The organism is Streptomyces cellostaticus, from assembly GCF_001513965.1.
Taxonomy (GTDB): Bacteria; Actinomycetota; Actinomycetes; order Streptomycetales; family Streptomycetaceae; genus Streptomyces; species Streptomyces cellostaticus.
This window is the reverse complement of record NZ_KQ948052.1, coordinates 1-54,435: the sequence shown is the minus strand read 5'-3', so window position 1 is coordinate 54,435 and position 54,435 is coordinate 1. Positions and strand designations below refer to the sequence as shown.

Annotated in this window: 55 protein-coding genes and 12 pseudogenes (1 of these 67 only partly in view); 30 read left to right on the top strand and 37 right to left on the bottom strand. The window is 68.6% G+C overall.

Annotated features, from left to right (window positions below):
• A protein-coding gene (locus AQI88_RS38485) for a PLL family lectin (RefSeq protein ID WP_079058083.1) crosses the window boundary here: on the top strand, nt 1-364 show its 3' portion. Its footprint begins 86 nt before the window's first position; 364 of the gene's 450 nt are visible here — the last part of the coding sequence; its start codon lies off the left edge, out of view; the stop codon is at nt 362-364.
• Between the two features lie 157 nt (nt 365-521).
• Here AQI88_RS38485 and AQI88_RS38480 read toward each other — a convergent pair whose 3' ends face one another.
• Nucleotides 522-1,283: a polysaccharide deacetylase family protein gene (locus tag AQI88_RS38480; protein ID WP_107118788.1), complete on the bottom strand. Its 762-nt coding sequence runs from the start codon at nt 1,281-1,283 to the stop codon at nt 522-524.
• 421 nt (nt 1,284-1,704) lie between these two features.
• Here AQI88_RS38480 and AQI88_RS48705 point away from each other — a divergent pair, with 421 nt between their 5' ends.
• Complete coding sequence (locus AQI88_RS48705; RefSeq protein ID WP_279616599.1) at nt 1,705-1,827, top strand: hypothetical protein; 123 nt, start codon at nt 1,705-1,707, stop codon at nt 1,825-1,827.
• Between the two features lie 138 nt (nt 1,828-1,965).
• Here the strand turns inward: AQI88_RS48705 and AQI88_RS38475 are convergent, their stop codons facing one another.
• The 6 genes and pseudogenes from AQI88_RS38475 to AQI88_RS48190 all read right to left on the bottom strand — a co-directional run.
• Nucleotides 1,966-2,235, bottom strand: coding sequence for a hypothetical protein (locus AQI88_RS38475; protein ID WP_067009388.1), 270 nt, complete (start codon nt 2,233-2,235; stop codon nt 1,966-1,968).
• Between the two features lie 212 nt (nt 2,236-2,447).
• Nucleotides 2,448-2,873: a DUF3995 domain-containing protein gene (locus AQI88_RS49205; protein WP_425264586.1), complete on the bottom strand. Its 426-nt coding sequence runs from the start codon at nt 2,871-2,873 to the stop codon at nt 2,448-2,450.
• Nucleotides 2,874-2,953: 80 nt separating this feature from the next.
• Nucleotides 2,954-3,295 carry a DUF6191 domain-containing protein gene (locus AQI88_RS38465; protein WP_067009385.1) on the bottom strand — a complete coding sequence of 114 codons (342 nt, stop codon included), beginning with the start codon at nt 3,293-3,295 and terminating at the stop codon, nt 2,954-2,956.
• Nucleotides 3,296-3,703: 408 nt separating this feature from the next.
• A pseudogene (locus tag AQI88_RS38460) lies at nt 3,704-3,886 on the bottom strand (IS5/IS1182 family transposase); the annotation flags it as partial.
• Nucleotides 3,887-4,316: 430 nt separating this feature from the next.
• Entirely contained in the window at nt 4,317-5,033 is a 717-nt protein-coding gene (locus tag AQI88_RS38455) for a tectonin domain-containing protein (protein ID WP_067009382.1), read from the bottom strand.
• A 1,487-nt stretch (nt 5,034-6,520) separates the two neighbouring features.
• Nucleotides 6,521-6,613 (bottom strand): annotated as a pseudogene (locus AQI88_RS48190) (VOC family protein); the annotation flags it as partial.
• Nucleotides 6,614-6,970: 357 nt separating this feature from the next.
• On the opposite strand from AQI88_RS48190, the gene AQI88_RS38445 reads away from it, so the two are divergent.
• Entirely contained in the window at nt 6,971-8,026 is a 1,056-nt protein-coding gene (locus AQI88_RS38445; protein ID WP_067009374.1) for a hypothetical protein, read from the top strand.
• A gap of 12 nt (nt 8,027-8,038) precedes the next feature.
• Nucleotides 8,039-9,292, top strand: a complete 1,254-nt coding sequence (locus AQI88_RS48185) for an LVIVD repeat-containing protein (RefSeq protein WP_067009419.1) — start codon at nt 8,039-8,041, stop codon at nt 9,290-9,292.
• Nucleotides 9,293-9,423: 131 nt separating this feature from the next.
• Here the strand turns inward: AQI88_RS48185 and AQI88_RS49200 are convergent.
• The 4 genes and pseudogenes from AQI88_RS49200 to AQI88_RS38425 all read right to left on the bottom strand — a co-directional run.
• Nucleotides 9,424-9,504 (bottom strand): annotated as a pseudogene (locus tag AQI88_RS49200) (winged helix-turn-helix domain-containing protein); the annotation flags it as partial.
• Between the two features lie 40 nt (nt 9,505-9,544).
• A complete protein-coding gene (locus AQI88_RS38435) occupies nt 9,545-10,306 on the bottom strand; it encodes a TetR/AcrR family transcriptional regulator (RefSeq protein WP_244184534.1) in 762 nt (253 codons plus the stop codon).
• A gap of 35 nt (nt 10,307-10,341) precedes the next feature.
• Nucleotides 10,342-11,442, bottom strand: a complete 1,101-nt coding sequence (locus tag AQI88_RS38430; RefSeq protein ID WP_067009371.1) for a fatty acid desaturase family protein — start codon at nt 11,440-11,442, stop codon at nt 10,342-10,344.
• An 11-nt stretch (nt 11,443-11,453) separates the two neighbouring features.
• A complete protein-coding gene (locus tag AQI88_RS38425; RefSeq protein ID WP_244184532.1) occupies nt 11,454-12,596 on the bottom strand; it encodes a ferredoxin reductase in 1,143 nt (380 codons plus the stop codon).
• 215 nt (nt 12,597-12,811) lie between these two features.
• Here AQI88_RS38425 and AQI88_RS38420 point away from each other — a divergent pair, with 215 nt between their 5' ends.
• From AQI88_RS38420 to AQI88_RS49195, 9 genes and pseudogenes are all read left to right on the top strand, one after another.
• Nucleotides 12,812-13,546 carry an EF-hand domain-containing protein gene (locus AQI88_RS38420; protein ID WP_159050497.1) on the top strand — a complete coding sequence of 245 codons (735 nt, stop codon included), beginning with the start codon at nt 12,812-12,814 and terminating at the stop codon, nt 13,544-13,546.
• Nucleotides 13,547-13,550: 4 nt separating this feature from the next.
• Nucleotides 13,551-15,074 carry a PfaD family polyunsaturated fatty acid/polyketide biosynthesis protein gene (locus tag AQI88_RS38415; protein ID WP_067009361.1) on the top strand — a complete coding sequence of 508 codons (1,524 nt, stop codon included), beginning with the start codon at nt 13,551-13,553 and terminating at the stop codon, nt 15,072-15,074.
• Nucleotides 15,075-15,082: 8 nt separating this feature from the next.
• Nucleotides 15,083-19,723 carry a type I polyketide synthase gene (locus AQI88_RS38410; RefSeq protein WP_167357510.1) on the top strand — a complete coding sequence of 1,547 codons (4,641 nt, stop codon included), beginning with the start codon at nt 15,083-15,085 and terminating at the stop codon, nt 19,721-19,723.
• Nucleotides 19,716-22,958, top strand: coding sequence for a hotdog family protein (locus tag AQI88_RS38405; RefSeq protein WP_159050496.1), 3,243 nt, complete (start codon nt 19,716-19,718; stop codon nt 22,956-22,958). The genes AQI88_RS38410 and AQI88_RS38405 overlap by 8 nt, the downstream gene beginning before the upstream one ends.
• Nucleotides 22,955-23,965, top strand: a complete 1,011-nt coding sequence (locus tag AQI88_RS38400) for an SDR family oxidoreductase (protein ID WP_067009355.1) — start codon at nt 22,955-22,957, stop codon at nt 23,963-23,965. Before AQI88_RS38405 ends, AQI88_RS38400 begins: the two co-directional genes overlap by 4 nt.
• A 216-nt stretch (nt 23,966-24,181) precedes the next feature.
• A complete protein-coding gene (locus tag AQI88_RS44230) occupies nt 24,182-25,507 on the top strand; it encodes a WS/DGAT domain-containing protein (RefSeq protein ID WP_079058079.1) in 1,326 nt (441 codons plus the stop codon).
• Between the two features lie 164 nt (nt 25,508-25,671).
• Nucleotides 25,672-25,962, top strand: coding sequence for an acyl carrier protein (locus tag AQI88_RS38390; RefSeq protein ID WP_107118785.1), 291 nt, complete (start codon nt 25,672-25,674; stop codon nt 25,960-25,962).
• A 115-nt stretch (nt 25,963-26,077) separates the two neighbouring features.
• On the top strand, nt 26,078-27,304 hold the full coding sequence (locus tag AQI88_RS38385; protein WP_067009349.1) for a beta-ketoacyl-[acyl-carrier-protein] synthase family protein: 1,227 nt from the start codon (nt 26,078-26,080) through the stop codon (nt 27,302-27,304).
• Nucleotides 27,305-28,298: 994 nt separating this feature from the next.
• Nucleotides 28,299-29,385: pseudogene (locus AQI88_RS49195) on the top strand (IS110 family RNA-guided transposase).
• 7 nt (nt 29,386-29,392) lie between these two features.
• Here AQI88_RS49195 and AQI88_RS38375 read toward each other — a convergent pair.
• From AQI88_RS38375 to AQI88_RS38365, 3 genes and pseudogenes are all read right to left on the bottom strand, one after another.
• A pseudogene (locus AQI88_RS38375) lies at nt 29,393-29,728 on the bottom strand (serine hydrolase domain-containing protein); the annotation flags it as partial.
• A 33-nt stretch (nt 29,729-29,761) separates the two neighbouring features.
• On the bottom strand, nt 29,762-29,944 hold the full coding sequence (locus AQI88_RS38370) for a hypothetical protein (protein ID WP_067009343.1): 183 nt from the start codon (nt 29,942-29,944) through the stop codon (nt 29,762-29,764).
• Nucleotides 29,945-29,964: 20 nt separating this feature from the next.
• Entirely contained in the window at nt 29,965-30,645 is a 681-nt protein-coding gene (locus AQI88_RS38365) for a type III effector protein (RefSeq protein WP_067009341.1), read from the bottom strand.
• Between the two features lie 134 nt (nt 30,646-30,779).
• Between AQI88_RS38365 and AQI88_RS38360 the strand changes: the two genes are divergently transcribed.
• From AQI88_RS38360 to AQI88_RS38350, 3 genes and pseudogenes are all read left to right on the top strand, one after another.
• Entirely contained in the window at nt 30,780-31,214 is a 435-nt protein-coding gene (locus AQI88_RS38360) for an Hsp20/alpha crystallin family protein (RefSeq protein ID WP_067009338.1), read from the top strand.
• 93 nt (nt 31,215-31,307) lie between these two features.
• A pseudogene (locus tag AQI88_RS38355) lies at nt 31,308-31,704 on the top strand (DUF2267 domain-containing protein).
• Between the two features lie 150 nt (nt 31,705-31,854).
• Nucleotides 31,855-32,250: pseudogene (locus AQI88_RS38350) on the top strand (DUF2267 domain-containing protein).
• 748 nt (nt 32,251-32,998) lie between these two features.
• On the opposite strand, the gene AQI88_RS38345 reads toward AQI88_RS38350, so the two are convergent.
• The 5 genes from AQI88_RS38345 to AQI88_RS38330 all read right to left on the bottom strand — a co-directional run bounded on the left by AQI88_RS38345 (nt 32,999) and on the right by AQI88_RS38330 (nt 35,664).
• Complete coding sequence (locus AQI88_RS38345) at nt 32,999-33,487, bottom strand: Asp23/Gls24 family envelope stress response protein (protein WP_067009335.1); 489 nt, start codon at nt 33,485-33,487, stop codon at nt 32,999-33,001.
• Between the two features lie 172 nt (nt 33,488-33,659).
• On the bottom strand, nt 33,660-33,827 hold the full coding sequence (locus AQI88_RS46910) for a hypothetical protein (RefSeq protein WP_167357509.1): 168 nt from the start codon (nt 33,825-33,827) through the stop codon (nt 33,660-33,662).
• A gap of 324 nt (nt 33,828-34,151) precedes the next feature.
• Complete coding sequence (locus tag AQI88_RS38340) at nt 34,152-34,424, bottom strand: hypothetical protein (protein WP_067009331.1); 273 nt, start codon at nt 34,422-34,424, stop codon at nt 34,152-34,154.
• Nucleotides 34,425-34,507: 83 nt separating this feature from the next.
• Nucleotides 34,508-34,801, bottom strand: coding sequence for a hypothetical protein (locus AQI88_RS38335; protein WP_067009327.1), 294 nt, complete (start codon nt 34,799-34,801; stop codon nt 34,508-34,510).
• 302 nt (nt 34,802-35,103) lie between these two features.
• On the bottom strand, nt 35,104-35,664 hold the full coding sequence (locus AQI88_RS38330) for a DUF5994 family protein (RefSeq protein WP_067009409.1): 561 nt from the start codon (nt 35,662-35,664) through the stop codon (nt 35,104-35,106).
• Nucleotides 35,665-35,909: 245 nt separating this feature from the next.
• Between AQI88_RS38330 and AQI88_RS38325 the strand changes: the two genes are divergently transcribed.
• Both AQI88_RS38325 and AQI88_RS47205 read left to right on the top strand, forming a co-directional pair.
• On the top strand, nt 35,910-36,377 hold the full coding sequence (locus AQI88_RS38325; protein WP_244184526.1) for a CorA family divalent cation transporter: 468 nt from the start codon (nt 35,910-35,912) through the stop codon (nt 36,375-36,377).
• Between the two features lie 500 nt (nt 36,378-36,877).
• A pseudogene (locus AQI88_RS47205) lies at nt 36,878-37,000 on the top strand (IS5/IS1182 family transposase); the annotation flags it as partial.
• Nucleotides 37,001-37,145: 145 nt separating this feature from the next.
• On the opposite strand, the gene AQI88_RS46905 reads toward AQI88_RS47205, so the two are convergent.
• From AQI88_RS46905 to AQI88_RS38310, 4 genes are all read right to left on the bottom strand, one after another.
• Entirely contained in the window at nt 37,146-37,301 is a 156-nt protein-coding gene (locus AQI88_RS46905; RefSeq protein ID WP_099053157.1) for a DUF6131 family protein, read from the bottom strand.
• A 98-nt stretch (nt 37,302-37,399) separates the two neighbouring features.
• A complete protein-coding gene (locus tag AQI88_RS38320) occupies nt 37,400-37,894 on the bottom strand; it encodes a hypothetical protein (protein ID WP_067009324.1) in 495 nt (164 codons plus the stop codon).
• A 38-nt stretch (nt 37,895-37,932) separates the two neighbouring features.
• Nucleotides 37,933-38,490, bottom strand: coding sequence for a hypothetical protein (locus AQI88_RS38315; RefSeq protein WP_067009321.1), 558 nt, complete (start codon nt 38,488-38,490; stop codon nt 37,933-37,935).
• 183 nt (nt 38,491-38,673) lie between these two features.
• Complete coding sequence (locus tag AQI88_RS38310; RefSeq protein WP_079058074.1) at nt 38,674-39,405, bottom strand: ANTAR domain-containing protein; 732 nt, start codon at nt 39,403-39,405, stop codon at nt 38,674-38,676.
• A gap of 128 nt (nt 39,406-39,533) precedes the next feature.
• On the opposite strand from AQI88_RS38310, the gene AQI88_RS38305 reads away from it, so the two are divergent.
• The gene (locus AQI88_RS38305; RefSeq protein ID WP_079058073.1) at nt 39,534-39,884 is read left to right on the top strand and encodes a helix-turn-helix transcriptional regulator; all 351 of its coding nucleotides are present in this window, start codon (nt 39,534-39,536) and stop codon (nt 39,882-39,884) included.
• A 75-nt stretch (nt 39,885-39,959) separates the two neighbouring features.
• A pseudogene (locus tag AQI88_RS44200) lies at nt 39,960-40,330 on the top strand (transposase); the annotation flags it as partial.
• A 610-nt stretch (nt 40,331-40,940) separates the two neighbouring features.
• On the opposite strand, the gene AQI88_RS44195 reads toward AQI88_RS44200, so the two are convergent.
• Together AQI88_RS44195 and gvpK are read right to left on the bottom strand one after the other, a co-directional pair.
• Complete coding sequence (locus AQI88_RS44195; protein WP_079058072.1) at nt 40,941-41,114, bottom strand: CsbD family protein; 174 nt, start codon at nt 41,112-41,114, stop codon at nt 40,941-40,943.
• 102 nt (nt 41,115-41,216) lie between these two features.
• Nucleotides 41,217-41,330 (bottom strand): annotated as a pseudogene (gene gvpK / locus AQI88_RS48165) (gas vesicle protein GvpK); the annotation flags it as partial.
• Nucleotides 41,331-41,505: 175 nt separating this feature from the next.
• Here gvpK and AQI88_RS48895 point away from each other — a divergent pair.
• The 4 genes and pseudogenes from AQI88_RS48895 (at nt 41,506) to AQI88_RS38290 (ending at nt 43,440) form a co-directional block, all read left to right on the top strand.
• Nucleotides 41,506-42,426 (top strand): hypothetical protein, encoded by a 921-nt coding sequence (locus AQI88_RS48895; protein ID WP_067009312.1) that lies wholly within the window; start codon nt 41,506-41,508, stop codon nt 42,424-42,426.
• Nucleotides 42,423-42,695 (top strand): annotated as a pseudogene (locus AQI88_RS44180) (GvpL/GvpF family gas vesicle protein); the annotation flags it as partial. The gene AQI88_RS48895 and the pseudogene AQI88_RS44180, both read left to right, overlap by 4 nt.
• Nucleotides 42,696-42,797: 102 nt before the next feature.
• Nucleotides 42,798-43,040, top strand: coding sequence for a gas vesicle protein (locus AQI88_RS38295; protein ID WP_067009403.1), 243 nt, complete (start codon nt 42,798-42,800; stop codon nt 43,038-43,040).
• A complete protein-coding gene (locus AQI88_RS38290; RefSeq protein ID WP_067009310.1) occupies nt 43,030-43,440 on the top strand; it encodes a gas vesicle protein K in 411 nt (136 codons plus the stop codon). The genes AQI88_RS38295 and AQI88_RS38290 overlap by 11 nt, the downstream gene beginning before the upstream one ends.
• 198 nt (nt 43,441-43,638) lie before the next feature.
• Here AQI88_RS38290 and AQI88_RS46900 read toward each other — a convergent pair whose 3' ends face one another.
• From AQI88_RS46900 to AQI88_RS38270, 6 genes are all read right to left on the bottom strand, one after another.
• Entirely contained in the window at nt 43,639-43,794 is a 156-nt protein-coding gene (locus AQI88_RS46900) for a DUF6131 family protein (RefSeq protein ID WP_167357508.1), read from the bottom strand.
• 88 nt (nt 43,795-43,882) lie between these two features.
• Nucleotides 43,883-44,491 (bottom strand): hypothetical protein, encoded by a 609-nt coding sequence (locus AQI88_RS38285; protein WP_067009307.1) that lies wholly within the window; start codon nt 44,489-44,491, stop codon nt 43,883-43,885.
• Between the two features lie 30 nt (nt 44,492-44,521).
• Nucleotides 44,522-45,103 carry a DUF6286 domain-containing protein gene (locus AQI88_RS38280; RefSeq protein WP_244184525.1) on the bottom strand — a complete coding sequence of 194 codons (582 nt, stop codon included), beginning with the start codon at nt 45,101-45,103 and terminating at the stop codon, nt 44,522-44,524.
• Between the two features lie 151 nt (nt 45,104-45,254).
• Nucleotides 45,255-45,662 (bottom strand): Asp23/Gls24 family envelope stress response protein, encoded by a 408-nt coding sequence (locus AQI88_RS38275; protein ID WP_067009301.1) that lies wholly within the window; start codon nt 45,660-45,662, stop codon nt 45,255-45,257.
• A complete protein-coding gene (locus AQI88_RS46895) occupies nt 45,659-45,826 on the bottom strand; it encodes a hypothetical protein (RefSeq protein WP_167357507.1) in 168 nt (55 codons plus the stop codon). Before AQI88_RS46895 ends, AQI88_RS38275 begins: the two co-directional genes overlap by 4 nt.
• An 84-nt stretch (nt 45,827-45,910) precedes the next feature.
• Complete coding sequence (locus AQI88_RS38270) at nt 45,911-46,399, bottom strand: Asp23/Gls24 family envelope stress response protein (RefSeq protein WP_067009400.1); 489 nt, start codon at nt 46,397-46,399, stop codon at nt 45,911-45,913.
• Between the two features lie 153 nt (nt 46,400-46,552).
• On the opposite strand from AQI88_RS38270, the gene AQI88_RS38265 reads away from it, so the two are divergent.
• Genes AQI88_RS38265 through AQI88_RS38255 form a run of 3 tightly spaced genes read left to right on the top strand, consistent with a single transcriptional unit; the run spans nt 46,553 to nt 48,170 of the window.
• Nucleotides 46,553-47,143: an RNA polymerase sigma factor gene (locus AQI88_RS38265; protein ID WP_208616014.1), complete on the top strand. Its 591-nt coding sequence runs from the start codon at nt 46,553-46,555 to the stop codon at nt 47,141-47,143.
• The gene (locus AQI88_RS38260) at nt 47,134-47,808 is read left to right on the top strand and encodes a hypothetical protein (protein WP_067009298.1); all 675 of its coding nucleotides are present in this window, start codon (nt 47,134-47,136) and stop codon (nt 47,806-47,808) included. The genes AQI88_RS38265 and AQI88_RS38260 overlap by 10 nt, the downstream gene beginning before the upstream one ends.
• Nucleotides 47,805-48,170, top strand: coding sequence for a hypothetical protein (locus AQI88_RS38255; protein ID WP_067009295.1), 366 nt, complete (start codon nt 47,805-47,807; stop codon nt 48,168-48,170). The genes AQI88_RS38260 and AQI88_RS38255 overlap by 4 nt, the downstream gene beginning before the upstream one ends.
• Nucleotides 48,171-48,412: 242 nt before the next feature.
• On the opposite strand, the gene AQI88_RS38250 is transcribed toward AQI88_RS38255, so the two are convergent.
• The 3 genes from AQI88_RS38250 to AQI88_RS46290 all read right to left on the bottom strand — a co-directional run bounded on the left by AQI88_RS38250 (nt 48,413) and on the right by AQI88_RS46290 (nt 50,097).
• Nucleotides 48,413-48,964: a hypothetical protein gene (locus tag AQI88_RS38250; protein WP_067009292.1), complete on the bottom strand. Its 552-nt coding sequence runs from the start codon at nt 48,962-48,964 to the stop codon at nt 48,413-48,415.
• Between the two features lie 37 nt (nt 48,965-49,001).
• Nucleotides 49,002-49,559: a hypothetical protein gene (locus AQI88_RS38245; protein WP_067009289.1), complete on the bottom strand. Its 558-nt coding sequence runs from the start codon at nt 49,557-49,559 to the stop codon at nt 49,002-49,004.
• A gap of 367 nt (nt 49,560-49,926) precedes the next feature.
• Nucleotides 49,927-50,097, bottom strand: coding sequence for a hypothetical protein (locus AQI88_RS46290; protein ID WP_159050495.1), 171 nt, complete (start codon nt 50,095-50,097; stop codon nt 49,927-49,929).
• A 152-nt stretch (nt 50,098-50,249) separates the two neighbouring features.
• On the opposite strand from AQI88_RS46290, the gene AQI88_RS46285 reads away from it, so the two are divergent.
• A complete protein-coding gene (locus AQI88_RS46285) occupies nt 50,250-50,393 on the top strand; it encodes a hypothetical protein (RefSeq protein WP_159050494.1) in 144 nt (47 codons plus the stop codon).
• A 469-nt stretch (nt 50,394-50,862) separates the two neighbouring features.
• Here AQI88_RS46285 and AQI88_RS38240 read toward each other — a convergent pair whose 3' ends face one another.
• The gene (locus AQI88_RS38240) at nt 50,863-51,018 is read right to left on the bottom strand and encodes a CsbD family protein (protein WP_244184524.1); all 156 of its coding nucleotides are present in this window, start codon (nt 51,016-51,018) and stop codon (nt 50,863-50,865) included.
• Nucleotides 51,019-51,789: 771 nt separating this feature from the next.
• On the opposite strand from AQI88_RS38240, the gene AQI88_RS38235 reads away from it, so the two are divergent.
• Both AQI88_RS38235 and AQI88_RS38230 read left to right on the top strand, forming a co-directional pair.
• Nucleotides 51,790-52,173, top strand: coding sequence for an SRPBCC family protein (locus tag AQI88_RS38235; protein WP_341849528.1), 384 nt, complete (start codon nt 51,790-51,792; stop codon nt 52,171-52,173).
• Complete coding sequence (locus AQI88_RS38230) at nt 52,166-53,755, top strand: phytoene desaturase family protein (RefSeq protein WP_067009278.1); 1,590 nt, start codon at nt 52,166-52,168, stop codon at nt 53,753-53,755. Before AQI88_RS38235 ends, AQI88_RS38230 begins: the two co-directional genes overlap by 8 nt.
• Before the next feature lie 202 nt (nt 53,756-53,957).
• Here the strand turns inward: AQI88_RS38230 and AQI88_RS48160 are convergent.
• A pseudogene (locus AQI88_RS48160) lies at nt 53,958-54,041 on the bottom strand (DUF6131 family protein); the annotation flags it as partial.
• Between the two features lie 15 nt (nt 54,042-54,056).
• Entirely contained in the window at nt 54,057-54,347 is a 291-nt protein-coding gene (locus AQI88_RS48155) for a hypothetical protein (protein ID WP_244184522.1), read from the bottom strand.
• Nucleotides 54,348-54,435 lie beyond the last annotated feature (88 nt).

Genomic DNA, 54,435 nt, shown 5'->3' with positions numbered 1-54,435 from the left:
CACTTTCGACGGGGCCAGTACCCCGTCCGCGCCGACGTTGACAGTCTTCGACAGCAAGCTCTACGCCGTCTACCGCAGCGCCGACAGCACGTTGAACTGGACGACCTTCAACGGCACTACCTGGACCTCCCCCCGCAAGTTCCCCTCAGGCTCCACCGCTGCCGCGCCCGCCCTGGCAGTCCACGAAGGCACGCTGTATTGCATGGTCCGCGGCGCCGGCTCCAACGAATCCCTGTTCTGGACGACCCTGAACGGCGGCACCTGGAACCCGTTCACCAAGCTCACCGCCACCAACTACGCGGCACCGGCCCTGGCCGCCTTCGACAACAAGCTGTACGGCGTCCACCGTGGCGGAACCGCCTGACCGGGCACCCGCCGACATGAACAGCGCCGGAAACAGTGAGCCTTCATCTGTCCCAGCACGGCACGGATCAGCAGATGCCAACGCACGGGGAGGCACGGCGGTTGATGCGGCTCTGAAAATGGCTGGTGAACGCTGAGGTGGGGGTGGCCAGGAGCATTCAACCACCGAGTGGGGCACGATTTCCTGCAGGCCCCTGTCCGCTGTCAGACGCAGGGTAGGCGGGGGGCGTGAGAACGGTGCGGAGGTCGATGACGGTATAGCCACGGGCAGTGATCGCATCAAGGATCCGCGGCAGGGCCTGGGCGTCGATCACCTCGCTGCGGCCGTGGGGCGCGCCGGCGTGCATCTGCAGGATCGCTCCTGGGCGCAGGGCGTCCAACGCCCTGCGCACCGCGTGGTCCACGGTCATGCCGCCCTCGGTGCCCATCCACCCGTTGGTGTCGGTGGTGAATTCGATGTCCGCGAACCCCAGCCCGTTGACTTCCCGGATCTGGTCAGGACTGGTCTCACTGTAGGGAAACCGGAAGAACGGGGTCAGGGCCTCTCCTGCGCCCGCCGCACGCAGGGCCTGGTCCGCTGCCCGGACTTCGCGGCGTCTTCCGGCTGTGGTCAGGTCCTTGAAGTAGGGGTGGCTGTATGAGTGGTTGCCCAGCCCGTGGCCCGCTGCCGCGATCCTCTTCACCACCCGGGGATAACGGTCGGCGAAGTCGCCGGTCAGGAAGAAGGTGGCAGGTGTACGCCGCCGGGCGAGCTCACCGAGGATGCGGTCCAGGCCGGCGTCGTTCCAGGCTGCGTTGAACGTCACCGCGACCACTCGTTCGCACGTACGGATCACACGGTTCTCCGATCCGAACAGCGCCCGCAAACCCTCGTCGTCCGCAGTCGCCGCCAGGCGCGGCGAAAACCCCTTGGCCGTCATGGTCAGGGGCCTGGGCACCACCGCCCAACGCACAGCGAACAGCCCGGCGGCCACCCCGAGCAGGCGGTGGAACACAAGACGGCGTGGGACGACGAGAGAACGCGTTTCCATGCCATCGCCATCGGCCGACGGGTGCCCTCCCCTGAGCCCGTACCGCAGCGACAGCGACGGGCCGGCTCGTAACCCGGAACCGGTCCCGGACCATCCAGATCGACGACGCCACGAACCGAAGCTGCGTCGGGAAGTTTCACACCTCATCATGGGAGCTCCGTACGCCCCGAGCCGTATTTCCGCAGATCAGCGAGTTCCGTCGGTTCCTGGTCAGTGCCTCGTCGGGGCGATCCCTCTCGACGGCGCAGCCAGTGGTGGCGGTTGCCAACTGGTAGGTAAGTCTTCCGGGCCGTGTGCGTCCGAGGCGAACGTGGCCCCGCCGGCAGAGCCGAACGCGGTGCTGCGCTGGCAGTTGAAGGGCCCGGTCCATTACGAGCCCACGGGCCGGTTCTGGTTCGCGGCGCTGTCCGCGCTGCTACCCCGGCGGTATTGACGCACGGTCTTCCCGGTCACCCCTGGCACGTGAGCATCGGGACGCCGTGGTGCGTGCCGGTGTTACGTTGATGGCTTCGGTGGCGCGCCCGTGATTCAGGTGCCGCCTTAATTCGCGGCCGACTCCCTCGACGCCGCGCTACGCGCCCTCCGAACCGCCCTCACCGGCTGAGGCCGACCGGCGCTTCCTGACCCAGGCCGCCACGGCGACGAACGCCACCGGCGCACCGACGGCCGCCTTGACGCCCAGCTTCGCCATCACCCAGCCGAAGAAGAAGTGGTGCCACCCGTCCACCCACCACGTGACGCCCGCCAACAGCCCGGCGACGGATAGACCGCAGACCACCGACACTGCGATGCGAGCCGCACGACCGAGCTGCGGCTCGCCGTCTTCCTTGATCTCTTCCATGGACCCGACTATAGAAGCGGCTCGTTCGCGCACCGCACGAACGAGCCAACCGAGAGGCCGACTTGCGCCAGGCGGCGGTCAGCGCCGCCTCGTCACGTTCCACCGCGCGGTGCACCGGGAGTACGCTCCAGCCCATCCTGTGCAGCGCCTCTGACATGCCTGTGACCTGCCGCTGTTGGAGTAGTGGGGCTGTGGGCTGACTGGCGGAGCGATTAGCGTCTGGACGGAGGTGGCGGTTCTGCGACGGTATGCCTGCGGGACCGAAGGGCGGCGAGGCCGAAGGCCAGTCCTCCGGTGATGAACCAAGGGTTCCAGAGGGCCAGCGTCCAGGCCCGCTGCCCCCCGCTCACGGAGGTATCCAGGTGCGTTGGGTTGGTCAGCAGCAGCACCTCGACGCCGATGCCACGGGCCAGTAGGAGTGCACTGACGCCCCACCCCAGCCACCTTGCCAGCAGAGCGGGAAGGCCCCGGAGCCTGGACCGGGCAAGCAGCCATGCCAGCAGGGCGCCGAGGAGGCAAAGCGCACCCACACCCCACAAACCGGCTACGACGAACCACAGCGGGCGCTCGGTGGCCAGCGGACCGGCGGAGATGCTCAGCCCCACATCACCGCCGACGGCCCAGTAGAAGTGCAACACAGCGAACGCGGCCGCCCACAAGCATGCGATACGCCCCCACAGCGTGGACGGTTCTGCGCCCGTTCCCTCCGGTTGGCGTCTCACCGCCGGCACTCACGGGCATCGCGCCTGTCAGCGCACGGGCTGTCCGCTTCCTGTGGCAGCACGATAAACGCGGTGCCCTTGGCCAGGTCGATGCTGGAGCGAGGCGGCGCACCGTCGCTCTCGTCGTCCCGCCGCAGCAGCTCCACCCGCCGCTGTTCCAGCTCTACAGTCTTGTTTCCGTTCACGACCGCCGTGAATTCATCGAATGCAATGCTCGACAACGACCGCCCCGTGCGCCTGCTCAGCCACGGAATCAAGCCCAGCCCCGTGAACCATCGCCACGCGCTCTCGACCAGGGCGAACAAGACCAGTAGACACGCGAACGCCGGGAACGACATGAGCCAAATCGTGACAGATGGTCCCTCATCGTCCTCAACACAGTTGACTGCCGGGAAACGGCGGAAGGGCCGGCGTCGTTCTCATCGGACGTGCGGACTGGGAGAACTCGGGGCTCCAGACATGGGTCCGCGCATGGACCGCCCGCACAGATCTCGCGGGCAACCCGCTCTGCCCGGAGCGGCACAGGCCGGCGGTCCCCTCGACCACCGTCGTTGGACGCGTCTCGCTGATTGACATGGGATCACTGTTCTGGATCCGCAGCGCGCAGGGATCGGGCTGGCGCATGATCCGCTTCCCCCATGCGGCGGAGGCGTCGTCATGGAGATCCACCGCAGGGCGGAGAGCCGTGGGAGCAGGCCGGCCTCGGCAGATCTGCCGGACAGTAGACCTAAAAGTCGTCCGGCAGATCACTGACGGATCCACAGCCGGATCGCGGCGACGGTGACCGTGCCGTGAAAGACGAACGCACTCTTGTCGTACCGGGTCGCCACAGCTCGGAAGCCCTTGAGCGCGTTGATGGTCCGCTCAACCTCGTTCCTGCGGATATAGAGCGCCCGGCAAAAACCAGCGGGACGACCGCCTCGACTGCCGCACGGGAGCGACCATGGTCAGAACGATGCCTCCGGCGGGGGACCGGGATGGAGGGGGGCGCCGTTCCCGGCTGCGGGTCCGTAGTGGCGTGCGTGGGGAGCTCCCATCCCGCACACCGTCGACCCAGGCAGAGCCGAGCAGACGTGGTCCATGGCGTCCAGGTCGTTCGTACAGTGGCGCGCTCCACCTGGACGCCATGGACCACACCTACGCCACGGTGTATGGGCCGACGGCGTACGGGATGGGAGCTGGGGTGAGTGGCGGGTCAAGGAGACGGGGCGGTGTTGGTTAACGCCCGCGTCCCTCGGCAGGCTCTGGAGACTGTCAGAGCCGACCTCGCCACGTTGGCAGTTGCGCCTGAACGAAGATGTGCCACGCAGTGTCCGAGGGGCGTTGCGTGGCACACCAGGGTTCCTCCCAGGAGATGGGTCAGCCGGGCAGGTCGCCGGTGTAGCGGTAGATCGCACCGGCTGCGTTGACGCCCCAGACGGTGCCGTCGGCGCCTACGCCGATGTCGGACAGCGACCCGGGGATGTTGATCCAGGGATTGGCGGGGCTGGTGTCGCAGTAGCTGTAGTGGTAGATCGCGTCGGCGGGGTCGCAGCCCCACACAGAGGTGCGGGAACCGACGTCGATCGCTTTGAGCGAGCCGTTGAGGCCCTTCCAGTTGTTGGCGTCCCGGTCGCCGGTGTAGCGGTAGATCTGGTTGGCCGAGTTGACGCCCCAGACGGTGCCATCGGCGGCCGCGCCGATGTCGGACAGTGTCCCCGGGATGTTGATCCAGGGGTTGGCGGGGTTGGCGTCGCTGTTGCTGTAGCGGTAGACCGCGCCGGCGGGGTCGACGCCCCAGACGTTGGTCCTGGATCCGACCGAGATCCGCACCAGTGAGCCGTTGAGCTGCTTCCAGTTGTTGGTGTCCTGGTCGCCGGTGTAGCGGAAGACCTGGTGTGCTGCGTTGACGCCCCAGACGGTGCCGTCGGCGGCCGCGCCGATGTCGGACAGCGACCCGGGGATGTTGATCCAGGGGTTGGAGTCGTTGTTGGTGTAGCGGTAGATCGCACCGGCGGCGTTGACGCCCCAGACGTTGGTCCTGGATCCCACCGCGATCCGCGTTAATGACCCGTCGATGTGCTTCCAGTCGGACATGCTGGCGGCCCCTCTTCAGTCGGGTGTGGTTCGCCTGCATGCTTTCCTAGCGGAACGATTCATCATTGAAGCGGATTTGAACAGTGATCGGAGTTATTGGCTCGATGTGATGGTTTGCCCGAGTGGTGCCCGCTCCCGCACTGGCCTATCGCAGGTCAGGCCAGTTGTCGAGATGACGCGATCGTGGCCACCCGCGCGAGGGATTGACAACAATGGACCGCCCCAACCAGAACGCCTCGTGTGCCCATCTATTGCAGGGACAACGCTTGTCAAGGCGGCATAGAGCATGTGACACCAGCGGCTGACACAGCGGCCGGCGCCGGACCTCAGTGGGCGGTGTCGGACGGGTCGCGTGACTGGGCCTTGCCCCTTCGTTCCGGTCCGTGTGGGGGCCTCGACCGCGAGCTGTACCGCCTGAGCACCGCGAACGAGCACCACCCTGGATGAGTGATAGTCCGCGTCGTTCTTCGTGTGTCAGCCGACACCAGGTGCGGTATCTGCCCAGCCAGACACGGTTCATGGATCTGGCCCACGATCAGGTGAACCTCCCGCTCGTAGGCACGGTGCGGCTGGGATCTGCGCTGAAATCCGACTCGTCCGATTCTCCAGCTATGACCAGGAGGTTCTGCGATGTCCCCTCGCTGGCGCCGGGCGCTCGCCGCCTGCACAGCTTCGCTCGCAATCGCCGCATGTCCCCTCACCGCTGCTGCGACTACCGCCGCGCCGGGGATGGCGCCGACAACCGTGGCTCACTCCGCAAGGGCGGGAGGACTCCCGCCGATCGGTGCGGAAGTCCCCTCCTCGGTTTTCGCGCTCAACTGCAAGTTCCAGTACCAGAGGAACCTCACCGTCGACTTCCGCGGCGCCATCAAACAGCGCGTGGAAGTCAATGCAGACGACCCGTTCCGCAGCGTCCGACTGCGCACCCTCGCCTTCCGCGTCAACGGCGAGGGCGACAACGGGGCGCGCGTGACGTTCGAGATGAACAACGCGGACACCGAGGCCCGGAGCGCCCTGCGACTGACGCAGAATTTCCCCCCGAAGTACGAGGAACGCGACGAGATCTCGTTCACCGCGACGATTGAGCTGCCTGGCCGTGAGCCGGTCGTACTCGTGACGAGGGAGCCCATGGTCGTCACGGCCACGATCACGCAGTACCCGGCCAGGGGGGGAGACGTACAAGTTGGTCGAGCCGGTCGACCTGGTCAAGCCGGACGACCCGAACATGCTGGTGGCCCGCCTGGCGGACTTCGACCACAAGCGCGGCGGCCTGTAGACGGCGCGCCAGGAAGGGCACGGACCGCCACGTTCGCCGTGCATGGCCCGCCTACCGTGACACCGCACGCCTGCCGTAACCACGGGCCGCCGTCGAGCCCCGCGGGGCCTGGTCGCGTTCTGCGAACCGGGCCCCGCGGGTGGTTGGCCTTGGGTTGGTGGACCGGATTACCTGGCCAGTCACTCGACCAGTCGGACACGCCCCTAGCGCCGCTGACGCAGAACGGGTGATCCAAGGTGTCGAGCAAGACGGTCCAGCGTTCTCCGCCGGGCTGGTGGCCGGGCTTGGTTGCGCCCAGCTCCAGCCGTACGCATCACCAACAGCCAGGCTCTTGCCGGGTCTCGGTCGCGGTCGTGGCGGTCAGCGGGCTCGGCGGCACGTGGGCGCGTCAGCGTTGCCCTGGGGCCAGGTCGAGATCGGCGAGACGCGACCATCATCGATCTCGCGGTCGTCGTGGAGTACGGCCTCTGCCGGCACCACTGCGACCGTCAGGCTGCAGCCGTTTCACTACGGCGGAAGTCGTCACCGGTCCTGGGTGTCCGCCGGAGTGCGATCGGGTATTTATGGCTACATGTCTGGTGGGGGTCGGGGCAGCGGTTCGGCAGATCTACCGCGTCCGGTGATGACGCGGGAGTGCAACGACGCACGAGTAGGCGATCCCTTGACGACGTTCCTCGGCTCGGCCTTCACCACCGCCTACGCGACCGCTACCCGTGCCGCTGGTGAGAACCCGCTCGCGCGTGCGACTCGATCGTGGGGCCTGTCGGTGGTCGGCATGGCGGAGTCCGCATCCCGGGCCTTCGGGGTCTCTTTCGCCACGGGTTCGCTGGCGCAGTGCAAGGTAGCGCTGGGGAACGTGACGCTGGGACTGGACCTGGGCGCATACGATCCGTCGGACTACGACGCCGTGGCGGACCAGTTGGAGCCTCTGGAGGCGCTGCTCGACGCCCTGCCCACCGATGGGAACGGGATGCGGTGGCGCCACGACGACGGTGCGGTGCTCTTCGCCTGCGAACGGACCGTGGCCGTTCCGTACGACGAGTTCGTCTCGCGAGTGGACATCAGCCAGGCCATCCGGCTGACGGCCGACTACCTCGGCGGGTGCGTCGCCCCTGTCGACCGGGACGAGGCGGGCCGGGTCATCCGGCAGGCCGAGCGCAGCATCGCCCTGCCGCAGCCGAACTACCTGGCCTTCTTCGGCGCCGATCTACTCGATGTCTGCAAGCTGGAGTCCATCCGCCGTACGGCCGACACCCAGTGCCTGAGCTGGTCTGCGGTCCGCAGTCCCAACGATTCCGCTGTCCTCGACGACGGTTCGGTGATCTTCTCCCGCGCTGACGGCGGCGCCCGCACGAAGATCATTATCCGCACCCACCAGCAGTTCACGCTGCCGCTGGTCTTGCGGATGATGGATCTTGACGGGTGGCCCAGGGTACCCGGCATTCCCGGTACGCCCGGCGTGAAGCGCCTGCTCGTCGAGGACGCCTACCGCCGCTTCTTCACAACGACGTTGGACAACTTCGAAGCGTGCTACCAGGGGCGTCTGCATCGCACCGGCTTGCGGCGGGACGAGGTCCCGGGGCGCCCGCTGAGGGGTGCCGCCCGCCCAGACCACGTCGATGCCAACGGGTTCCGCCACTTCACTGCCGCGCGGTCGTCGACCCGCATCCTCACCGCCGTGCAGCGGAGCGCGCACCAACGACCCAAGACCTGCTGAAAGGTGCCGTTCTTGGCAGTTACGACGGGGGACTACCCGTACGCGTTCCACATCGCGCTGGACGGGAACGGGCTCAACGGGCTGGAAGGCCGCGCCGGCGTGTGCGTCTTCCATTACGACCCGCGCACCGAGCGCTACGCGTACAAAATCGAGTACTACGACGGCGTGGCGGGCGGCCATGCGGTCAGTGTCAGCCCTGACCGTGCGGTCGGCTTCCTCGGCAACACCGGTCAGCACCTGATGTTCTACGACACCTCGTCGCTGGCCGAGGTCGAGCGTGTATCCACGCTGCGCTTCGAGCCGACCGACGCTTCGATCAAAGGCACCACGCATCTGGTCTGGCTGGACGCGACGCAGGCCGTGGCGGCCATCGGCGAGCACCTGTGGCAGTTCGATCTGCGGCGGCCGACCAAGCCCGAGCGCCTGGGCCCGCACGGCGTGCTGCTGCCGCATGCGATGAAGGCCACCGCCTCCGGGCGCTACGTCGTCTACGGCGGCATGGACCATCCCCTGCACGGCGAGGCGCGTGAAGTGGGCATCTTCGACCTGGAGAAAGGGACCTGCCGTCGCGTGCAACTGCCCACCACCTGCTGGCATGTGGCCTGTCACCCACGCGACGACCGCTTCTACGCCCTGTCGTTCCGGGTCCTTCCCCAGGACGGACAGGACTGGCACGAATGGGCAATGGCGTATTTCAAGGAATACGTCTTCGAAATCGATGCAAGGACCGGAGAGGTACTGCGACACTGGGCCTCCAGCCAGGAGACCCCGGCCCACATCAACTCCGATGTCTGTATGTCCGACCGCGAGCTGATCTACTGCAACGGCGGCAGCGGCACCATCGTGATGATCGACCTGGAGACCTTCTCCTCGTTCCGCATCATCGACGAACGGCCCGGAACGGCCGATCAACTCCGTGCCGGACGCCAGTCCCTACGGCAGATCACCGACGCTCTGACACGGGGTTCGCCGACAGCGAGCAGCCGCCACTTCCTCGCCGCGCTGCGCGTATCGCGCGGAACCCTGCTCGATTCGGTGTACGCATGCCAGCTCTCCGCCGACCAGTCGCTGCTGTTTACCGCCAACCGCGGACTCAACACCATCACCGTCTACGACTATCCGTCGAACACCGTCCGCCTCCGCGTGGCGATGCCGGAGCTCCAGGAGTACGTCGACGGGCTCGCCTGGTGGGAGGACCCACGGCTCGGCTTCCACCACAGCACTCTGCTCAGCCCGGCTCCGCAGACACAGCGACGTACGGCTTGAGCGCTGTGGTCTGCCACGTAAGGCTCCGTAAGCCTGCTGACCGTCCCGTACTGCGGCATCCTCCCGCCCACGTGAGTCCGGCTCGGCTGAGAGCGCGAGCCGGTGCCAAGCGAGCGACATTTCTCCTTGTCGTGTTCGACGGCCCGTCTGGCCGGCACCTGGCGGGAGAAGCCGTCCCGGGTCAGCAGCTTGCGCACGCCCTGCGATTTCAAGTTGGCAGAGGCTCACTCCTGCGCAGCAGCCAGCCTCGGCTCATGGCGGCCCATGGGTTCGGTCAGCCGGCGGCGATGTGGTCAACAGACCCGCCAGTTGCCGGACCAACTGCCCGGCCGGGCCCTCCGGCCTCTCGGCGGCGAGGATCCGTACCAGCTCCGGTGCCAGTTCGGGCTCCCAGGCAGCGGCCAGTACAAGCATGGCCATGAACTGCTGGACCAGCTGAAGTTGCAGCTCCTCTCGGGGGATGCGGCGATCCGCCAGCCAGTCCAGCGCCGCGATCTCGGTGCTCGCGATCCAGGCTCGGCTTACCCACCGCAGGCCTGCGCTGGGCTCGGTGAGGGCCAACTGTCGCAGGGCCTGGACTTGCATGGCCTGCCGCACCTCGTCGATCGCCGTGGTGGTGCCGGGGATTGCTACCGATCCGCTGCGGAGCAGCGCGGCGAAGCCGGGTCCGTGGTTCTCCACGAAGTCCAGTTGACGGCCCACCATCTTGTACAGTCGCTCCGACGCTGACTCCTCGCCCGGCTCGTCCTCCTCGAGGCGCCGGGCGAGCTCCTGCCCGGCCCGCCGCAGCGCTTCCTCGTACAGCGCCTGTTTGCCCGGAAAGTAGCGGTAGACCAGCGGCCGCGAAGCCCCCGCAGCGGCGGCGATGTCGTCAATCGACACCTCCTCCGGCGGGCGTTTGCTGAACAGCTCCAGTGCTGTGTCGATCAGCTGGTCGCGCCGCTCGTCCACGCTCAGCCTGCGGCGAGGCAGGCGCCCGGTGCCGCGCAGTTCTTCCTTGGCCTGGTCTGCCACAGTTGATGTTCGGGGAGTCCTGGGAGCCACACGCCTCACGCCGCTGTGCCGTATGCCTGAGACCGGGTGCGGCCAGGGAGAGCGAGTCTGAAGATCTTCCGCCATGTGCTGCCGAGCTGCCGGTGCAGCGGGCCGGTGGTGTACGGCAGGCCGTACTTCTCGCAGACCGCGCGGACTTGGGGCGCGATCTGTGGGTAGCGCGGGGATGGGAGGTCAGGGAAGAGATGGTGCTCGATCTGGTGGCTGAGGTGGCCGCTCATGATCTGGAACAGCCTGCCTCCGCTGATGTTCGCGGTGCCGAGCAGCTGACGGTAGTACCAGTGGCCCCGCGTCTCATTGGCCAGTTCGCCCTCGGTGAAGGTCGCGACGCCGTCAGGGAAGTGTCCGCAGAAGATGATTGCGGAGGTCCAGAGATCACGCAGCACCTTCGCACACGCGTTTGCGGCGAGCGTGGACAGGAAGAGCGGGCCGGTGAGCGCGGGAAAGAGCACGTACTCGCGCAGCACGTCGATGCCGATCTTGCGGCGCAGCCGCCGATGGATCTCCCGGTTCTGCGACCAAGTCCGCTCACGGCGGACGAGCCGGTCGACCTCCAGGTCGTGAAAGGCGAATCCCCAGTCCAAGAGCGGCATGAGCAGGGCTGCGTACAGCGGGTTCCCAAGGTAGTAGGGGTGCCACTTCTGTTCTCGACTCAACCGCATGATTCCGTATCCGATGTCGCGGTCCTTGCCCAGCACATTGGTGAAGGTGTGATGGACGTAGTTGTGCGAGTGACGCCACTCCTTGGAGGCGCCCAGACTTCCCCACTCGAACGTCTGTGAGTTGAGGGCAGGGTCACCCATCCAGTCGTACTGGCCGTGCAGGACGTTGTGCCCGATCTCCTCTCTGTTCAACAGCGAGGAGATCGCCAGGCAGGCGACGGCGGCCAGCCACACTGGCGGCAGGAAGCCCAGGTAGAGCAGAGCGCGGCCGGTGAGTTCCAGGCGGCCTTGCAGGCGCATCATCCGGCGGATGTGCGCGGCATCCCGTGTGCCGAGATCGGCAATGACAGCTTCCCGGATGGCGTCCAAGTCGCGAGCCAGAGCGTCGAGTTGTTCGAGGGTGAGTCGCGGGTTGGGCTTGTCGGAGGTACGCATCGCTCTCCAGGTCAGAGATCCAGGGTGACGTCGCCAGATGGCGCGGAGACGCACAGTCGGATCTGCTCCTCTTCTGTGTGCGACGCCTCGCCCGTGAGCACGTGACGTACGACCCCGGAGAATTTGCGGCTGGTGCATGTGGAGCAGATGCCCCGGCGGCAGCCGAAGGGTGGCCGCAGCCCGCTCGCCTCGGCCTGTTCGAGGAGCGAGGCACCGGTGGCGGTGGCGGAGATCCCACTCCGGGCGAAGCGCACCACACTGCCCTTCGTGGCCGGAGCGGTCATGGTGAGGGCGCTGGTGAAAGTCTCGGTATGCAGCCGATTCTCCACGCCGTGGGCTGTCCAGATGTCACGGGCTGTGTCAACCAAACCCGGTGGCCCGCACACATATGCCTCGGCCGCAGTGAAATCGGCGTCGATGGAGTTCAGTTGTTCTTCTGTCAGATGACCGTGCAGGTCTCCTGCCCGGCGTTGGCGGGTGTGCGCGCACACCAGCGTGATGCCAGGGTGATCCCTGGCGATGTCGTAGAGCTCGTCCCGGTAGAGCATGTCCGCTTGGGTACGCGCGTAGTGCAGGAAGGTGACCCGGCCCGGGTAGTCCTCGTCGCACAGGGTCCGCAGCATCGACATCACCGGGGTGATGCCGCTTCCCGCGCTGATCATCAGCAGTCGCTCCGGCCGCGGAACAGGCAGGGCGAACGTGCCCTGCGCGGGCGACATCGTGAGGATCTCGCCCGGCTCGGCGCGGTGCTTGAGGTATTGCGACACCACTCCGGCTGGGTTGACCGTCGCGGAGATCTCGATCAGCCGGTTGCGCTGGTGAGTTGAGGAAGCCGGAGAGAAGCAGCGGTGGCGACGCACGCCGTTCACCTCGACGCCGAGGCGGACGTGCTGGCCCGCACGGAAGCCGAGCCAGTTCGCGTTGGGTTGCAGGATCAGCGTCACTGTGTCCCGGGTCTGGTGCCGGATCTGCAACACCCGGGCCCGGGTCTCGGACACCGACCACAGAGGGTTGACCGCTGCCAGGTAGCGGTCAATGCCGTTCGGTCCCGCCAGGACGTCCAGCAGCGGCGAGGCGAGCAGGCGGAGAAGCGGCTTCACAGAAACTTCCTTGGGGACAAGAGCAGACAGTTGCTCCCAAGCCGTCGAGAGCATCGAATAGCCCGCACACCATGGGGGGTTGCGGAAGGGCAACGCCCAGGACGGCCCACTTTCTACCATGTTGGGAACCGCAGTACATCAACTTGGCTTTTGGGTACCTAAATTGAGTGATATCAGGTCATGGCAGGTCGGGTGACGCTGTTAGCCTCCCTGGCACGAGATCGCAAACGGGCGTGCAATGCCGATCATGTCTGTGAACAGAGGGGCTCGTGGTAGCTGAGACGCCGAAGGGCAACGAGACGAAGGATGCGCCCCGCAGGGCGGTGCTGCGCGGCGCCGCGGGGCTGGCAGCCGGTGCCGTGCCCGCCGTGGCGATGACGGGTGAAGCGGTGGCCGCGCCCAGGCCGGACGCGGCGGTCACCATTGCGGCTGCGGAACGGCTGGCGGCGGCCCAGGACCCGTACCTGCGGCGCAAGCAGCTGTGGATGTTCGAGGTGCTGGACGACAACGGCGACGGTGCGGTGACACCCGCCGACACGATGCAGTTCGCGCACCGGCTGGCACGGCTGACCGGGCACGCCGAGGACTCGCCGCGGGCGCAGCAGATGGTCACGACGGTGAACCGGATCTGGCACGCGCTGGTGGTCAAGCCCGCGTGGGTGCCGGACCCGAAGAAGCTGGGTACGGAGGAGTTCGTCGTGGTGATGGCCAACAGTGTTGCGGAGACACCGGACAAGACGCTGCAGTACATCGGTGTGATCACCAATCTCGCGTTCGCGATGGCGGACGAGGACCATGACGGTCGGGTCACCAGGGATGAGGCGATTCGTCTCGGTACGGAGGTCCTGCGCGTGGGCCGGAACCACGCCGAGTACGCGTGGGAGGTGCTGGACGCCGATGCGGACGGCTATCTCGGCTACGCCGAGGTGCTGATGGCGGTCACCGACTTCATCACGAGCTTGGACCCCCGGGCGCCGGGCAATCTGGCGCTCGGCCGTGTCTGACACGATGGCGGGGGTGTTCAACGGCGACGGCCTGGTCGAGCTCGCCCAGCGGGTGGCCAGGCCAGTGCATCTGGTGGCTCGCGAGCGGGACGGTGCGCTGGGGCTCTCGGAGCGGCCGAGGCCGGCCGCTGTCGGCGTGGTGCCGGCCATGTACCCGGAGTGGTTGGGCGACCGGTCCTTCGGCGAAGCTCACGGGGTGCGCTTCCCCTACGTCGCGGGTGAGATGGCGTACGGCATCGCGGGCGTCGAGATGGTCGAGGCGATGGCGCGAGAGGAGATGCTGGCGTTCTTCGGGGCGGCCGGGCTCGGTCTGGCACGTCTCGACCGGGACCTGGAGCGGTTACGGACCGGCCTGGCAGGGCGGCGCAACTGGGGCGTCAACCTTATCCACCAGCCGCATGATCCGGCGATGGAGAACGAGGTCGCGGCGCACCTGCTGCGGGCTGGGGTACCGAAGATCTCGGTGTCGGCGTTCATGGACATCACGCCTGCGGTGGTGCGCTGCTCGGCCTCCGGGCTGCGGGCCGACGCAGCGGGCCGGATCTTCCGGAGGACCGCGCTGTTCGCCAAGGTGTCACGGCCCGAGACGGCCGAGCTGTTCCTGTCCCCGCCCCCGGTGGAACTGCTGCGCCGGCTGGTGAACGACGGTGAACTCACCGAGGACGAGGGCCGTTTGGCGGCCCGGACGCCGGTGGCGGACGACATCACGGTCGAGGCGGACAGCGGTGGGCACACCGACGGTCGGCCGCTGGTTGCGGTCCTGCCGGCGGTCCTTGCGCTGGCCCGCCGCAAGAGCCCCGGTGTGCGGGTGGGTGCGGCAGGCGGGCTCGGCGATCCGGCCGCGGTGGCGGCGGCATTCGCCCTCGGCGCGGCGTACGTCGTGACGGGCTCGGTGAACCAGATGTCGGTCGAGGCTGCCATCAGCGACGAGGCGAAGGCCATGCTCGCGCAGGCCGGGGTGGCGGACGTGGCGATGGCGCCGGCGGCCGACATGTTCGAACTCGGCGCCAAGGTCCAGGTCCTGCGACGCGGAACCAGGTTCGCCGCCCGAGCAGCCCGGCTGCACCAGCTGTACGTCGCCCACCCTTCGCTGGAATCGATCCCCAAGGGGACCCTGCAAGCGTTGGAGCGCGAGGTCTTCGGTGCCTCCCTGGACGATGTGTGGAAGCTGACCGAGGAGTACTGGTCGCAGCGCGCCCCCGCCGAGGTCACCCGGGCGCATGCGGACCCGAAGCACCGGATGGCCCTGACCTTCCGCTGGTACCTGGGCAGTGCCGCTGCGTGGGCGGTCGACGGCGCGCCTGACCGGCGCATCGACTACCAGCTGTGGTGCGGCCCCGCCGCAGGGGCCTTCAACACCTGGGTCGCCGGCAGCTTTCTGGCCGATCCCGGCCGGCGCTCGGTCACGCAGATCGCCCGCAACCTGCTCCAGGGAGCCGCGGTGCTGACCCGCGTGCACCAGCTGCGCACCCTCGGGGTCCGTCTTCCCGCCGAAGTCTTCGACTTCCGGCCCCGCCCACTGGCTTGAGGAATGAGATGAGCTTGGACCACCGGATCGCGATCGTGGGTGCCAGCGCGATCATGCCGGGCGCTCCGGATGTGGACGCCTTCTGGCGCAACGTCATCGAGGGGCGCGACCTCATGACCGACGTGCCGGCCGATCGCTGGCTGATCGAGGACTTCTACGATCCCGATCCGGCGGCTCCGGACAAGACGTACGCGCGACGCGGGGCGTTCCTTCCGGAGGTCGAGTTCGACCCGATGGCCTTGGGGGTGCCGCCGCGAAACCTGTCAGCGACCGACACCGCCCAGCTGCTGGCCCTGGTCGTCGCGGAGCGCCTGGTGGGCGGTCTGGCCGGCGCGGGGCTCGGCCAGGTCGACGGCGAGCGGGTCGGTGTGTTCATCGGCTGTGCCTCGCTGCAGCTACTCGGTGAGATGGCCGGGCGGGCCGGGCGCCCGTTGTGGCGCCGGGCTCTGCTGGACAGCGGGCTGTCCGAGGTGGACGCGGACGCGGTCTGCGACCGGATCGCGGACTACTCGACGCCGTGGCAGGAGGCGACGTTCCCCGGCCTGCTGAGCAACGTGGTGGCGGGCCGGATCGCGAACCGCTTCGACCTGCACGGTGCCAACTTCACCGTGGACGCCGCGTGTGCGAGCTCCTTGGCTGCTCTGTCGGTCGCGGTTGACGACCTGCTGCTCGGCCGCTCCGACCTGGTGATCACCGGCGGCGTGGACACGCTCAACGACCCGATGACGTTCCAGTGCTTCAGTAAGACACCGGCCCTGTCACCCAGCGGCGACTGCCGTCCGTTCGACGAGCACGCGGACGGCACGATGCTGGGCGAGGGCATCGCGCTGTTCGCCCTGAAGCGGCTCGCCGACGCAGAACGCGACGGCGACACGGTGCACGCGGTGATCCGCGGCATCGGCTCCTCCTCGGACGGCAGCGGCACCTCGGTGTATGCGCCGCTGGACACCGGGCAAGCGCGGGCGCTGCGCCGGGCGTACGAGGCTGCGGGCTACGGACCGGAGACGGTCGGCCTGGTCGAGGCGCACGGCACTGGCACGGCCGTCGGTGACGCCGCCGAACTCGACGCCCTGCGTTCGGTGTTCGACGCGAGCGGACGGGCCGACCGCCAGTGGTGCGCACTCGGGTCCGTCAAGTCCCAGATCGGGCACACCAAGGCTGCGGCGGGCGCCGCCGGCCTGCTCAAAGCCACCCTGGCGTTGCGGCACCGGGTGCTGCCGCCGACGATCAAGGTCACTCGGTCGAATCCCGCACTGAAGCTGGCGGAGAGCCCCTTCTACCTCAATACACAGGCGCGGCCGTGGATCCACACGGCCGACCACGCTCGGCGGGCCTCGGTGTCCAGCTTCGGCTTCGGCGGCTCGAACTTCCATGTCGCGCTTGAGGAGTACACCGGCACGGCGACCAGGACCCGCCGCTCGGTGCGCTGCGAGGCACGGCCGTGCGAGCTGGTGGTGTTGTCCGCCGCCACCCCGCTGGAGCTCTTCTCCCGCGACCTTTCGGGCGGCCTGACGGCAATCGCGCGGCGCAGTCAGGAGACCTTCCGCAGCACAGAGGAGCACCGGCTGGCAGTGGTCGCCTCGTCCACTGAGGACCTCGCACAGAAGCTGGAACAGGCGCGCGGCCAGGTCGGCACAGAACCGTTCTCGACGCCCTCGGGCGTGCACTACGGCGTCGGGCGCGCGCAGGGCCGGATCGCGTTCCTCTTCCCCGGTCAGGGCGCCCAGTACGTCGGCATGGGAGCGGACCTGGCGATGCACTTTCCTCAGGCCCACGCGGTGTGGAACAGACATGAGGTGTCCCCGCTCGTCTTCCCCGCACCGGTGTTCACCGACTCCGAGCGGCTGGTGCAGCGGCGCGCGCTCACCGATACCGGCGCCGCGCAGCCGGCCATTGCCGCGCACAGCCTCGCGCTGTTGGCCGTGCTCGACGCGGTGGGGGTGCGGCCGGACTGCGTGGCCGGGCACAGTCTCGGCGAGCTGGTGGCCCTGCACGCGGCGCGCGCGTTCGACGAGGACACGCTGATGCGGCTGGCCGCGTGCCGGGGCGAGCTGATGCGCGGGGCCTCCGGTGTCATGATCGCGCTGGACGCCAACGTCGACGAGGTGTCGGAGCTGCTTGCACGCCACGACCTCGCTGAGGTGTGGATCGCCAACCACAACGCTCCGCGCCAGGTCGTGGTGGCCGCAACCGCCGAGGCGGGGGCACTGGTACAGAAGCACGCCACCGCAGCCGGAATGACGGTGAGTGCGCTCGACACCTCGGCTGCCTTCCACAGCCCCCTGGTCGCGTCGGTGACGGAGCCGCTGCGGGCGTTCCTGTCCGGGGCTACCGTGCGCGCACCGCTGTTGGACGTGTACGGGAACACCACGGCAGCCGTGCACCCTGTGGAGCCTGCCGAGATTCGGCGGGCGATCGCCGACCATGCTGCCTCCCCGGTCCGCTTCGCCGACATGCTCCGGGCCATGCATACCGACGGGGTGCGGATCTTCCTGGAGGTGGGCCCGGGCGGTGCGTTGACCGGCCTGGTCAAGCAGTCCCTCGCCGACGTCCACGCGATCGCCCTCGACCGCGCGAGCCGCAACGGCGTGACCGGACTGCTCGACGCGCTCGGACACCTCTGCGCGCTTGGTGTCCCGCTCGACTTCGCCGGGCTCTGGCACGGTCCCGCCCGGCCCGAGCCGGCGCGACCGGCAATGCCCATGCTGATCAGCGGGGGCAACCACGGCAGGCGCTACCCGCCCAACGCGGAGCACTCGCCGGCGACACCGGCACCGGTGCTGTCCACCTCCGCTGCGTTGGGCGGCGATACGCTGCGCGCGGTCGCGGAAGCCCAGCAGGAGATCGCACGCGCCCACGCGGCCTATCTGAGCATGGCCGAGAAGTCGATCGACGCGCTGACGGCGCTGGAGGGCACTGCGGACCACATCGTCAGGCCGACCGCCCCAGCCGAACCGCTCCACCGGCCCGCCGCCCCACCGCCCGCGCCGCTCGCCGCCTCGGCCCCTGCCGTGATCACGCCCCCGGCCCCCGTCCCGGTGTGCAGCGTCGATGATCTGGAGGCTGCGGTGCTGGCCACCGTGGCCGAGAAGACCGGGTACCCGGTGGAGATCCTGGCGCCGCACATGGAACTGGAGGCCGACCTCGGCCTGGACTCGATCACCCGCACCCAGGTCCTCGCGGCGCTGCGCCCGATGTTCCCGCAGTTGGAAGCCGTGGACCGGGCTCAGCTCGCCCCGCTTCTGACGTTGCGTACGGTCGGTGAGATCGCCGACCGTCTGCGTGCCCTGCTGGACGCACCCGTTCCGCTCACCTCTGCCGTTCCTGAGCAGACGATCCGCCGGCATGTCCCGACCTTGCAGCGCACGCCCGCACCGGGCTCACCCATGCGGGGACTTGGGACCTTGCTGGTCACCGATGATGGCACCGGGGTCGCCAAGGAGGCCGTACGGCTGCTCTCCGAGCGTGGCATCCATGCAGAGGTGGGCACCACGGCCGACCTTGCCGGGACGGAGGCCGCCGGCCTGCTGTTCCTGGGCGGACTCGCCGACGTCACGTCCATCGACGACGCCCTGGCCGTTCAACGGGACGCGTTCCGGGCAGCGCAGGCAATCGGGCCGAGGCTGCGTTCCGAAGGCGGCGTCTTCGTCACCGTGCAGGACACCGGCGGTGGGTTCGGCCACCACGACGCGCAACAGCCCTGGCTCGGCGGCTTGGCCGCGCTCGCCCGTACGGTCCGCTGGGAATGGCCGCTCGCTGCGGTCAAGGCCATCGACTGCCGGCGCGGAGACCGGACGGCGGCCGAGGTAGCCGCCGCCATCGTCGACGAACTCCTGACTGGAGGCCCCGACCTGGACGTCGGGCTCGCTGCTGACGGAGCGCGGTGGACGCTGGACCTCGCCGAACTCCCGCATCACGTACCGGGGCCGTCCGCCGCCGATGCTCTCGGGGAGGACCCGGTGATCGTCGTGTCAGGTGGGACCGGGGCAGTCACGGCAGCGGCATTGCGCGCGCTCGAGTCCCGCCACCGCGCACGCTTCGTCCTCCTCGGCCGCGGCCCGAGCCGCGAGGTGGACGGATTGGACCAGGCCCGCTACCTGCACGCCGATGTTCGGGACGAGAACGCCGTACGGGCGGCGCTCGCGGACGTCCGGACGCAGTGGGGGCCGATCACCGGTGTCGTGCACGCGGCCGGGGTGCTGGCCGACCGGCGGGTGGAGGACAAGACCGAGGAGCAGTTCGACGCCGTGTTCAGGACCAAGGTCGACGGTCTGCGGGCACTGCTGTCCGCCACCCGCGAGGACCCGCTGCGGCTGCTGTGCGCGTTCTCGTCGGTCGTCGCCGCGACCGGGAACGCGGGACAGTGCGACTACGCGATGGCCAACGAAACCGTCAACCATGTGCTCGCCGCCGAGCAGGCAACCCGCCCCGGGGCGGTCGTCCGCTCGCTGCTGTGGGGACCATGGGAGGCAGGCATGGTCACCCCCGAGCTGGCCGAGGTGTTCCGGTTCGGCGGCGTCGACCTCATCCCGCTCCAGGCCGGGGCACGCTCCTTCGCCGAGGAACTGACCATGACGGCGGACGATCCGCGCGTGCTGATCACCGCCGGGCGTGCCCTGGCGCGGCTGCGGGTGGTGGCCCGTGGATGACGTGACCGACGTCGAGGTCATGCCCCGGCCCCCGATGTCCCATCGGCCGGCCCCAGCCCTGGCCGGCGTCGCAGGCTTGATCACCGAACAGCTGCGGCTGGCCACCGACCTCCACGAGCGCTTCCTCGCCACTCAGGGGGACTTTCACCTGGGACGCCCCGAACCGGCCGGCAAACCTGCGCGCACCGCTCACACCGTTGTCGACCTCGGCGGCTGGTACCTCGACCGGGCAGGCCGGATGACGGCCGGAGCCGTGGTGCACGAACTGCTGGAGCTGCTGCCGCAGCGCGACGGCGTGCTCGACTGCGAACTCGCCTTCCACAGAGGGCTCCCCGCGCCGGGTGAGCAGGTGCTGAGCTCGCTGACCTTCAGCGGGCGCACCTTCCGGGGCGAGGTCGACGGTCGGCTGTCGCTGCGCGGCACTGAGTCGGAGGACCTGGGTCACGGCCTGCCGACCGAGCACACGGGCGCTGGATTCGGCACCGGCGAGGTGACGGCGTTCGCCGAGGGCCGCCCAGCCGACTGCTTCACCGGCACCAAATGGGAGCTGACGCGCGCCCATGTCCGCAGCCCCGGTCTCGGTTCACGCCGCACACTCCTGCTGCACGAGATCACCGCGTTCGCCCCCTCGAAGGGGATCGTCGCGACTGGACGCATCCTTCCGGAGGCATGGCGGACACCTGCAGGCTTGCTCGAAGGCTGCTTCCAAGCGCTGTCGTTCCAACTCGCCGCGACCGGGTGCACGGTCCACCGCGACGGCTGGCGGTTCGAGCCGCAGCCGGACGAGCCCGCCCGTGTCCGGTTCCTCGTCAACGCCCCGTACGGAGCGCCCCGCTACCACATCACGATCCGGTCGATGACGGACAGGACCGTACACGCGGATGCAGTCTGCACGATCGACAACCGGGTGGTCATGCGGGCCGAAGGGCTCGCGGTCCATCTCGTACCGGACACGCCCTTGACGCACTGGCGGCTCCTCGGCCCAGCCACCGTCCAGCGCACCGGCAATCCAGTACCGCCCCGCGTGCTTGCCGGCCTGCGAGGCCACGACGATCCGGCCGCCACGACCGTGGGCTCGGTCCGGTACGACCACGCGGCGATGCTCGCATGCGCGTGGGGACCGGTGAACGAGATCTTCCCGGGCACGAGTGACGACGCCTTCCGGCTGCCGGGACCGCCGTACCTGTTCATCACCCGGGTGACCGAGGCGTCCGCCACCTTGGGCGCCCCCCGGCCCGGCAGCCGCCTGGTCGCCGAGTACGACGTGCCCGAGCAGGTGTGGTTCCGCGAGCAGAGCGGAACGCTCCCAGCCGCGGCACTGATGGAGGCCGCGCTGCAGCCCTGTGGCCTTCTCGCAGCCTACCTTGCAGCCCGGACGACCGACGCGCAGCTGCGGATCCGCAACCTCGACGGCCACCTGACAACCACCCGCGAAGTGCCTCCGGACGTACGGTCGTTGAGCACCGCTGTAGAGTTCGTCGGACTGGACCGCTGGGACGGCACAGTGGTGGAGACGTTCCGGATCCGCTGCGAGGCAGACGGCGTTCCCGTGCTGGAGGGCACAGCAGTCTTCGCCCTGACGTCCCCAGCCCAGTTGACGTCCCAAACCGGCCTGCCAGTGACGGACGCCGACCGCACCCGACTGGCCCAGCCCTGTGACCGCCCCGTCACCGACCTCCGGTCCCGGCCCGCGCGGTTCTTCGGACACTCCGCCCGCCTGCCCGGCCCGATGCTGCTGATGCTCGACCGGATCACCGGGTACTGGCCCGACGGCGGCCCCGCCGGACTCGGACGGCTCCGTGCCGAATGCGACGTGCGGGCCGACGCCTGGTACTTCAAGGCGCACTTCTTCAACGACCCCGTACAGCCCGGCTCACTCGGCATCGAGGCGATGTGCCAGCTCCTGTGCTACTACCTGGTCGAGCGCGGTGTCGGCGACGGGTTCCGGTTCGAGCCCGTCCTGCCGGCCTCGTGGACGTACCGCGGCCAGGTCGTACCGGCCGACGCGCTCGTCACCGTCGAGATGGACGTGCTGGACGTCGAGTTGAGCCCCCAGAGCGGGCATGCCGAGGCCGAGGCATGGCTCTGGGTGGACGGCCGCAGGGCCTACCACGTCCCTCGCCTGAGGGTACGCGCGGTCCCCGGCGCACCGGACTCACCCTCCACCGTCGACACCGTGCTCGACCCCCACTCGGACACCTGGCTGGCGGACCACTGCCCCACCTGGACGGTACCGGCCGTACCGCTGATGTCCACAGCCGACCTCCTCGCCCGAGCAGCCAGTGACCACGCCGGGCGGCCGGTCCGCGTACTGCACGACCTGCGCGTGCAGCGGTGGCTGCCAGTCACCGGCCCCACCCGGCTACGCATGACCTGCGCGGGGGACACGGCGCAGCTCGCGGTATGGCACGAGGCCGGTGCACTCTCCAGGTTCACACCGGTAGCCGCCGCAAGGGTCGGCTTCGAACCACCAACCCGACCCGAACGCTTCACCCCCCTGCCAGATCTCGTGGATGCACCGGACCCCTACGAGGCCGCCGACCTCTTCCACGGCCGGAGCTTCCAGTACCTGACCGCGCTGCGCATGGGCTCCACCGGATCCAGCGGCCTCCTCGACACAGGGCGCGGCTCGGTGCCGCCCGGCACGCTGCACCAAGGGCTGCTGGACGCCGCACTGCACGTCATCCCGCACAACGAGCTGCAGCGGTGGGAACCGGCCATCGGGCCCGGCCGAATGGCCTTCCCGCACCAGCTCACCCAGCTCGCCGTGTTCGCCTCCCTGCCGGACTGCGGCGAGATCGAGGTGGAAGCCAGGTTCGCCGGTGTGCTGCGGGACGATCTCGTCGCGGTCGACGTCCAACTGTGCCGGGACGAGCGGGTGCTGGTCTCCTTCCAGATCGTCGACATGCTCATCCCGGCCGGCTCCCTGGCCGAGGTCTCCGGCCCAGAGCGCCGCGCCTACCTGCGTGACGGCGAACCCGACTCCCGCCTGCTGCTGACAGGTTCGGACGGCGTGCTGCGAAGGAGCGACGTGGAGCGGATCGACGTCCTGACCGGAACTGCCAACGCCCTCTACGGCCTGCCCGTCGGCACCCGCGCCGTGGACTGGCTTCCGCATATCGCCCTGAAGGAACACATCGCCCGGACAACCGGCGTCCACCCGCGCACCGTAGAAGTTACCGCCCTCGACAACGTCAGCTGGGACGACGACTCCGCCACCGTGAGGACCTCATGATCCTGGTCACCGGAGCCTCCGGCATCGTCGGCTCCGCGCTGCTGCGCGAGCTGGACGATGCCATCGCGCTCACCCACCACAAGCCGGTCGGCACGGCCTCCGTACGTGGCGACGTAACCCGGCCCTGGCTCGGCCTCCCCCCGGCCGACTACCGCGACCTCGCAGCCAGAGTCGACGCCGTCGTGCACTGCGCGGCGAGCGTGAACTTCTCGATCACGCCCGAGCACCTGCACCGGGTCAACGTCGTCGGAACCGGCCACGTCCTGCGCTTCGCCGAGGACGCCAGCGCCCACCTCGTGCACGGATCCACTGCCTTCATCTCCCGCGCAGGCGACCACACCCCCTTCGGCGCCTACGCGGCCTCCAAAGCCGCCGGCGAGACACTGGTGCGCGAGTCCGGCCTGCCCAGCTGCATCGCCCGGATCTCCACCGTGATCGGTGACTCCCACTCGGGGGAAGTCCCCCGCCTCCAGGCATTCCACTACCTGCTCGGCATCGCCCTTTCCGGCCAGATGCCCTTTCTGCCCTGCACCCCCGGAACCCATGTCGACCTCGTCCCCCGGGACACCGTCGCCGCCGCACTCGCCGCGCTCGCCCGTGACCACAGCGCCCGCGGCGACCACTGGATCACCGCGGGCCCTGCCGCCCTGCCGATGGAACGCATCATCGACATCGCCAGCGATGCCTCCGCCGCCCGCGCCCAGAATGACGAAGAACTCCGCGACATCGACCAGGCGGTCTTCCGTACCCGTCTCATCGATCCCGCCGTCGCCGACACGGTCATCAACGCTGTCCTCGCCCGCAGCTCAACCTCCGCCGCGCCCAGCGTCATCCAGCGCGCCGCCAACCTGATGTCCGCCTACAACGACGTCGACCCCTTCCCCACCTCTCTGGGGCGCATCCCCGCCGGCCCCGCAGCCCCCACCATCCCATCGAGCGAGACCGCCCTGCGCCACATGATCAACTACCTGGTCGAACTGCCCAGCGACATCTGGGAACTCCAGTGACCGGACAACTTGGCGACAGCTCAATCTCCATCGGCGTGGACGACGGCGGTAGTTGGGCCTGGAAGCCGCACCCTGGGACACCAGACCAAACAGTGTCCATTTTCAGGCCCGAACCGTGAATCAGCGACATGTGAAGCCTCCTGCGCGTACCCCACTCCGTGAAGGCTCGTTGGCTTCAAAGGGTACTTCTGCCCGCCACTCCGAGAGGTGACTTCGATGAAGGTTCCATGGGGCAAGCCAGCAGTTAGGGGCGACCACCTCGCTTCAGGTTGGAGGGCCTATCAGCGGCGCAATCCAGACGCCTCCACGGCTATCGGTTTTGTATTCCTGTGCGAGGGCGAACATCCCACCCGTGCTGAGCTGCTTGACCTGGTGTCGACCCTGACCGATCACGCGCCCACCGCTTCGCGGCCGGGTTCGGCTGGAATCCTCGGACATCAGGTGACACTGGCAGAGGCGCCGGACGAAACGCAGCTGGGAGAGGTATTGGGTGAGTGCTACTCAGCCCGCCTCCCTGATGAAGGCTGGGACGTTTGGATGGTGGGCTACGCACCGCAGAGGTTCGCCCTGGCCATTCGATTTGATCACCTGCTGATCGACGGAGTCGGTGGGATCCAGCTGCTCTCGCGTCTGGCGAGCATCCCGGGGACAGGTTTGGCTCCCGCGGTACCGGTTGGTGACCGTGACCGCCTACCGTCGCGAACAGCCCGCATGCCCAAATGTCCGGCGCGGATCAGCCGCCTCACCATTCTCACTTCGGCGCGCACGGTCCGTGCGCTGGTCGCACCTCTGCTGGGAGTACCCCGTGCCAGTGTGCTGACTCCCGGCACACGCGCCGGCGCTGACGGGATGAGGTATGTCTGGGCGCAGGCCGACTATCGAAGGCTCGTGTCATGTGCGCATGCCTTGGGCGCGCAACCCAACGACGTCATCCTCGCGGCCCTGACCGGAGCCCTTCGTGACTGGTACGCGGGATACGGGCTGCGACCGGACGGGCAGGTCACAGCCCTGGTGCCCATCAGCATCCGGCGCACCAACGAGCGCGACACGCATGGCAACAGGATCGTCAGCTCCCGGATCGGTCTGCCGATTGACGAACCCGATGTTCGGGTTCGGCTCAACGAAATCGCTCAGCGCAGCCGCACGGCCAAGCGGTTGGCCACGCACGCGTTGTTGCCGTCCCTGCTGCAGCTACTGCCAGACCCCATTCTCTCCTGGGGCTTGCAGCGGAACCTCCGCCCGAACGTAAACACCCTCCTCGTGACCACCGTGGCCGGGCCTCCCGTCCCGCTGTGCGTGCTGGGCCGCAGCGTGCAACAGATCCTCCCCATCGTCTTCCTGCCGGCGGGCCACCGCGTCGCTGTCGCGATCTCACGCTACGCCGGCACCTCGTACGTGTGCTTCACAGTCGACCGGACTCTGAAGGGCGCAGACAGCCTCCCCGAGATGTGGAGCGCGGCGTTTGACGAACTGTGCGCTCTTGCTGGTCCAGCTGCGGCGGAGTCGGAAACTACCGTGTCCGCTGCGGGCGCGAGGGATTGACCCGTCTGTCGGGGCCCCGGGCTTCAGCCGTGTCCTGGGTTTGCTCGGGGAGCCTCCTTGGGCCTGCGCAAGCGACCAGTCGACGACAACGCCACCGCACTGAGTTTGCCTCCACTCTCACGTCTCGTGACTTTCTGAAGCGTGCCCCTTTCAAAGGAGAAAACGTGATCACGAATTCCAGCGAGCTGCCTGATCAGTTCGTCCAGATCCTGACCGAACACTTCGAGTTGAGCCCGGATCAGCTAACGCCGTCGACGACCTTTATGGAGCTCGACATGGATTCTCTTGCGCTCATGCAACTGGTGGTAGCGGCTGAGGCTGCGTTCGGAGTGGTTCTGCCGGAGCAGATCATGAGCCTGTCCTCGTACGCCACACTGGGGGAGGCGGCCCGGATGCTGGCACCTCCCGAGCCGAGGCGGTCCTCCAATTTCACACCACCCATGCCGGCCACGTGACGACATACCACGGCAATCGGCGCCCTGGTGCTTTCCATCCAAGCGCCCTTCTCGCGACTCGCGCAGAGGGGAACGAGTGTGTCTGGAACGTCATCCACCAGGAGAGGAGTTGCTGGTGACAGCTGCAGACGTCGCGGTCACTGGACTGGGACTTGTCACGCCGGCCGGAACCACTGTCGAGGCGAACTGGGCAACACTATGTGCGGGCCGGTCTCTGGCCACGACAGATCCGCAGCTGGCGGGGTTGCCTGTCGACTTTTCCTGCCGGGTGACAGGTCTCAGCGCGGAGGAAGAGCTGGGACGAGGCTTGGCACGGCGCCTGGACCCTCCCGGGCACTTCGCGCTTTCTGCGGCCAGGCGAGCAGTCGCCCATGCAGGTCTCGACCCTCGCGGCTGGGACGCCGGGAGAGTCGGCGTGATCCTCGGGGTGAGCTCCAACAGTCTTCACACGTACGTGACCGAGTTCGGCCACCTGGAAGCTGGACGACCTGAGCGGGTCTCGCCACTCGCTCTGCCGCGCAGCGTGCCCAGTATGGTCGCGGCCGAGGTCGCTATAGACCTCGGGGCGAGCGGCCCCAACTTCATCACATCCAGCGCGTGCGCCTCCGGAGCAACGGCCATCGGCGTCGCCCGGGACCTCCTGCGTTCGGGGACCTGCGACATCGTGCTGGCCGGCGGCAGCGAGTCGGGACGCGCACCCATGAACGCCACGTGCTTCATCCGCATGCAGGCACTTTCGCGCCGCCGCGACGAGCCGCACCTGGCCAGCCGTCCCTTCGACGCCCACCGAGACGGATTCGTCGTTGCCGAAGGCGCGGCCGTCCTGGTACTGGAACGTCATGCCGACGCCCGAGCTCGGAAGGCTCGAGTCCTGGCTCTGCTGCGCGGCTACGGAGCCACGTGTGACGCCTACCACCCCATCGCGCCGGAACCTGAGGGCCGCGGGGTCGCCACCGCGATGCTCGCAGCACTGCGGGACGCAGCCTGCAGTCCCTCCGAAATCGGGCACGTGAACGCTCACGGAACCTCCACACGTCTCAACGACGCAGCCGAGGCGATGGCTCTGCACCGCGTCTTCGCAGGCCATCCCCCGCCTGTCACCGCCCCCAAGGGGGTCATCGGCCACACTCTGGGCGCGGCCGGCGCCATCGAAGCTGCATACACGATCCTGTCTTTGCATCACCAGACGATCCCGCCGACAGCCAATTTCACCCGCCAGGACAGCGGATTCGAACTGGATATTGTTGCCGGAGTGCCTCGTCCTACCCAGATGACGTCCGCGGTCACGTCGTCTTGCGGGTTCGGCGGCCAAAACGCCGTTCTGCTCTTCACAGTTCCCTGAGACGTGAGATGAGTTGGTCGGCGTCTGCATTTGCTCAGCCACCCGCCGACCCGGCAACTGCCCAGCGACCACGTAAAAGCTAGTTCGGACGGAGAGAGGGTTGGTCGCGCTCGCACGCACCGGTCTGGCTCGCTCGTCGGCCCACCATGGGAGCGCGCCGGTCCCCGTCCGGTAGTTTGGGACCAAGGCGCCGTCATTTGCTGGCGCCGTTGGCGAGTCCTGAGGGCGGCACATGATGTCATCCTTCGCGATCAGTTGTGGTCGCCAAGGCTGCACGCAACTGGCCGGGCAACGCTTTGGACGCGGGGAAGCGGAGCCAGATCATGTTCATGGATCGCGACGACATCCTGAACCAGTTCGTTGCGAGCAGTCTGCCGTTTCCGACAGGCGCGCCGCCGTTGGGCGCAAGACCACCTGGGCTTTCCGGGAACGGCACCGTTCTGAATGCGGCGTCACGGCGGGCGTCTGCGTGAACTGAGTCGTGATGCGTCGGCAGTAGCTGACAAGGCTGTGGGCAGAATCCGAACGCCCGACCGGTGCCAGCGTTCCAGCCTGGGAGATCTGATCGTTCCCTGCTCGGCTGACGGCCGCTCCTGGGTGCGAACCGGACAGCCGGTGTGGCGCGCCGCTTGGCTGTCCGTCAATGCCGGTCACGGGTGGACGAGGAGTCAACTCATCGTTGTCCCGTCCAGAGCAGGTTCAGTGCCGGTTCGGACGAAGTCTCCCGGGAGCGGTCGGGGCATGCGGTTGCGCTGCAGACGGTGGGACGGTTGCGTAGCACCGTTCGGGGCGGGGGTCTGACTCATGACACCTTTGACCGAAGTGTCTTGTCGCGGACATGTCGATTGCCGTTGTGGGTGGTGCCTGCTGTCACCGAGCCACAGGGCGTGTCCCAATAGGGGCCTTGCCGTCTTTCAGGCGCCATCACGGTTCAGACCGCCCGACCGGCAGGTGCCGGCCACCCAGCACATCACCACGCGGGAGGCAGACCGCCATGACGACCAGACAGCGCAGCACCTCTTCCACCAGCACGGGCCCGCCCGCTTGGGGCGAGGTCGTCCTGGGCGTGGACACGCACGGCGAGGTTCATGTCGCCGCGGTGGTCTGCCCGCTGGGTCAGATCCTGGGCACCAAGTCCTTTCCGGCCACGGCGGTCGGCTACCGTCGGCTGCTCGCCTGGGCCCGCAAGTCAGGGGCGGTGCGGCGGGCCGGGGTGGAGGGGACCGGTACCTTCGGTGCGGGTCTGTGGCGCTACCTGCTGGCGCAGCATGTCGTGGTGTTCGAGGTGAACCGGCCCGACCGCTCGGGAAGTCGGACCCGCTCGACGCGCAGGCTGCTGCGCGGGCCGTGCTCAGTGGTCGCGCCCAGGCGCGGGCGAAGACTGGCGACGGTCCGGTGCAGAGTGCTCGGATGTTCAAGCTCGCCAAGGATTCCGCGGTCAAGGCCCGCACCCCGGCGATCAACCAGCTCAAGGCCGTCCTGGTCGTAGCCGACCCGGCCGTGCGGGAACGGCTGTCCGGCCTGGGCAACCGCGAACTGTTCCGCACCTGCGCACGCCTCAGTCCGCGCGAGGGCGAGGCCGGGCGGGAGCGATGAGGACCCTGTAGCCGAGGCCACTCTGATGACGCTGAGCTCAGCGCATCGAGCAGCTCACCGGGCAGATCGATGAGCTGAATCAGCGACTGACCGGGCTCGTTGAGCGCTATGCCCTGCAGCTGCTTGCGCCGGTGGGTATTGGCCCGGACTCCGCTGTCACGCTCCTGATCACCATGGGCGACAATCCCGAGCGGCTGAGCACCGAGGCGTCTTTCGCCGCGCTGTGCGGAGTCAGCCCCATCGAGTACTCCTCGGGCGGTCGGAGTTCACGGCGGCTCAACCATGGTGGCGACCGGCAGGCGAATGCCGCTCTGCACCGCATCGTCTTCACCCGGCTGCGCGTCGACCCCCGCACCCAGGCGTACTACGAACGCCGCACTCAGGAGGGCAAGACTCGGCGTGAGATCATCCGATGCCTCAAGCGATATGCCGCCCGCGAGGTCTTCAACCTGGTCAGGACGGCGTCTACCGCCCCCCCGTTATAGGGGCGTCGGTGTGGGTCAGCAGCTGGCGGGCAGTCACGACCCCGAGCGGGTGGCCGTCGACTTCGGACCAGAAGGTGCCGAGCGGGGTGTCGAGGTCGAGCCTGCCTTCCTCCCAGAAGGCACCGATCGAGGCCCACACCGCGAGAATCTTTGTCAGGCTGGCGGCATCGAAAATGGTGTCGGGCCGCATCGGTGCGCCTGGGTCGTTGGGGTCGAGCACTCCGGTGGAGCCGGAGGCGTGGATGTCGGCAGTGTCACCTACGGCCCACACGGCGCCTGGGTGGACCTTGTCGCGGACGCCTTCGCTCAGGAGCTGTTCGATGCTGTCGATGCGGTACGTCATGGTCTCCCTGTTCACCGTGTGCATCCCGCCGGGTCAGCCTAGTGACGCGGGCCTCGGAGTACCTGTGGGCCGGCGCAGCGTCCAGGAGAGTATCGGGTCACTGTCGATCTTCTTGTCCGTGAGCTTCTTGCCTTCCTCGACGACGGACTCCCAGCTGTCGGTGGCGAGCTCAACTCGGTAAGGCAGGTCGGTGATGACCTTCTCGTCGGTGGTCAAAGATCCTGACGTCGTGGAGATCAGGCTCGGTTCCGGCGCTGGGCGCCGCTGTGCCGACGGAGCCCGTCGGTGTGGCGGGCGACGTCATCGACGCGCGTCGCGAGGTCGGGGTGGTCGGACGCCAGATACGGGTGCGTGACCGTCAGGGGGCCGACGAGGGCGGCGGCGTCGTTGTCGGCGAGGGCGGCGGTGAGCTCGGCGAGTGGGGTGCGGGCGGCGGCGGGGAGGTCGGTGAGCGCGGTGATCTGGCCGGCGAGCTGGCGCAGGTCCGCGGCGTTGGCACGGGCCCAGGTGGTGACGGTGCGGTTGGCGGCACGGCGGTCGCGGGTGGCCCGTACTCGCTGCTCGCCCGTGGACCCCGGGTTTCCGGGGCGTACGCGCAGGTAGCGGCGTTCGGCGGCCTGGCGGCTGGAGACGCCGAGGGGGTGGGCGAGGTCGGCCCAGCTGGCGCCCGCCTCCCGGGCCGCTTCGATCAGGCCCGGTTCCCACTCGGCGAGCTGATCGCGCGCTTCGCGGAGCAGCAGGAGCGCGGCGAGTGCCTGCTCCGAGCTGGCCTGGACGGGCTCGGAGTGGTCCCCGTCCCGCGATGTCCGGGCGGTGCGCAGGGCCTCGTGGATCGTGTTCAGCGCCGCGGCGGCTGCGAGGAAGGACGTGGGGGTGAGACCGCGGGCGCGGGGGGTCGGCTGATCGTCAACGGCCATGGAGCCTCCAAACCGGTGGTGTCGTCATCTCGACGATGCCCTATATGTCATCACTTGGATGACATGTCACAATAAGTTCAGGTGAACCGCATTGGCAGCAACGCGCCTGACCTGAACACTGGAGGTGTTTCACGATGTTGATGCGCACCGATCCGTTCCGTGAGTTTGATCGACTCACTCAGCAGCTCCTGAACACGACCGGCACCTGGTCGCGGCCGTCGGCGATGCCGATGGACGCCTACCGTGAGGGCGAGGTGTACGTGATCGCCGTCGACCTGCCCGGCGTCTCCCCGGACGCGATCGACATCGACGTCGAGCGGAACATGCTGACCGTCAGGGCCGAGCGTCGGCCCGTCACCAAGGCGGACGACGTGCAGATGGAGCTCTCCGAGCGGCCTCTGGGCGTCTTCTCCCGCCAGGTCGTGCTGGCCGACACCCTGGACACCGAGCACATCAGGGCGGACTACGACGCGGGTGTGCTGACCCTGCGGATCCCGATCGCCGAGCGCGCCAAGCCCCGCAAGATCGCCATCGGTGGCGGCTCCGCGCACAAGGAGATCAGCGGCTGAAGTCCCCTCCCAGCCGCCCCGGAGGACGGGTAGACGACCTCCCCTGCAGCCGCCCCGTCCTCGGCTCGCCACCACACGCGCAAGGGAGCAGCGATGGCCATGAGATGGGAGGTGTTCCTGGATCAGGTCGAGGAACGCGGCGCGTACGGGACCACCGAGGAAGCCGAGCGGGCGGCTCGCACCGGTGCTGGCGCTGCTGGGCGCGCACTTGGTGAGCGAGGTACGGGCGGAACTGGCTGCCCGGCTGCCGGAGGAATGGGCGCTCATCCTGCTCAATCCGCTCCAGGCGCATGAGTCGCTCTCCCCCGAGCGGTTCGTGAGTGCCACCGCGGCATGGATCGGGGGAGCAACCGAACAGACCGCGGCGTGGGACGTGAGCGCTGTCCTCAGCGTGGCCGCGGACACCGCGGGCGAAGAGCTCACCCGCCGCATCCTGCTCCAGCTCCCGGCGGGCTACGCCCTGCTGTTCGGCCACCCCCAGCGCGTATAGCCCCGGGGCAGCGACAACCCTTCCCCTGAATGAGCGATACCGGTGGTCGGCGGGCGAGCCCCCGGCCACCACTTACAGACCACCTCAGACGAGACAGGCAACCGCGTCACCGATGATCCCCAGCAGGAGCCGTGCCGGTCCACCGTGGGCATGACGTTTGAGCAGTTGCTGGAAAGAGTGCGGTACGAAGGCGCGTACCCCACCCGCGCACAGGCCGAGGTGTCCGTGCGCGCCGTGCTGGCTGCCCTCGGGCGCCGGCTCACGGGCGATGAGCGCGTGGAGCTCGCGGCCAGGCTGCCGCACGAGGCCGCCGTCACCCTGACATCCGAGATCCCCGCCACCTAACCCCTCACCGGCTGGGGCTTCGTCAAGGACCTGGCGTCCCGCACCGGCGGCACGGCAGCCACCGCCCGCTGGGACACCGGTACCGTCCTTTGCATCGTGGCCCAGCTCGCCGGCGAGGAGCTCCTCAGCCGTATCCTCGCCCAACTCCCCTCCGGCTACGCCCTGCTGTTCGGCCGCCCGGAGCTCACCCAGGCGGCCTGACGCGCGGGAGGCGGTCCACGGCTGTGGAACGAGGCCGGGGCACCACGGCTGAGAACTCCTCGTAAACCGATACAGAGGCCGTCTTCGGCGGCCGGGCCGCACTATCGGCAGCGAGTTCAACGAGATCGCGGACGACAAGGCCGGCTTCCGCCGGGTGCCGGAACGGCCGGTCGAGGTTGAGGGTGTACTGGCTGCGCCGTTTGGCCTGGTGCCGGCGCAGGTGGCCGCCCTGTTCGAGGTCGTCGAGGATGGCCCGGACCGTCCGTTCGGTGATGCAGCCGGACGTTCGGGTCCCGGGCGATGGCCATGGCGAGCGGGGGGTTGTTTGAGGTGACGGGGTCGGATCCTTCCCCGATGCGGGTGAGGAGTGCGAGCCGGCGGTCGTTTAACCGAGGCCAAGAGGGCATGGCGATCGTCGTACCGCCTGTGGTCACCTCGGCACAACCCCCGCAGGAGGAACCTCTTCCGGGGCGCGCAAGGCTCACGGGGCGTCCGAGGGTGGAATGCCACTCGCTGTGGCTGTCGGGGGCGCCGGTCCGGCACCGACGGGCACGATCATGCGCCGCGCGGGCCGAATCACGGCGGCAAGCCGGGAAAACCGGACCACGGCAGCATCGGCGAAGCTGTGCTGGCAGCCACCACACCAGGAGCAGCAACAGCACATCGAGGACATCGAAGACGGTCGGCCGACACCAATCGCTTCACGGAAACCGGTGCGCTCCACGCTCGCTTCGGCTCAGGCGAGCGGTTACTCGAGCCGCCGCTCGGGCTGTTCCTCGTCCTCGTCGGGCAAATGAACATCGCCGACCGCGATGTTGACCTCGACAACTTCCAGACCGGTCATCCGCTCGATGGCAGCGATCACGTTCTCTCTGACGTCGCCCGCGACATCGATGATGGAGACGCCGTACTCCACGACGATCTCCGGGTCGACCGCGGTCTGTACCTCGCCGACCTCGACCTTCACCCCGCTGGTGACGGACTTCCCGCCGGCACCGGGCATACGTTCACGCATCGCCCCCATGCCACGGGCGAACCCACCGCCCATCGAGTGGACGCCCGGCACATCCCGGGCCGCCATCCCGGCGATCTTCGCCACCACGCCGTCGGCGATCGTGGTACGGCCACGCGATCCCGGATCGCTTCCGTGCGGCACCCCCACACTCTTCCCGCTACGCTCGCCCAATGACACCGCGCGAGGGGTCTCGGGCCGGTTCGGCAGTCCCGTATCCGTCATCTTCGGTCACCACTTTCCGACGCACAGGCGGCCTGTCGTGCCCCTTCCTTCACGCTAACGGCGAGTGCCCGACGTCGCTCAGGCAAGTGGCATGCGAGCGATGTCGGGCACGGCGCCAGGAGACGGTGGTACGCCACGCAGAAGGGCAGGTCGGGTGGCCGGTCGGGCCGCTCTACCGGACGCGGGGTCGGCGGCTGCGCCCCATCCGCGTTCTGAGGAGGACAAGGTCGGCGATGAGCACCATCACCCCGATGATCAGCAGGTAGAGCGTGTCCCTGCCGAGCGCCCCCATGACGCCGAGCGCAACCGCCACAATGAGCAGCAGAAGAAACAGCACCACGTCAGCCTCCGGGCGTCAGCGGCGGGCCAGTCGTTGTCCGCCGTCCACGTGGACGGCGGACTGATCTCTTGGCCCTGCGGGTCGACGACGTCGCAGTTGCGTCACTCGCGGAGATCGGCCGAGTGGATCACACCTTCTCCCTCTGGCATGGTCCGGTGACGCAACGGCCCCGGCGTATACACACCGGGGCCGCCCTTCCGGGTCGTTGCACGTGAGAGTGCACCGGCCCACTCACCAGGGTATGCCCAGGATGCCATTTCGGTCATATTGGACGAAAAGGTCGTCATGCGGCCAGCCGCAGCCCTGAGGGTGGCCTGGGCAGTGTCAGTCACTGTCCTTCTCCTCGGTCTCCATGAGCTGGATCCCCTTGTGCGTCAGTGTGACCATCGCGGGTGTGTTTCCTCGGGCCCAGTCGACCTGGATCAGTCCCTCGGCCGCCAAGTACATGCAGGCGGCGGCCAGGTCCTCCTCGGGCAGGGCGAGATCCTTGCGCAACTGCGCCCCGATGAGGCCGAGGAGGCGATTGCCTTCGATGGCCTCGTACAGGGTCTTCATGACCGCCTCGCGGTAGTGCTCCCGCTCGTGCAGTGTCGCCATGGTCGCCCGCCTCTCGTGCCGGCACCGACGGAAACCCGTACGTCTGGGGCGGTGTCCTCCTCCCCCCGCTGAGGCCCATCTCCTCAGATTTCGTCCGGCTGTGTGTGATCGTCCCGGGAGAACTGGCTGGTCAACAGCCAGGAGCGCACCGGCTCCGCCGTGCGTGTGGTGTCCACGGTGAGGTGGAGGCGTGTTCCGCCGTCGGGGCCTGCGGGGTAGCTGCGCGCTTCTGTGGCGGCGAAACAACGGCGGAGAATCTCCGCGACACGGCGAGCCGCCTCCGGGTCCGCGGCGACGATACGAACCTCCGCGTGCCCGGCCGACGGCAGTTCCAGTGACTTCAAGGTGACCCCTTGCTCATTCAGGACGACGTGCATCACGGGCGACGTGCCGGTGGGTGTGACGGCCGCTGCCCCACACCCACCCCTGGCTGGAAGCAGGTCTGCGTCATCAGCGGCTCCCCTCTCGATGCTCACGGTGTGGGGCGTCGACAGAAGGGCCCTTCGGCACCGTGGCACGTGGGCTCCTACGGGTCCGCCGACCGATTCCCGGTAGGGCGTCGCTGTAGTGGAAGGCTCCGATCCTTTCGTCATGCTGTGCGTTGAGCCGGTGGATCAGGAACATTCCCGCGATGATCACGAAAATGATCACGGCGACGGTGACGGCTGTCTCCACGTCCTCACCTCCTCGGGGCGGAACTCGAGATCCCGATCGCGGCTCCGGCCGCCGAAGCGGCTCCGCCGTCGGTCTCCCATTCCTCTTCCCGGCTCCGAGCCTCTGTCGCGTCGTGGCTGATGGCCTCGTCGGCCATCAGACCGCTGGCGGTGCGGATACCCCTCGAAACGGTTGCCGCTGCCATCAGCCGGGCGGCGGCGGCCGGCTCCGTCTCCGGAGGGATCACCAGCAGGTCCAGGCGGCCCACCGTGTAGGAGAGGAGGATCACTTTGTTCGGGTCCTGCTCGGCGGCGAACCAGCCGACATGCACCGTGTGCCCCGTGACGGGGACCTTGCGCGGGATGACGGGCCAGTGGGTCGGGTTCACGGTGACGTGGGTGATCCGGCCCCAGCACGCGTCCAGCGCGTCCGTCAGAGTGGGGATCTCCCGGAGGAGATCACGGGAGCGGGGCCACCAGGCACCGTCCAGGAGACCTGGAACCGAGCCGGTCGGGGTCAGGGACAGCCGGGCCGACGCCGAGGGCAGGCGCTCTTTGATGATCGTAGGTTCGATGGTCGCGGTCATGACACGGACCTGTCCCCGGGCCTCCTCTTGGAGGCCGGTGTTGTTGCTCGCCGGGAACGGCACCGACATGGCGGCCGGTGTGGCGAAGTACTCCCGGTGCTTTCACTCTACGCCGTTCCGAGGCCCCGGAACGTGCGCGTGAGCAGGCGTTTTACCGAGAGGCAGCGAGTCCGGAACCACCAGCGAACACAGCCGGTGCGGCGGCGCACGACTTACGGTGAGAGGAGGAGGTCCCGCGTTCGGCGGTGACACCGAAGCCCGGCCGGCAGATCCAGACCGTACAGCGCCAGTCCTACGCCCTGCGGAAATCACTGGTCCGGCTCCGTCGCGTGGTCCTGCCCATGCGGGAGGTTGTCAACGCCCTCATGCGCCCCGACCTCGACGTCGTCGACGGCTCCTTGCTGCCTTACTGCCGAGGTGTGTACGACCACGTGCTGCGTGCCGGCGAGTGGACGGAGTCGCTGCGCGACCTGGTGGCCTCGGTGATGGAGACCAACTTGTCGGTGCAGGCGAACCGGATGAACCTGATCACGAAGAAGGTGACGAGCTGGGCCGCGATCATCGCCGTGCCCACGGCGATCACTGGCTTCTACGGACAGAACCTTCCCTACCCCGGCTTCGGACACCAGTCGGGATTCATCGTCTCCAGCGCCGTCATCGTCGTTGTCTCTCTGACGCTGTACTTCGCTTTCAAGCACTGGGACTGGCTCTGACCACACGCTCCTGCGTGCTCGTCGGCAGACGGGGCTGGGAGCCGGTTCCAGAAGTCGGCTCCCAAATGACTCCCAAAACAGGGCTGTACAGCAAATCAGACCCGGTACTGATCTCTCAGCACCGGGCCTGACCTGGTGTTTCACTGTCGGGGTGGCGGGACCCACGACCTCTTCGTCCCGAACGAAGGTCACGCATCGGGGCGCCTCAGCGTCGGCACTTGGCACTCGGCATTGCAGCGGCGAATTTATGCCTTGCTTCGGGATCCTGGTTCGAAGCTGAACCTGCGACACCCGCTTTAGGAGTGGGATCGGATCCTTACCGGGGGGTTCCTGGCCGTGCCGTGTGGTGGTGTTCTTCCTGATCAGCGCCACGCGGTACAGGGGGAGGAACAGGCGTGTGACGGCTCGTCCCAGACCGTCCGCTCACGCATTGCTCACGCATGCGGGGCGTTCTCACCTGCGGCGGAGTTGGGCGTCTCTGGGCAGGGCGCGAGGGAGGGGCGTACTCATCACACCGCAACCGCCGTTACCTGCGGCGTCGGCAGATCAAGCACATCGTCCCCGAACGCCGTGACCAACAAGCCCACAGCCAACGCCGTGGCAACAGCGGCGGAAGGTCCGCCAGCGGCCGCGCTCATCGTCAATGCGCTGCTGACCCAGGCTGGGAGGCCGGTGCAGAACAGTCCCAGGATGCGAAGTCCTGACGAACCGCGTCGCTGTATCAGGGGCAGGCCGGTGTCGCTGGGAGGGAAGTTGTACAGGCGTGCTCTACCAGTAGTGGCGGCGGCCGCCGACCGCGTGGCCGAGGGAGCCGAGGAGGAACAGGACGACTCCGATGAGAAGCAGGATGATCCCGATTGTCCACAGGATGCCGATGTTCAGGACGAATCCGACGACGAGCAGGATGATGCCAAGTGCGATCACGGCGTTCTTCTTTCTCTCCGGCCGGTGTGCCGGCCGCTGTGAGGCGGGATGCCGTTCACTTCCTGGACCCGTTGCGCCTCGCCTCACGGGTGTGTTTGTCAGGTGGTGAGCAGGCGGTTGAAGAACGAGCGATAGTGGCGCAGGGCCCTGCGCAGAGCTTCGGTGTCGACCTGCTCGCCTCGGCTCCACTGCTCTTCGAGGTTCTTCTTGTGCTCGTCGAACGTCGCGGCGAGCGTCTGCATGACCTTGGCGACCAGGTTGTCCGCAGCCTGTACCGCCTGGCGAGGATCGTCAACGAAGGCACCCTGGATGTTCTCCCACTCCTTACGGAAGTCTTCCTCGTCCTGCGATGTCAGCAGTTGCGGCATCTCGTCGGCGTCTGTGGTCCGTGCGCCCGCCGCCTCGTCCGCCGCGGGGGTGGCCCCGTCGCGGGACGCGAAGTCGTCGGCCGCATCCGTTCTGTCGTCGCCCTCGCTCGGGTAGACCGGGGGCGGTGGAGTGGTGTTCGACGCTGCGTCGGCCTTGCGGGGCTGGGCAAGGTCCTCCGTGGACAGCCCGCTGTCACGAGTGTGCGGTGTGTCGTCGCGTTGCATGTCTCCTCCGTGTCCGTTCGGTCCCGGCTGCCCGAAGGTCAGGCCGGGGCGTGGCGGGTCTGGCCGCCGTCGGAGAGAAGTTCGTCGAACAGTGCCCGGTAGTGCACCATGGCGCCGCGCAGTTGCTCGGTGGTGGCCTTGTGACTCGCGCTGAGTGTGTCGATCTCGTGGGCGGCTCGGTAGTGCTCGAGGGTGCGGCCGTGCTCGACGGAGAGATCCTTGAGCTGCTGGTCGTAGCTTTCGGTGGGGTAGCCGCGGTCCTGCATCAGGGAGGTCACCAGATGGTCCGCGTCGTGTACGGCGTCCTCGGGCCGGTCCACGAACTCGTGCTGCACGTGGTCCCAGTCCCGTGAGTAGCGCTCGCGGAGACGGTCGGGCAGAGGCTTGATGTCGAGTTTGTCGTGCCGTTTCTCGCGTGCGCTGAGCTCCCGCTCGGCGGCGAGCCTGCTGTCGGCGCCGTCGACGGTCCGTTCGTACTCGGGGCCGAAGCGCTGACGCAGAGCCCGGTGCCGCAGGAAAAGAGCCAGGGCCGCGGCAATCAGCACGACGACCACTGCGACGGGAATGACGATCGCCAAAAGCATGCCGGTAGACATCTGACCGACCTCCTCATGGATGGGCGATATCCGCCGTGTTCCCAATTTCTGTTAATTGGTGCTTCACAGGTGGGCTTTGGGCCTCCTCCCTGCGGCAGGCGCCGACGCATGAGATCCGGAACGCAAGCCCGGCTTCAGCATCGGACTCTCAAGACCGACCCCAGCAGCTCAGATCCCGCCGGCTCAAACCTCCCTGACAGCGAATGCCGGTCCGCCGCCGGTGTTGCGTGTTCTGGCGACGGCTGCGGTGAGTTGCTGCTGGACCGGGTTGGGCAGGGGCGCGCCTTGGACGGTGGTGACGACGTCCTCGGCGAGGCGGTGCAGTTTCGTGTTGGTGTTCTGGGACGTTGTGACCAGTACCTGCCACGCCTCGTCGGGGTTCAGACCGAAAGAGGCCATGAGGATGCCGCGTGCCAGGTCGATGTCCGGGTGGGTGCGCAGCGCGCGCCTCAGCTGGACGACTTCGGCCCGCAGGAGGTCGTCGTCGGTTTCTTCGCGCGGCGGCCCGGGCTTTCGGGCGGGCGGGTCAGCATGCTCGTGGGCGGGGGAGAAGAGGCTGTGGGTGTCGGTATAAGTCAGCAGTCGTTCGACGGCGGGGCTGGCCGTGGTGACGGTGACCGTCTTCCCCGCCGCGACTGCGTCGCGGCGAGCGGCCAGCAGCACGTTGAGTGCAGAGCAGTCCGCGAAGTGAAGTTCACTGAGGTCCAGGTCCACACCCTCGGCCGACCGCATGATTGCATCACGCAGGGCGTGCCGGAGGCTCTGGCAGTTGTCGAGGCAGAACTCTCCGCTCACGGTGACGGTCACGCGGATGCCGGCCGGCCCTGCCTGCACCGGCAGCGCGCCGGTGGACGGCGGTGTGCGGTCGGCTTCGTCGCTGGCGAGCGGTGTGTCCGGGGACGGTAGCGTCGTCATGCTCGCCTCCTCCGGTCCTCCGGGTTGCTCTTCTCCAGGCTCAGCCGCCTCTACGTGACACGTCAACCCCTACACGAATTTATCTTCGTGTTTTTGGGTGCGTGAACGTGTGGTCGTAGCATGGAGTCGTGACGGAATTCCATGGAGTGCCCGAGCCGCACACGGGGTGGACGTTTCTGACCAATCACGCGCGCGTGCTGGCCAGCATCGCCGACAACCACCACGCGCGGGTCCGTGACATCGCGGCGCGATGCCGGCTCACGGAACGGGCCGTCCAGAAGATCATCGCGGACCTGGAGCAGGACGGATACCTCTCCCACACCCGCCACGGCCGCTCCAATCTGTACAGGATCGACCCGGACAGGGTGCTGCGCCACCCGGCCGAGGAGGGCGTGACCGTGGCCTGCCTGCTGTCGATGCTGGCCAGGGACGAGGACGAACGCCACGGCGCCAGCGACCATGCCCGGCCCGGTTCGTGAGGGGATGCGGTCTGCCGCGACCTACAAGTTCTGCCCGCCGGTCAGCGACTGACCGGGCTCGTTGAGCGCCATGCCCCGCAGCTGCTCGCGCCCGTGGGTATCGGCCCGGACTCCGCTGTCACGCTTCTCATCACCATGGGCGACAATCCCGAGCGGCTGGGCAGCGAGGCGTCTTTTGCCGCGCTGTGTGGAGTCAGCCCGGTCGAGTACTCCTCGGGCGGTCGGAGCTCGCGGCGGCTCAACCATGGTGGCGACCGGCAGGCGAATGCCGCTCTGCACCGCATCGTGTTCACCCGGCTGCGCCACGACCCGCGCACCCAGGCGTACTACGAACGCCGCACCCAGGAGGGCAAGACCCGTCGTGAGAGCATCCGATGCCTCAAGCGATATGCCGCCCGCGAGACTTCAACCTGGTCAGGACGGTCTCTACCGACCCCCCGTTATAGGGGCGTCCGTGACAGATGAGAGGCTCGGGCGGGTGAGCGAGACACCACCGAACACCCTGCAATACCGCTTTGACGGGCCAGAAGACGCTCCGGTCCTGATCTTGGGTCCCTCACTGGGTACCACATGGCACAGGTAGGCGGAGGCGTCTTGTGGCGTCCATGCGGTCTAGGACGGGGCCGTTGGTGCGGTGGCGGCCTTGTGGTCCAGGTACGTCCACGGTGTTGGTGACACGCGTGTGACAGCGCGTGCGTGAGAGGTGGGGAACCCCCGGCGGCTGGCTCCGGCGGGGGTTCCTGCGTTCGGGGGTGGGCCTGATGCGTGACGACGCGGGTGCGGCGGCAGACGTGCAGCAGAGGGTGGGTGACGTACAAGGCGGTCGAGGGCTGTGGCCTTCACGGGCGCGGATGCACCCGGGGGGAGGGAGCGTGCCCCATGGGTCATTGCGTGGTTGCGATTGGTCCGCCCAGCGCGTGAGGGCATCAAGCGTCAAGCCGTTGAGGCAAAGCCGCACACCCCTCCGACCGAAGATCGTTACGGGGCAAGCCTTAGCCTCGATGGCACAAAGGAGTGGGATCCCCGAGATGAGATCCCGCTCAGCATCTGCACTTGTCAGTGCTTGAAAACGTCCTTCGTCTTCTCCTTGGCCTGACGGGCCGCGCCCTTCGACTTCTTGGCCTGTCCTTCGGCCATCATCCGCTCGTTGCCCACGGAACGGCCGACCGCCTCCTTCGTCTTTCCCGTGGCCTCTTCCATCTTGCCCTTTGCTTTTTGCCCTCCGGCCATTTTCGTTCACTCTCCTAGGTTCGTGGGAAATCGTGCACCCCATCCCGAGTACCCCCTGTCGGGATGTAAAACGGGGTGGGGGAGCAGTCGGTCTGGACGAACAGGTGGGAGAAGTGTTCCGAGCGGGCCGAGGTCCAGATTGAGGTCCTTCATGGTCAGGCCGTAGCTGGCGCGCAGGTCGGACATGCGGTCGTGGAGGATCAAGAACGCGGCCCCGGTGGACACGGCCGCTACGGACATGGGGGGCGACGGCGGGTTCTGGTGATTGCCGACCCCGAAGGCGCGGGCAAACGGAAAAGCCGCCGTATGCAGACGGCGTTTCCGCCATGTCGTCCAGTCCTGCTGGCGTCGGCCGTGGCCGCGCACCATCGCGAGCGGCATACCGATTCCGGTGTCTACCGGCACGCTTCTGGCGATCGTCATTGGCGTCGTGGTGGTCGTCGTGCTGATCGCCCTGGTTCTGGCTCTCTTCCAGCAACGCAGAGTTCTGCGTGAGCGGTTCGGCTCAGAGTACGAACGGACGGTCGACGACGCCGACAGCAGACTCGCCGCCGAGCGCGAGTTCAGCACGCGCGAGAAACGCCACGACAAAACGCTGCCTGACAGACTCCTGGAGCGTTGTACCCGGGACTGGGACGACGTACAGCACGAGTTCGTCGACCGGCCTGATGACGCTGTGCACGGCGCGGACCGGCTGGTGACGTCGCTGATGCAGGCGCGAGGCCATCCCACCGGGAGCTACGACCAGCAGCTCAAGGATCTCTCCGGAGAACACGGCCGCACCCTCGAGCACTACCGGACCGCTCACGAGATCGACATGTTGAGTGCGGGGCACTACGCCACCACCGAACAGCTGCGCAGCGCCATGGTGCACTACCGGTCGCTGTTCGACGAACTTCTCCTCGACGGTGGCCAGACCCCCACTCCACGGCCTGACACCCGACAGGAACGGACGGCCACGGAGTCGACATGCAACGGTGACGACTCACCGCACACGGCTGACACCGGGCTGTCCACCGAGGACCTCGTGCGGCCTCTCGATACTGACGTAGTACCGGACAGCACCTCGCGCTGGCCGCCGCCGGTCTACCCCGGAGAGGGCGACGGGATAACCGGCCTGAACGCCATCGCGGCCAACGGCACGAATACCCCGGTGAGCGGCGCTCGTGAGCCGCCTCGAGCACCGCGACGGCGCTCTGCGGTGCGGGGAGCGCGCCGTGTCCGTCGTCGTACGGGGCGGCAGGGCGGTGGGCGTCCGGACGGCCGGGGGCGAGACCATCAGCGCGCGCCGCGCCGTGCTCGGCAGACCTGACGCCCGGGCGCGCCTACCTGCGGAACCGCCGGCAGCAGCAAAGTGCGCGCGACACCGTCTACCAGGCCGCGCAGAAGGCCGCCGAGCGGGTGGAGGCCGCGGGTCGCAAGCACGCCTCCGGCCGGGTCCGGCACCGCGTACAACAGGGATATCTCGCCGAAGCGGCCGACAGCGCTGCCGGTGCCGGCGAGAACGTGGTCAATGACGCCTACCTTGTGCCCCTGAAGCGTTGCGACGACTTCCTGGCCGACGTGACGCGCGCCGCCGACGGGCTGGACGGAGTACGGGTCGAGGCCACCGGCCCCTGGGCTCCGTACTCCTTCGCCAATGCCACCCGGCGAATCCGGCGGTGCTGCAGAGGGAGCGCTCCCGTGAGCACGCCCAGCCCGCCACCCGGAGCGGAGCGCCTGCCCCAGCGGCAGTTCGCTCTCATCGATCTGCTGGACCGGCTGCTGACCGGTGGGGTCGTCCTCACCGGTGACGTCGTGCTGTCCATCGCGGACATCGATCTGGTACGCGTCTCACTGCGTGCCCTGATCGTTTCCATCAGCGAGCAGAACCCCTCCCCATGGACGAGTATCAGCCCGCTGCGAGGCGGCGACCATGACAGCTGAGGGTGAGAGCCGGCCGGCGTGCCGCGGCGACGAAGTCGCGGAGGCCGCCGCCCGCGCCTTCCGGCTGCTGCCCGCCGCCCCACGCGACCTGGACCCGCTGGCCGGAAAGGGCCCACGTTCCCCGGCTCGGCGGATCAGCTCCGACCGCGACACTGTCGAACGGGACCTCCTCAGGCTCGTCCTGACCCTCGTGGAACTGCTGCGCCAACTCATGGAACGACAGGCCCTGCACCGCGTCGACCAAGGAGACCTCACCGACGAACAGGAAGAACGCCTGGGCGCCACACTCATGCTCCTCCACGACCGCATGAGCGACTTGTGCGCCCAGTACGGACTGACCATGGAGGACCTCAACCTGGACCTCGGGCCGCTGGGCACGCTGCTTCCGCCCTCCGACTGAACTCCCGGCCGTATGCGGCAATACCGCTGTCCACGCGGTGGGTCGAGGGAGTCGAGGACGTGCCACAGCTCACTCGGTGACCGCCGGGGGGCCGAAACGAGACAGCGCCTGAGCCGACCGGAGCCGAGTCGGGCGCTGTACGACAAGTCAGAGGGTTACCCACGGCTACCCGCGCCGTAGGCCGTGTGGGTCGGTCACTCACCAGTAGTGGCGTCGGCCGGCGACGGCGTGTCCCATCGAGCCGAGGATCCACAGGATGGCGCCGATGACCAGCAGGATGATCCCGATGGTCCACAGGATGGATATCCCGGTGAGGAAGCCGACGACGAGCAGAATGATGCCTAGGATGATCATGATCTCTCCCTTGGGGAGTGGTGTCGGTGCCCCTGTGGACTGCGAGAGAGCGCAAGGGCGGTGGACACGGGGATGGTCGGTCTCCTCCTTACTCCGCGCGGTGAGGTTTGTGGCCGGCGACCTGCAGGCGGACCTCGGTGGGCATGCCAGGGGTGCCGGTGGACCGACGGGCGGTTTGGAGTGGGCCCTCGCACAGGACATCGAGGACGGTGCCGGGGGACGCCTGAGGGGTGAGAGTGAGTGCGACGCGGGTGCGGGGGTGGGCAGGGCGGCCGGTGATGCGTACGGCCGCGTGCTCGACCGCCGGCAGGGCACCGGCTTCGGTCGCGATCGCGTCGCTGAGCGCGCTGTCGCGCAGTTCGACGCCTTCCTGCGGGGGTGTGCCGCCGACGGGCAGTGCTCCGGGGTGGCGACGGCGTAGTTGGGCGAGCAGCCACCACAGGGCGAGCAGGGCGACGAGGGCGAGGGCGGCGATGACCGCGGGCCACCACAACCAGCCCTGGCTGCTCCAGCGGGCCCGGTCGGCGGAGCCGAGCAGGACGTCGTCCGGGGTGGTCAGGGGCCAGCCGGTGGGCGGGACCAGATCGTGTCGCCGGTAGATGTCGAGCCCGGCGAAGAGGATCAGCAGACCGCCGCCGAGCAGTACCAGTCCGGCGAGGGCCAGCAGACTGCGGTTGAGTACGGGTCGCGGCGTCATGATGCGGGCTCCGGTCCAGGGGGTTTTCGGTCAGTGGGTGCGTCGCCGCACTCGTACGACGATGCGGGGAGGGCTGGCGAGGGCGAGCTGGTCGCGCTCGTGGCCGAGGGCGGCGGTGAGGTCGTCCTTCACCTGGTGGGGGTCGCGGAAGCGGACGTCCGCGCGGGCTTTGACGCGGTGGCGGCGCACCCGGATGCGGGCCTTACTGACCCCGGGTACCCGCATGGCGGCGTCGCGCAGCAGATCGGCGGCGCCGTCTCGGTCCAGGCAGGCCCGCAGCCCGGGCGCGGGGGAGCACAGGGGCAGCCAGTGGCGTAGGCCCGGAGTGAGTGCCAGCACGAGCAACCAGATGCCGACGGCGGCGGCCACGGCGGCTCCTGTGAGCATCCAGATGTCGTCCACGGGGCGGGTGGCCAGTTCGTCGGCCAGGTGCCGGCGCCAGGCTGCCGCAGGGCGTCCCGCCCGTACGGCGACGACGTCGATCAGCGCCGCGCCCGCCGCCACGAGAACCACCGAGGCGACCATTGCGGCCGGAATGCGGCGCGCGGACCACGGTCGGTGCGCCCGGTGCCCTCTGTCGTCTTCACCGGCCTTGAGGTTCGAGCTGGACACGTTGCGTTCGGTTGGATCGGGCTCCTTCGTCGGCGGCACTGTGGCACAGTGCGCGGACGGCGCGGAGCTGGGGCCGGGAGGACCGGAATCGGGTGTCATCGTGATCCCCCTTTCTGAACGACGTGCCCGGCGATCCGGGCCGCGTGGCCGCTCACCGGACCCGCCCCCGGCTCGCGTCGGCGGTGGTCACCAGCCGCCGGACGGTGAGGGTGACCTCTCCCACCTTCAGGCCGGTCAGCTGAGCCACCCGTTCGGCGACGTCGCGCTGGATCCGCTCGCAGACCTGGGGGATGTCGGTGGGGTAGGGCAGGTCCATGGTCAGGTGCAGGCGCACCGATCCGGTACGGACGGCGGCAGAGGCGTGGGGTGCCGTTGGCCCGTCCCGGTCGGGCGGTAGGGCGGCGCGCTGGGACTGGGCTGTGCGCGCCGCCCGGGCGGCGATACGGGCGACCACCCTGTCCGGGATGACGGTGGCGCCCCGCTCGGCCGGGGGCGGCAGGCCGACGGCCGGTGTCGGCGGGCTCGCCCCGTCGTCGAGGGAGCCGGGCCGGGTGTTCATCGCTGTCTCCGCGCATGGAGGTCGAGGTCGCCCTGCACGACGAGGCCGACGATCAGCCCCACCGCGCCCAGGACGAGAACGAGCAGGAATGCCCAGAAGCCGCCGAAGTAAGCGGCGAAGCCCAGGGCCATGCCGGCCACGAGGCCCGTCGTCGCTGTGTTCATCACGCACTCACCCGTCTCGCGAGCGTGCCTCTCGCCGTGATCACACGCTCAGACCCGAGGGCACGGCGGTGGTCACGGCAGCGGTCACCGCACGCGGCCCTCGTCCGGTTCGGTCTGCTCCTCCTCGTCGGGGAGGTGGACGTCGTCGACGGCGATGTTCACTTCGACGACCTCCAGTCCGGTCATCCGCTCAACGGCGCTGATGACATTGGTGCGTACGCCGCCGGCGACATCGACGATGGAGACGCCGTACTCGACGACGACGTCCAGGTCCACGGCGGCCTGCCGCTCGCCGACCTCGACCTTCACCCCCCGCGTGACGGCCCCGCCTCCGCCTGTGCCGGGGACGTGTTCCCGCATGGCGCCGAAGGCGCGGGCCATCCCTGCTCCCAGGTTGTAGATGCCCGGTACCTCACGGGCAGCCATGCCCGCGATCTTGGCCACCACCCCGTCCGCGATCGTGGTCTTCCCCCGAGTCTCGGCCGGAGCCCCGGCCCCGGTACGGCCCTTCAACGCGCTCACGCCCGCCTCGGGCCGACTGCCCTCGCCGACGCTGGTGATGTTGTCCGTCATGGCGGTCGCCTCGATCGGTCGGTCGGGCACCGGTGCGGTGCCCGTCAAAAGGTTGGACATATCGCGCGGAGCATTCCTCACGCGCATCGAATGTGATGTGCATCACAGATTGCCCATCGGGTACCCGGACGGTCCGAGCCTTGCGGGAGCGCCATGATGGAACGCACTGCTTTCCCACCGCTGGAACGCGATTTGCCGGAACGCGACGTGCCGGACCGGCTGCTGGCCGTACGGGCGGCCGAGGGTGACGAGGACTCCTTCGCCGTTCTCGTCCAACGGCACGGCCGGCCACTCCTTGCCTTGGCTCGCTGCATGCTCGGCAACCCCCAGGATGCTGAGGAAGCCGTTCAGGACGCCTTCGTCGGCGCCTGGCGGCGTCTGCCGGAATACCGCTACAGCGCGGAGTTCCGTACCTGGATGTACCGGATCACCGTCAACCGCTGCCTGACCATGCGCCGTCGCCGGCCGTCGCCCCTCTCCCTGAACACCGTCGTCGAACCCGCGACGGGAGACGCCTGGAGCCAGCCCGCCCGGTCCGCAGAGCAGGACGCGGCCATCGCCGCCCTGTCCCGCGCGCTCGCCGCACTGGACGACGGGCAGCGGATCTGCTGGATCCTGAGAGAAGTTCAGGGCCTGCCTTACAAAGACATAGCCCACGTGACACGCACCAGCGAACAGACAGTGCGCGGCAGACTGTTCAGGGCACGCCGATCCCTGCAGGAGGCGATGGGCCCATGGCGCTAGACGACCCGCACACGCGGCCCGAACCGCCCGGAGACGGGCCCCGGCCCGGCCCGGCCGCCGCCGACGTGCCCCCGTTCGCGGGCGATGAGGCACTGCCCTGCGGCCGCCTCCTCAGCCGGGTCTGGGAACAGGCGCAGGACGCGGCACCGGCCACGGACCCGCACACGGTGTCCTGTCCTTACTGCCGTGAGGCCGTCGAGGGACTGGCCACGGTCAACGCCGCCACGCGGGTGCTGCGCGCCGAGGACCCTCCCGGCCTGCACGCAGTCGCCGGCCGCGTCATGGAGGTCGTCAGGGCCGAGGTCCGGCTTGGGCTGCTGCTGCCCCTGGCCGACTCGGACCGGGACCTGCGCATCGCCGAGAGCACGGCGGCGAAGGTGCTGAGGCAGGCCGCGGACACCGTCCCCGGCGCGAGGGCGGCGACCTGCCGGCTCGTGCCCGAGGGCGACGGCAGCGACGTGCGGGTGACTATGACTCTGGCCGCCGCCCTCGACCGCCCGCTGCCCGACCGGGCCCATCAGGTACGCAGATCAGTCTTCCACTCAGCCGGACAGGACCTGGGGCTCGCCGTGACGGCCGTCGACATCACCGTGGTCGGCGCACTGGAGCCGTGGCCGCCCCTGACCGTCGGCCCCGGCCTCCCGACCCATGGGGGTACGCAATGACCGCCACCGGCACAACCGCGCTCCTCGGCGTCGCGGCAGATGCAGCCCTCACGGTTCCCGGCGTGGCCGGCCTGCAACCTCGCCTCGCCCACCGCCTAGCGGCAGCCGCCGCCACCCGGGCCGACCCCATGCCTCACCGCACGCCGCCCGAGGCGGGCATCCGCGCCGACCGGGCGCCGGACGGTTCCGGATGGCACATCGAGGTGCGCTGTGTCCTGGCCGAGGGCCGACGGGCACTGGACATCGCCCGCAACGTTCACGACCAGGTGCGGACCGCCGTCATCTCCCACCTCCCCGTCCCGGAGCCGGTCACCGTTACGGTCACGGTGACCCGTATCGCCGCCCGGTACGACGCGGCATGAGCGCCGTGGGCGACGGCCTCACGAACCGCCAGCGGTGAGATCGGCGTGATAGCAGGTGAGAGGAGCCCCGTCGGCTGATGCCGATGGGGGGTCTGGATTGGGGGGCTGGATCTGATTGCGCGCCAAGGCATCGAGTCCAGCTAACGATTAGTGCGACGCCGGTGGGTCATCGAGCGACGGTGTGACGTCGTTGATGATGCGGGCGGTCAAGTACGGGCCGTCGTTCGAGTCCGAGGGGGGGCTCACGTGGTGAGCAGGCGGTTGAAGAAGGAGCGGTAGCGCCGTAGGGCCCTGCGCAGTTCCTCCGTGTCCACGTGCTCGCCCTGCCCCCATTGGTCCTCCAGGTCCTTCTTGTGCTGAGCGAACGTGGTGGCCAGGGTCTGCATGACGTCCGCGACGAGGGCGTCGGCGTCGTGCACGGCCTCGCGGGGGTCGTCCACGAACTTGTTCTGGGTCTTCTGCCAGCGGTCGCGGAAGTTCTGGTCCTCGTCCTCCGTGAGAAGCTGTGGAGCCTCGTCGTCCGAGGTGTCCGAGGTGTCCGAGGTGTCCGGGGCGCGCGTGGCGTTCGTGGCGGCGGCTCGGGCGTCGGATCCGACGGCGGACCGGTCCCCGTCCCTCTGCTCGGCCGGACTCTGGGCCGCGGTGGTCGCGGTGCTCTCACCGGGGTACATCGGGGCCCTCGCGGAGGCTCCGTCTGTTGCTTCGGGTGTCCCGGTGGTGGCGCCGGAGGGCTGTGCGAGGTCCTCGGTGCTCAGGCCGCCGGTGGTGCGGTTCGTGTCGTCGTTGCTGTGCATGGGGTTCCTCCGTACCGAGTCGGGGCCGGGGTCGGTGTCAGGACCGGGCGGGCTGGGCCCGGCCGCCGTCGGAGAGCAACTCGTCGAACAGTGCGCGGTAGTGCACCATGGCTCCCCGCAGTTGCTCGGTCGTGGCCTCGCTGTGGGTGCTGAGGGACTCGACCTCGTGCGCGGCGCGGTAGTGATCGAGGGTGCGCCCGTGTTCCACCGAGAGGTCCTTCATCTGTTGGTCGAACCCCTCGGTCGGGTAGCCGCGGTCGTGCATCAGGGAGGTCACCAGCCGGTCCGCGTCGTGCACCGCGTCCTGGGGTCGGTCGACGAACTCCTGCTGGACGCTGCTCCACTCCCGTGTGTAGCGGTCGCGCGAGACCGGGGAGAGCGGTTTGATGTTCAGTGCGTCGTGCCGCTTCTCGCGCTCTTTGAGTTCACGCTCGGCGGTGCGCCGGCTGTCGGAGTCTTCGACGGTCCGTTCGTACTCCGGGCCGAAGCGTTCACGGAGGTGACGGCGTCGCATCATGAGTGAGACCGCCGCAGCGGCCAGGGCGAGCACCACCACGATCGCAATGATGATCGCCAGAAGCGTTCCCGTGGACATGGGTTGCACGCTCCTCGTAGGAGTAGTGATCTACCCCTTCCGGGTTCCCGCTGGCCTGCTGTTCATCCCTTTTGCGGCGATCGGCTCTGTGGCGATCGCCGTCAGGCGACCGGCGCCACGCGTGTCCGACACGGTCCAGCGCCGTCACGGGGTCCGGCGGCCCACCCTGGCTGGCCGGCGGCGGCCTCGTTCCGGAGCGGGTCGGCACCGTTACGTTCAAGGGTCTGGCTCCCTTTCCACATGGCGCGCACGCTGAGTCACGGCCGGTCCTCGGAGCGGCCCGGGTTCGTTGCCTGAGAATCATGGGTGTCGATCCCGGCGTGGCAGACGGTTCGGTGACGTGGGCGACGAGACCTGACGGCGTTCGTCAGAGAGCGACGTGGGCGTCGGGGGCGCGCAGGAGTAGCGGTGGGTGTCCGGCGTTGCACCAGGTCAGGTCCCGGCCAGGACCGTCGTGGACGGGGGCGAGGCGGGCATGGACCAGCGTGCCGCCGGCCTTGATGGGCAGGATGGAGCACGCCACTTCGAGGGCGGACACAGCTCTGGCGGGGCTGTACGGGGGATGGTCGAGGCTGGCGGTCGCGGAGGCCGGAGGTATGCACGCCCGGGGGTGAGGTCCGCCGTCTGCTGGGGCTCAGGGGTGACTGGAGCCGCGGACGGCTCGGCATAGATCTTTATCCCCCGTACGACATGCTCGGACAGCTGGGCCAGACGTTCCGTGAAATGGGCCTGCTCGGCTTCCAGGACATCGCGCGCCCTGGTGTCGTCGAGGTACGCCATTGCCAGGTGCAGGATGAGTACGACGAGGATGAGTACGAAGACGACGAAGACTGATGTGTCCGCAGGGGAACGATGAACTCCTCCCCTCGATTTGACACGCCCGGAGAGTCGGTTCGTGCTCCCGAACTCTCAGATGTCGTCCTCCATTCGGATCACGGACTTGAGGTCTTCGTGCGCCTTCCCCGGCTTGCCTTCCTGCGCTTCGAGCAGGGCGGCGGCGAGGGCGTCAAGCTTGCGCTGGATTGCTCGCTCGGCCCGTAGTTCAGAGTGGAGACCGCCGCCTGATCCGAGCGGAGATGCCCGCGCGCGAGTCGCACGCTGCCCTCACGGCCGCCGGACCAAGCGTGGCGATGGCCGCGCCGCCCACCTCACTCCGATGGGGCAGACGTAGGAAAAGCTGTCCGGCAGATGACCGTCGTCGCGGCCTTGAAACTGCTTCGCGATCAGCTGCGTCGGCCGCAATGGCCACACGGACCGCGGCGACGGTAGCCGGAGGCACGCGAGGTCGGCCGTGCGCTCGCGGTCAATGCCCGATCCGCTTGCGGACCTGGTCGGTGGCCCTTGCGGTCATCTCCTGCGCCTTGCCGCGCACCTGCTCTCTGCGGCCGGACCTCCGCAGGGAATTGTCCCCCAGGGCCTTGCCGAGTGTCTCCTTCATCTTGCCCCTGACCTGCTTCATCTTGGGGTGTTCTCTGTGCATTGCAATCGCCGTCCTCTCGGTGGCGCCGGAACGCGGCCCAACCAGGACCGACACGTCCTCATTCACCCTGCTGCCGCCCGCAGGCCGCCGCAACCGTGATGGGCGAGCACCAGTGGGCAGTGGCGAGGTGTGCCCCGAGCACCGGCTCCGGCTTCCCGGTCCGCTGGTGAAGGGCCTTTGCATGTCCTCCCAGGTGATCACCCAGGTAGACGGCGTCGACGGCGCGCCGGTGGGGCAAGGGCATTTCTCATGGGGCGGGGCTTCTGGCGCCGACCCTGCGAGGGCTGCTGGAAAGGCTGCCCGACACGTGAGCCTGCCTTTCCAGGACCGGGGGTGTCCCCGGCTGCGCGGCTTCGGTGCTTCGCGGCTCACCGTCGCCGGTCCTCCGCAGCCGGGATGGATGACTCACTGTCCCGCGGCTCCCCACGGGCGCCGTCACACTCTCCTGCGGCGTGGGTGAGATGCGAGCCCTCCTGCGGCGTGGGTGAGATGCGAGGGCATTTGAGTTCGCGCACCATGGCCGTGACACCACATGGTGGGTGAAGGCTTCTGCCGTGCCCGAGAGCTCCAGCCCTGTGCGAGCGCCAATACGTACACAGGCAGGTGTTCCGAGTACCGCACAGTGCGGCTGTGCCACCCCCCATCCGTTGAGAGGCTCCCTCCATGGCCGTCCGTCACCAACTGATCCGGCGTCCTCCGCACGCGGTATGGGCGGTGCTTGCCGATCCGGCCTGTTACGGGGATTGGGTGGTGGGGCCCTCGAGGTCCGCGCCGCTCGATCAGACCTGGCCCGCTGTCGGATCCCGGCTCCGCTACACCGTGCGGCTGGGGCCCTGGTCGGCCAACGGGGTGACGACCGTCCGCCACCAGGAATCCGGAAAAGAGCTGGAGTTGGAAGCCTCGTTCAAGCAGCTGGGCACTGCGAGGATCTTCCTCCAGCTCAGACCCTGGGGCGAGGACGAAACGCTCGTCATCTGTGACGAGCACCCCCTGCACGGCCCGGGAAGCATCCTCCACAACGCCGCGAGCGAAGCCATGCTCCAGCTACGGCACCGGGGCATGCTGGCGCGCCTGGCCAGGCTCGTGGAACAGGGTCCCGTCGGACAGGATCACACCGGGGCTCGCCATGCCTGACGCGGTGGTGATCGGCGCCGGACCCAACGGGCTGGTGGCGGCCAATGTGCTGGCGGATGCCGGGTGGAGCGTGGAAGTCCTGGAGGCTCAGCAGGAGCCCGGCGGCGCCGTGCGCAGCGATCGCGGTGTCCATCCCGACTACGTCTCCGATCTTTTCAGCGCCTTCTATCCACTGGCTGCCGTGTCGCCGGTCCTCGCCCGCCTCGACCTCGCGGCGGAGGGACTGCGATGGAGCCACGCCCCGCGCGTTCTGGTCCACCCGCTGAGGGACGGAAGATGCGCCGTGCTGGAGCGCCGTGTGCAGGAGACCGCATCAGGGCTGGAGGAGTTCGCGTCGGGTGACGGTGATGCCTGGCGGGATATGTACGAGGTGTGGAGCCGTGTCGGGCAGGACCTGGTGCAGGCCATGTTCACGCCCTTCCCGCCGGTCCGCCCGGGGCTCCGCCTGGCGGTGAAGCTCCGGGTTGCCGGCGGACTGCGGCTGGCCCGGAAGCTGGCCCTGCCGGTGCGCCGGCTGGGCGATGAGGAGTTCCGGGGCGAGGGCGGGCGGCTCCTGCTGGCCGGGAACGCCCTGCATGCCGACCTGGCCCCGGAGGCGGTGGGCAGCGGAGGATTCGGCTGGCTGATGTCGATGCTCGGACAGAGCCACGGTTTCCCGGTGCCCGTCGGCGGGGCGGGTGCCCTGACCGCGGCGCTCGTGAGCCGCCTCGAGCACCGCGACGGCGCTCTGCGGTGCGGGGAGCGCGCCGTGTCCGTCGTCGTACGGGGCGGCAGGGCGGTGGGCGTCCGGACGGCCGGTGGGGAAACCGTGAACGCGCGGCGCGCCGTGCTCGCGGACACGTCGGCACCGGCGCTGTTCCGGGAGCTTGTGGGCGAGGAACACCTTCCGTCCCGCCTCTTGCGGGATCTGGAGCGCTTCCAGTGGGATTTCGCGACCTTCAAGGTCGACTGGGCGCTGACCGGACCGGTGCCGTGGACGGCTCCGCAAGCCGCCGGCGCGGGGACGGTCCACGTGGCCGACGGCATCGACAGCCTGACCCGGTTCGCCTCGCAGATCGCCATGGGACAGGTCCCCGACGAGCCGTTCGCCCTGCTCGGACAGATGACGACGGCGGATCCCAGCCGCTCACCCGCCGGTACGGAATCGGCGTGGGCCTACACCCACGTCCCGCAGCACATCGCCTCCGACGCCGGCCCCGACCGCATCACCGGCCGTTGGGACGCCCGCGAACAGGAAGCCATGGCGGACCGCATCGAGGCCCAGGTGGAGCGGTTCGCGCCCGGCTTCCGTACCCGGATCCTCGCCCGGCGGATCCTGGCCCCCACCACCCTTCAGGCCATGAACGAGAACCTCCACAACGGCGCCATCAACAACGGCACCACCGCCCTGCACCAACAGGCCGTCTTCCGCCCCGTCCCCGGCACCGGCCGACCCGAGACCCCTGTCAAGGGCCTCTACCTCGCCTCCGCGGCCGCCCACCCCGGCGGAGGAGTCCACGGAGCCCCCGGCGCGAACGCCGCCCGAGCCGCCCTGCGATCCCACGGCCTGCACACCCTCCTCCACCGCGCACAACGGCTCTGAACCGACTGGCGCAAGGTGTTCTACGCGTTCGACGTCCGGCCGCTTTTGGTCCCCGCTCCGGTGTGCGTACTCCAGTGTGCGTACTCCAGTGTGCCGCCTGCCGCCTGCCGCGTTTCCTGCAGCGCCTCGTCGTCGGCGCAGGCGGCGCGGCCTCCCGGCGGTCCCGAGGGATCGGTGGCGGCGGGCCGCGCGGGTCGGTCACTCACCAGTAGTGGCGTCGGCCGGCGACGGCGTGTCCCATCGAGCCGAGGATCCACAGGATGGCGCCGGTGACCAGCAGGATGATCGGTCGGTCTCCTCCTTACTCCGCGCGGTGAGGTTTGTGGCCGGCGACCTGCAGGCGGACCTCGGTGGGCATGCCAGGGGTGCCGGTGGACCCCTTCGGGACCAGATCGTGTCGCCGGCAGATGTCGAGCCCGGCGATGAGGATCAGCAGACCGCCGCCGAGCAGTACCAGACGGGCGAGGGCCAGCAAACTGCGGTTGAGGTTGTCGATGCCCGATACCTCACGGGTGGCCATGCCCGCGATCGCGGTCTTCCCCCGTGTCTCGGCCGGAGCCCCGGCCCCGGTACGGCCCTTCAACGCGCTCACGCCCGCATCGGGCCGGCTGCCTGGATCGATCGCAGATCAGGCCGGCACGGCCTCCAGGGGCCAGACGCGAGCGCCAGGCGCACGCACT

What these genes read in the sequence shown, in the direction of transcription:
- AQI88_RS46895 (WP_167357507.1), bottom strand. Translation starts at nt 45,826, where the DNA reads ATGAACACAGCGACGACGGGCCTCGTGGCCGGCATGGCCCTGGGCTTC.
- AQI88_RS38345 (WP_067009335.1), bottom strand. Translation starts at nt 33,487, where the DNA reads ATGACGGATACGGGACTGCCGAACCGGCCCGAGACCCCTCGCGCGGTG.
- AQI88_RS38430 (WP_067009371.1), bottom strand. Translation starts at nt 11,442, where the DNA reads ATGCGTACCTCCGACAAGCCCAACCCGCGACTCACCCTCGAACAACTC.
- AQI88_RS38275 (WP_067009301.1), bottom strand. Translation starts at nt 45,662, where the DNA reads ATGAACACCCGGCCCGGCTCCCTCGACGACGGGGCGAGCCCGCCGACA.
- AQI88_RS38365 (WP_067009341.1), bottom strand. Translation starts at nt 30,645, where the DNA reads ATGGCCGTTGACGATCAGCCGACCCCCCGCGCCCGCGGTCTCACCCCC.
- AQI88_RS38270 (WP_067009400.1), bottom strand. Translation starts at nt 46,399, where the DNA reads ATGACGGACAACATCACCAGCGTCGGCGAGGGCAGTCGGCCCGAGGCG.
- AQI88_RS38330 (WP_067009409.1), bottom strand. Translation starts at nt 35,664, where the DNA reads ATGACCGCGACCATCGAACCTACGATCATCAAAGAGCGCCTGCCCTCG.
- AQI88_RS38425 (WP_244184532.1), bottom strand. Translation starts at nt 12,596, where the DNA reads ATGCTCTCGACGGCTTGGGAGCAACTGTCTGCTCTTGTCCCCAAGGAA.
- AQI88_RS38255 (WP_067009295.1), top strand. Translation starts at nt 47,805, where the DNA reads ATGACCGCCACCGGCACAACCGCGCTCCTCGGCGTCGCGGCAGATGCA.
- AQI88_RS38285 (WP_067009307.1), bottom strand. Translation starts at nt 44,491, where the DNA reads ATGACGCCGCGACCCGTACTCAACCGCAGTCTGCTGGCCCTCGCCGGA.
- AQI88_RS38465 (WP_067009385.1), bottom strand. Translation starts at nt 3,295, where the DNA reads ATGTCGTTCCCGGCGTTCGCGTGTCTACTGGTCTTGTTCGCCCTGGTC.
- AQI88_RS38240 (WP_244184524.1), bottom strand. Translation starts at nt 51,018, where the DNA reads ATGAAGCAGGTCAGGGGCAAGATGAAGGAGACACTCGGCAAGGCCCTG.
- AQI88_RS38230 (WP_067009278.1), top strand. Translation starts at nt 52,166, where the DNA reads ATGCCTGACGCGGTGGTGATCGGCGCCGGACCCAACGGGCTGGTGGCG.
- AQI88_RS38310 (WP_079058074.1), bottom strand. Translation starts at nt 39,405, where the DNA reads ATGACGACGCTACCGTCCCCGGACACACCGCTCGCCAGCGACGAAGCC.
- AQI88_RS46285 (WP_159050494.1), top strand. Translation starts at nt 50,250, where the DNA reads ATGCTCGGACAGCTGGGCCAGACGTTCCGTGAAATGGGCCTGCTCGGC.
- AQI88_RS44195 (WP_079058072.1), bottom strand. Translation starts at nt 41,114, where the DNA reads ATGGCCGGAGGGCAAAAAGCAAAGGGCAAGATGGAAGAGGCCACGGGA.
- AQI88_RS38480 (WP_107118788.1), bottom strand. Translation starts at nt 1,283, where the DNA reads ATGACGGCCAAGGGGTTTTCGCCGCGCCTGGCGGCGACTGCGGACGAC.
- AQI88_RS38455 (WP_067009382.1), bottom strand. Translation starts at nt 5,033, where the DNA reads ATGTCCGACTGGAAGCACATCGACGGGTCATTAACGCGGATCGCGGTG.
- AQI88_RS38360 (WP_067009338.1), top strand. Translation starts at nt 30,780, where the DNA reads ATGTTGATGCGCACCGATCCGTTCCGTGAGTTTGATCGACTCACTCAG.
- AQI88_RS44230 (WP_079058079.1), top strand. Translation starts at nt 24,182, where the DNA reads ATGAAGGTTCCATGGGGCAAGCCAGCAGTTAGGGGCGACCACCTCGCT.
- AQI88_RS38265 (WP_208616014.1), top strand. Translation starts at nt 46,553, where the DNA reads ATGATGGAACGCACTGCTTTCCCACCGCTGGAACGCGATTTGCCGGAA.
- AQI88_RS38290 (WP_067009310.1), top strand. Translation starts at nt 43,030, where the DNA reads ATGACAGCTGAGGGTGAGAGCCGGCCGGCGTGCCGCGGCGACGAAGTC.
- AQI88_RS38315 (WP_067009321.1), bottom strand. Translation starts at nt 38,490, where the DNA reads ATGTCTACCGGCATGCTTTTGGCGATCGTCATTCCCGTCGCAGTGGTC.
- AQI88_RS38415 (WP_067009361.1), top strand. Translation starts at nt 13,551, where the DNA reads ATGGCGGGGGTGTTCAACGGCGACGGCCTGGTCGAGCTCGCCCAGCGG.
- AQI88_RS38250 (WP_067009292.1), bottom strand. Translation starts at nt 48,964, where the DNA reads ATGCACAGCAACGACGACACGAACCGCACCACCGGCGGCCTGAGCACC.
- AQI88_RS46900 (WP_167357508.1), bottom strand. Translation starts at nt 43,794, where the DNA reads ATGATCATCCTAGGCATCATTCTGCTCGTCGTCGGCTTCCTCACCGGG.
- AQI88_RS38245 (WP_067009289.1), bottom strand. Translation starts at nt 49,559, where the DNA reads ATGTCCACGGGAACGCTTCTGGCGATCATCATTGCGATCGTGGTGGTG.
- AQI88_RS38320 (WP_067009324.1), bottom strand. Translation starts at nt 37,894, where the DNA reads ATGCAACGCGACGACACACCGCACACTCGTGACAGCGGGCTGTCCACG.
- AQI88_RS38400 (WP_067009355.1), top strand. Translation starts at nt 22,955, where the DNA reads ATGATCCTGGTCACCGGAGCCTCCGGCATCGTCGGCTCCGCGCTGCTG.
- AQI88_RS38410 (WP_167357510.1), top strand. Translation starts at nt 15,083, where the DNA reads ATGAGCTTGGACCACCGGATCGCGATCGTGGGTGCCAGCGCGATCATG.
- AQI88_RS38335 (WP_067009327.1), bottom strand. Translation starts at nt 34,801, where the DNA reads ATGCACGTCGTCCTGAATGAGCAAGGGGTCACCTTGAAGTCACTGGAA.
- AQI88_RS38475 (WP_067009388.1), bottom strand. Translation starts at nt 2,235, where the DNA reads ATGGAAGAGATCAAGGAAGACGGCGAGCCGCAGCTCGGTCGTGCGGCT.
- AQI88_RS38340 (WP_067009331.1), bottom strand. Translation starts at nt 34,424, where the DNA reads ATGGCGACACTGCACGAGCGGGAGCACTACCGCGAGGCGGTCATGAAG.
- AQI88_RS38260 (WP_067009298.1), top strand. Translation starts at nt 47,134, where the DNA reads ATGGCGCTAGACGACCCGCACACGCGGCCCGAACCGCCCGGAGACGGG.